This is a genomic window from Acinetobacter genomosp. 33YU, from assembly GCF_001990725.1.
Classification (GTDB): domain Bacteria; phylum Pseudomonadota; class Gammaproteobacteria; order Pseudomonadales; family Moraxellaceae; genus Acinetobacter; species Acinetobacter seifertii.
The window spans coordinates 115,343-173,013 of sequence record NZ_LFZQ01000006.1; the positions used below are offsets into that span (position 1 = coordinate 115,343).

62 protein-coding genes and 1 tRNA gene (2 of these 63 running past the window's edge) are annotated in these 57,671 nt (G+C 38.0%); 35 read left to right on the plus strand and 28 right to left on the minus strand.

What is annotated here, in order from left to right:
- Positions 1–481: the 3' portion of a hypothetical protein gene (locus AC056_RS06890; RefSeq protein ID WP_077163135.1), read on the plus strand. The gene continues 311 nt to the left of window position 1, outside the view; 481 of the gene's 792 nt are visible here — the last part of the coding sequence; the start codon falls outside the window, past its left edge; it ends in the stop codon at positions 479–481.
- Between the two features lie 174 nt (positions 482–655).
- Positions 656–2,092, plus strand: a complete 1,437-nt coding sequence (locus AC056_RS06895) for a diguanylate cyclase domain-containing protein (protein WP_077163136.1) — start codon at positions 656–658, stop codon at positions 2,090–2,092.
- A gap of 32 nt (positions 2,093–2,124) precedes the next feature.
- Here AC056_RS06895 and AC056_RS06900 read toward each other — a convergent pair whose 3' ends face one another.
- The gene (locus AC056_RS06900) at positions 2,125–2,304 is read right to left on the minus strand and encodes a hypothetical protein (RefSeq protein ID WP_077163137.1); all 180 of its coding nucleotides are present in this window, start codon (positions 2,302–2,304) and stop codon (positions 2,125–2,127) included.
- 207 nt (positions 2,305–2,511) lie between these two features.
- Between AC056_RS06900 and AC056_RS06905 the strand changes: the two genes are divergently transcribed.
- Together AC056_RS06905 and AC056_RS06910 are read left to right on the plus strand one after the other, a co-directional pair.
- A complete protein-coding gene (locus AC056_RS06905; protein WP_049066228.1) occupies positions 2,512–3,747 on the plus strand; it encodes a pyridoxal phosphate-dependent aminotransferase in 1,236 nt (411 codons plus the stop codon).
- Between the two features lie 219 nt (positions 3,748–3,966).
- Positions 3,967–5,928 carry a molecular chaperone gene (locus AC056_RS06910; RefSeq protein WP_077163138.1) on the plus strand — a complete coding sequence of 654 codons (1,962 nt, stop codon included), beginning with the start codon at positions 3,967–3,969 and terminating at the stop codon, positions 5,926–5,928.
- 51 nt (positions 5,929–5,979) lie between these two features.
- Here the strand turns inward: AC056_RS06910 and AC056_RS06915 are convergent, their stop codons facing one another.
- Together AC056_RS06915 and AC056_RS06920 are read right to left on the minus strand one after the other, a co-directional pair.
- The gene (locus AC056_RS06915) at positions 5,980–7,680 is read right to left on the minus strand and encodes an Hsp70 family protein (RefSeq protein WP_077163139.1); all 1,701 of its coding nucleotides are present in this window, start codon (positions 7,678–7,680) and stop codon (positions 5,980–5,982) included.
- A gap of 303 nt (positions 7,681–7,983) precedes the next feature.
- A complete protein-coding gene (locus AC056_RS06920) occupies positions 7,984–8,391 on the minus strand; it encodes a GFA family protein (RefSeq protein ID WP_077163140.1) in 408 nt (135 codons plus the stop codon).
- A gap of 185 nt (positions 8,392–8,576) precedes the next feature.
- Here AC056_RS06920 and AC056_RS06925 point away from each other — a divergent pair, with 185 nt between their 5' ends.
- Positions 8,577–9,014 carry a PaaI family thioesterase gene (locus AC056_RS06925; protein ID WP_002119022.1) on the plus strand — a complete coding sequence of 146 codons (438 nt, stop codon included), beginning with the start codon at positions 8,577–8,579 and terminating at the stop codon, positions 9,012–9,014.
- Positions 9,015–9,029: 15 nt separating this feature from the next.
- On the opposite strand, the gene AC056_RS06930 is transcribed toward AC056_RS06925, so the two are convergent.
- Positions 9,030–9,458 carry a hypothetical protein gene (locus tag AC056_RS06930; RefSeq protein ID WP_213033475.1) on the minus strand — a complete coding sequence of 143 codons (429 nt, stop codon included), beginning with the start codon at positions 9,456–9,458 and terminating at the stop codon, positions 9,030–9,032.
- Between the two features lie 235 nt (positions 9,459–9,693).
- On the opposite strand from AC056_RS06930, the gene AC056_RS06940 reads away from it, so the two are divergent.
- A tRNA-Asn gene (locus AC056_RS06940) sits at positions 9,694–9,769 on the plus strand.
- A 165-nt stretch (positions 9,770–9,934) separates the two neighbouring features.
- Here AC056_RS06940 and AC056_RS06945 read toward each other — a convergent pair.
- From AC056_RS06945 to AC056_RS07000, 12 genes are all read right to left on the minus strand, one after another.
- The gene (locus AC056_RS06945; RefSeq protein WP_019457242.1) at positions 9,935–10,696 is read right to left on the minus strand and encodes an SDR family NAD(P)-dependent oxidoreductase; all 762 of its coding nucleotides are present in this window, start codon (positions 10,694–10,696) and stop codon (positions 9,935–9,937) included.
- Positions 10,697–10,968: 272 nt separating this feature from the next.
- Positions 10,969–11,613 (minus strand): tRNA-(ms[2]io[6]A)-hydroxylase, encoded by a 645-nt coding sequence (locus AC056_RS06950; RefSeq protein ID WP_004699979.1) that lies wholly within the window; start codon positions 11,611–11,613, stop codon positions 10,969–10,971.
- 6 nt (positions 11,614–11,619) lie between these two features.
- Positions 11,620–12,345 (minus strand): pyridoxine 5'-phosphate synthase, encoded by a 726-nt coding sequence (gene pdxJ / locus AC056_RS06955; RefSeq protein ID WP_004699978.1) that lies wholly within the window; start codon positions 12,343–12,345, stop codon positions 11,620–11,622.
- A gap of 13 nt (positions 12,346–12,358) precedes the next feature.
- A complete protein-coding gene (gene recO / locus AC056_RS06960) occupies positions 12,359–13,072 on the minus strand; it encodes a DNA repair protein RecO (RefSeq protein WP_019457244.1) in 714 nt (237 codons plus the stop codon).
- A 9-nt stretch (positions 13,073–13,081) separates the two neighbouring features.
- Positions 13,082–13,282, minus strand: a complete 201-nt coding sequence (locus tag AC056_RS06965) for an NF038104 family lipoprotein (RefSeq protein WP_004699972.1) — start codon at positions 13,280–13,282, stop codon at positions 13,082–13,084.
- An 18-nt stretch (positions 13,283–13,300) separates the two neighbouring features.
- Positions 13,301–14,323: a GTPase Era gene (gene era / locus AC056_RS06970; RefSeq protein ID WP_077163210.1), complete on the minus strand. Its 1,023-nt coding sequence runs from the start codon at positions 14,321–14,323 to the stop codon at positions 13,301–13,303.
- A gap of 11 nt (positions 14,324–14,334) precedes the next feature.
- The gene (gene rnc / locus AC056_RS06975) at positions 14,335–15,027 is read right to left on the minus strand and encodes a ribonuclease III (protein ID WP_019457245.1); all 693 of its coding nucleotides are present in this window, start codon (positions 15,025–15,027) and stop codon (positions 14,335–14,337) included.
- On the minus strand, positions 14,999–15,373 hold the full coding sequence (locus AC056_RS06980; protein WP_019457246.1) for a DUF4845 domain-containing protein: 375 nt from the start codon (positions 15,371–15,373) through the stop codon (positions 14,999–15,001). Before AC056_RS06980 ends, rnc begins: the two co-directional genes overlap by 29 nt.
- Before the next feature lie 23 nt (positions 15,374–15,396).
- Entirely contained in the window at positions 15,397–16,224 is an 828-nt protein-coding gene (gene lepB, locus AC056_RS06985) for a signal peptidase I (RefSeq protein WP_019457247.1), read from the minus strand.
- A 70-nt stretch (positions 16,225–16,294) separates the two neighbouring features.
- Positions 16,295–18,112, minus strand: coding sequence for a translation elongation factor 4 (gene lepA / locus AC056_RS06990; RefSeq protein ID WP_004699962.1), 1,818 nt, complete (start codon positions 18,110–18,112; stop codon positions 16,295–16,297).
- A 176-nt stretch (positions 18,113–18,288) separates the two neighbouring features.
- Positions 18,289–18,741, minus strand: coding sequence for an acyl-CoA thioesterase (locus AC056_RS06995; RefSeq protein ID WP_077163142.1), 453 nt, complete (start codon positions 18,739–18,741; stop codon positions 18,289–18,291).
- A 120-nt stretch (positions 18,742–18,861) separates the two neighbouring features.
- Positions 18,862–20,238: a Do family serine endopeptidase gene (locus AC056_RS07000; protein ID WP_004699956.1), complete on the minus strand. Its 1,377-nt coding sequence runs from the start codon at positions 20,236–20,238 to the stop codon at positions 18,862–18,864.
- A 231-nt stretch (positions 20,239–20,469) separates the two neighbouring features.
- On the opposite strand from AC056_RS07000, the gene nadB reads away from it, so the two are divergent.
- Positions 20,470–22,113, plus strand: a complete 1,644-nt coding sequence (gene nadB, locus AC056_RS07005) for an L-aspartate oxidase (protein WP_077163143.1) — start codon at positions 20,470–20,472, stop codon at positions 22,111–22,113.
- Between the two features lie 55 nt (positions 22,114–22,168).
- Here the strand turns inward: nadB and AC056_RS07010 are convergent, their stop codons facing one another.
- The 4 genes from AC056_RS07010 to pabC all read right to left on the minus strand — a co-directional run bounded on the left by AC056_RS07010 (position 22,169) and on the right by pabC (position 25,212).
- Positions 22,169–22,585, minus strand: coding sequence for a PaaI family thioesterase (locus tag AC056_RS07010; protein ID WP_049063942.1), 417 nt, complete (start codon positions 22,583–22,585; stop codon positions 22,169–22,171).
- A gap of 133 nt (positions 22,586–22,718) precedes the next feature.
- Positions 22,719–23,318, minus strand: a complete 600-nt coding sequence (tmk, locus tag AC056_RS07015; RefSeq protein ID WP_077163144.1) for a dTMP kinase — start codon at positions 23,316–23,318, stop codon at positions 22,719–22,721.
- Positions 23,319–23,327: 9 nt separating this feature from the next.
- Positions 23,328–24,398, minus strand: coding sequence for an endolytic transglycosylase MltG (gene mltG, locus AC056_RS07020; RefSeq protein ID WP_077163145.1), 1,071 nt, complete (start codon positions 24,396–24,398; stop codon positions 23,328–23,330).
- 1 nt (position 24,399) lies between these two features.
- Positions 24,400–25,212, minus strand: coding sequence for an aminodeoxychorismate lyase (gene pabC / locus AC056_RS07025; protein WP_077163146.1), 813 nt, complete (start codon positions 25,210–25,212; stop codon positions 24,400–24,402).
- Positions 25,213–25,474: 262 nt separating this feature from the next.
- Here pabC and AC056_RS07030 point away from each other — a divergent pair, with 262 nt between their 5' ends.
- The 6 genes from AC056_RS07030 (at position 25,475) to AC056_RS07055 (ending at position 30,984) form a co-directional block, all read left to right on the plus strand.
- Positions 25,475–26,482: a sulfate ABC transporter substrate-binding protein gene (locus tag AC056_RS07030; RefSeq protein WP_004699943.1), complete on the plus strand. Its 1,008-nt coding sequence runs from the start codon at positions 25,475–25,477 to the stop codon at positions 26,480–26,482.
- A gap of 30 nt (positions 26,483–26,512) precedes the next feature.
- A complete protein-coding gene (locus AC056_RS07035; protein WP_004699940.1) occupies positions 26,513–27,121 on the plus strand; it encodes an RBBP9/YdeN family alpha/beta hydrolase in 609 nt (202 codons plus the stop codon).
- An 80-nt stretch (positions 27,122–27,201) separates the two neighbouring features.
- Positions 27,202–28,035, plus strand: a complete 834-nt coding sequence (gene cysT, locus AC056_RS07040) for a sulfate ABC transporter permease subunit CysT (RefSeq protein WP_077163147.1) — start codon at positions 27,202–27,204, stop codon at positions 28,033–28,035.
- Positions 28,032–28,916: a sulfate ABC transporter permease subunit CysW gene (cysW, locus tag AC056_RS07045; RefSeq protein WP_077163148.1), complete on the plus strand. Its 885-nt coding sequence runs from the start codon at positions 28,032–28,034 to the stop codon at positions 28,914–28,916. Before cysT ends, cysW begins: the two co-directional genes overlap by 4 nt.
- 11 nt (positions 28,917–28,927) lie before the next feature.
- On the plus strand, positions 28,928–29,989 hold the full coding sequence (locus tag AC056_RS07050) for a sulfate/molybdate ABC transporter ATP-binding protein (protein WP_002052588.1): 1,062 nt from the start codon (positions 28,928–28,930) through the stop codon (positions 29,987–29,989).
- A gap of 71 nt (positions 29,990–30,060) precedes the next feature.
- Positions 30,061–30,984: a CysB family HTH-type transcriptional regulator gene (locus AC056_RS07055; protein ID WP_077163149.1), complete on the plus strand. Its 924-nt coding sequence runs from the start codon at positions 30,061–30,063 to the stop codon at positions 30,982–30,984.
- Between the two features lie 88 nt (positions 30,985–31,072).
- Here AC056_RS07055 and carO read toward each other — a convergent pair whose 3' ends face one another.
- Positions 31,073–31,801 carry an ornithine uptake porin CarO type 4 gene (gene carO / locus AC056_RS07060; RefSeq protein WP_077163150.1) on the minus strand — a complete coding sequence of 243 codons (729 nt, stop codon included), beginning with the start codon at positions 31,799–31,801 and terminating at the stop codon, positions 31,073–31,075.
- Between the two features lie 284 nt (positions 31,802–32,085).
- Here carO and dapD point away from each other — a divergent pair, with 284 nt between their 5' ends.
- The 8 genes from dapD to AC056_RS07100 all read left to right on the plus strand — a co-directional run bounded on the left by dapD (position 32,086) and on the right by AC056_RS07100 (position 37,177).
- Positions 32,086–32,907 (plus strand): 2,3,4,5-tetrahydropyridine-2,6-dicarboxylate N-succinyltransferase, encoded by an 822-nt coding sequence (dapD, locus tag AC056_RS07065; RefSeq protein WP_004699931.1) that lies wholly within the window; start codon positions 32,086–32,088, stop codon positions 32,905–32,907.
- Positions 32,908–33,006: 99 nt separating this feature from the next.
- Complete coding sequence (gene queE, locus AC056_RS07070) at positions 33,007–33,717, plus strand: 7-carboxy-7-deazaguanine synthase QueE (protein WP_004699930.1); 711 nt, start codon at positions 33,007–33,009, stop codon at positions 33,715–33,717.
- Positions 33,718–33,757: 40 nt separating this feature from the next.
- Positions 33,758–34,429: a 7-cyano-7-deazaguanine synthase QueC gene (queC, locus tag AC056_RS07075; protein ID WP_001247780.1), complete on the plus strand. Its 672-nt coding sequence runs from the start codon at positions 33,758–33,760 to the stop codon at positions 34,427–34,429.
- 13 nt (positions 34,430–34,442) lie between these two features.
- Positions 34,443–34,859 (plus strand): hypothetical protein, encoded by a 417-nt coding sequence (locus tag AC056_RS07080; protein ID WP_004699929.1) that lies wholly within the window; start codon positions 34,443–34,445, stop codon positions 34,857–34,859.
- A 90-nt stretch (positions 34,860–34,949) separates the two neighbouring features.
- Positions 34,950–35,636 (plus strand): diphthine--ammonia ligase, encoded by a 687-nt coding sequence (locus AC056_RS07085; protein ID WP_077163151.1) that lies wholly within the window; start codon positions 34,950–34,952, stop codon positions 35,634–35,636.
- A gap of 17 nt (positions 35,637–35,653) precedes the next feature.
- The gene (locus AC056_RS07090) at positions 35,654–36,115 is read left to right on the plus strand and encodes a peroxiredoxin (protein ID WP_077163152.1); all 462 of its coding nucleotides are present in this window, start codon (positions 35,654–35,656) and stop codon (positions 36,113–36,115) included.
- A 118-nt stretch (positions 36,116–36,233) separates the two neighbouring features.
- On the plus strand, positions 36,234–36,803 hold the full coding sequence (locus AC056_RS07095; RefSeq protein WP_139344629.1) for a CAP domain-containing protein: 570 nt from the start codon (positions 36,234–36,236) through the stop codon (positions 36,801–36,803).
- Positions 36,804–36,814: 11 nt separating this feature from the next.
- Positions 36,815–37,177, plus strand: a complete 363-nt coding sequence (locus tag AC056_RS07100) for a glyoxalase superfamily protein (RefSeq protein ID WP_077163153.1) — start codon at positions 36,815–36,817, stop codon at positions 37,175–37,177.
- Between the two features lie 11 nt (positions 37,178–37,188).
- Here the strand turns inward: AC056_RS07100 and AC056_RS07105 are convergent, their stop codons facing one another.
- Positions 37,189–37,764 carry a nicotinate-nicotinamide nucleotide adenylyltransferase gene (locus tag AC056_RS07105; RefSeq protein WP_077163212.1) on the minus strand — a complete coding sequence of 192 codons (576 nt, stop codon included), beginning with the start codon at positions 37,762–37,764 and terminating at the stop codon, positions 37,189–37,191.
- Positions 37,765–37,873: 109 nt separating this feature from the next.
- Between AC056_RS07105 and AC056_RS07110 the strand changes: the two genes are divergently transcribed.
- Positions 37,874–38,674, plus strand: coding sequence for an enoyl-CoA hydratase-related protein (locus AC056_RS07110; protein ID WP_077163154.1), 801 nt, complete (start codon positions 37,874–37,876; stop codon positions 38,672–38,674).
- Here the strand turns inward: AC056_RS07110 and AC056_RS07115 are convergent.
- Both AC056_RS07115 and AC056_RS20015 read right to left on the minus strand, forming a co-directional pair.
- Positions 38,667–38,981: a hypothetical protein gene (locus AC056_RS07115; protein WP_004699916.1), complete on the minus strand. Its 315-nt coding sequence runs from the start codon at positions 38,979–38,981 to the stop codon at positions 38,667–38,669. The genes AC056_RS07110 and AC056_RS07115 overlap by 8 nt on opposite strands.
- Before the next feature lie 68 nt (positions 38,982–39,049).
- Positions 39,050–39,175, minus strand: coding sequence for a KGW motif small protein (locus AC056_RS20015; RefSeq protein WP_019457271.1), 126 nt, complete (start codon positions 39,173–39,175; stop codon positions 39,050–39,052).
- A gap of 171 nt (positions 39,176–39,346) precedes the next feature.
- Between AC056_RS20015 and AC056_RS07120 the strand changes: the two genes are divergently transcribed.
- Entirely contained in the window at positions 39,347–39,940 is a 594-nt protein-coding gene (locus tag AC056_RS07120; protein ID WP_077163155.1) for a hypothetical protein, read from the plus strand.
- On the opposite strand, the gene AC056_RS07125 is transcribed toward AC056_RS07120, so the two are convergent.
- The 3 genes from AC056_RS07125 to purL all read right to left on the minus strand — a co-directional run bounded on the left by AC056_RS07125 (position 39,935) and on the right by purL (position 46,202).
- Complete coding sequence (locus AC056_RS07125) at positions 39,935–40,486, minus strand: hypothetical protein (RefSeq protein WP_077163156.1); 552 nt, start codon at positions 40,484–40,486, stop codon at positions 39,935–39,937. The genes AC056_RS07120 and AC056_RS07125 overlap by 6 nt on opposite strands.
- Positions 40,487–40,532: 46 nt before the next feature.
- Positions 40,533–41,747 (minus strand): multidrug effflux MFS transporter, encoded by a 1,215-nt coding sequence (locus AC056_RS07130; protein ID WP_139344630.1) that lies wholly within the window; start codon positions 41,745–41,747, stop codon positions 40,533–40,535.
- A 621-nt stretch (positions 41,748–42,368) separates the two neighbouring features.
- Positions 42,369–46,202, minus strand: a complete 3,834-nt coding sequence (purL, locus tag AC056_RS07140) for a phosphoribosylformylglycinamidine synthase (RefSeq protein ID WP_077163157.1) — start codon at positions 46,200–46,202, stop codon at positions 42,369–42,371.
- 309 nt (positions 46,203–46,511) lie between these two features.
- Here purL and AC056_RS07145 point away from each other — a divergent pair, with 309 nt between their 5' ends.
- The 11 genes from AC056_RS07145 (at position 46,512) to pal (ending at position 56,923) form a co-directional block, all read left to right on the plus strand.
- Positions 46,512–47,852, plus strand: coding sequence for a deoxyguanosinetriphosphate triphosphohydrolase (locus AC056_RS07145; protein WP_004699901.1), 1,341 nt, complete (start codon positions 46,512–46,514; stop codon positions 47,850–47,852).
- Positions 47,852–48,520, plus strand: a complete 669-nt coding sequence (locus AC056_RS07150) for a hypothetical protein (protein WP_077163158.1) — start codon at positions 47,852–47,854, stop codon at positions 48,518–48,520. Before AC056_RS07145 ends, AC056_RS07150 begins: the two co-directional genes overlap by 1 nt.
- An 8-nt stretch (positions 48,521–48,528) precedes the next feature.
- Complete coding sequence (gene ruvA, locus AC056_RS07155) at positions 48,529–49,128, plus strand: Holliday junction branch migration protein RuvA (RefSeq protein ID WP_016146147.1); 600 nt, start codon at positions 48,529–48,531, stop codon at positions 49,126–49,128.
- Between the two features lie 8 nt (positions 49,129–49,136).
- Complete coding sequence (gene ruvB / locus AC056_RS07160) at positions 49,137–50,141, plus strand: Holliday junction branch migration DNA helicase RuvB (protein WP_002052424.1); 1,005 nt, start codon at positions 49,137–49,139, stop codon at positions 50,139–50,141.
- A 203-nt stretch (positions 50,142–50,344) separates the two neighbouring features.
- The gene (locus AC056_RS07165) at positions 50,345–51,679 is read left to right on the plus strand and encodes a M20 family metallopeptidase (protein WP_077163159.1); all 1,335 of its coding nucleotides are present in this window, start codon (positions 50,345–50,347) and stop codon (positions 51,677–51,679) included.
- A 212-nt stretch (positions 51,680–51,891) separates the two neighbouring features.
- Positions 51,892–52,299, plus strand: coding sequence for a tol-pal system-associated acyl-CoA thioesterase (gene ybgC, locus AC056_RS07170; protein ID WP_004699892.1), 408 nt, complete (start codon positions 51,892–51,894; stop codon positions 52,297–52,299).
- A gap of 23 nt (positions 52,300–52,322) precedes the next feature.
- Positions 52,323–53,021 (plus strand): protein TolQ, encoded by a 699-nt coding sequence (tolQ, locus tag AC056_RS07175; protein ID WP_004699890.1) that lies wholly within the window; start codon positions 52,323–52,325, stop codon positions 53,019–53,021.
- Entirely contained in the window at positions 53,021–53,473 is a 453-nt protein-coding gene (gene tolR / locus AC056_RS07180) for a protein TolR (protein ID WP_039254620.1), read from the plus strand. The genes tolQ and tolR overlap by 1 nt, the downstream gene beginning before the upstream one ends.
- A gap of 3 nt (positions 53,474–53,476) precedes the next feature.
- Entirely contained in the window at positions 53,477–54,961 is a 1,485-nt protein-coding gene (gene tolA, locus AC056_RS07185; protein WP_077163160.1) for a cell envelope integrity protein TolA, read from the plus strand.
- 90 nt (positions 54,962–55,051) lie between these two features.
- Complete coding sequence (gene tolB, locus AC056_RS07190; protein WP_019457280.1) at positions 55,052–56,332, plus strand: Tol-Pal system beta propeller repeat protein TolB; 1,281 nt, start codon at positions 55,052–55,054, stop codon at positions 56,330–56,332.
- Positions 56,333–56,359: 27 nt separating this feature from the next.
- A complete protein-coding gene (gene pal / locus AC056_RS07195) occupies positions 56,360–56,923 on the plus strand; it encodes a peptidoglycan-associated lipoprotein Pal (protein ID WP_004699882.1) in 564 nt (187 codons plus the stop codon).
- Between the two features lie 57 nt (positions 56,924–56,980).
- Here pal and AC056_RS07200 read toward each other — a convergent pair whose 3' ends face one another.
- Entirely contained in the window at positions 56,981–57,169 is a 189-nt protein-coding gene (locus AC056_RS07200) for an NF038105 family protein (protein WP_002052586.1), read from the minus strand.
- 182 nt (positions 57,170–57,351) lie between these two features.
- Here AC056_RS07200 and AC056_RS07205 point away from each other — a divergent pair, with 182 nt between their 5' ends.
- A protein-coding gene (locus AC056_RS07205) for a class 1 fructose-bisphosphatase (protein WP_004699879.1) crosses the window boundary here: on the plus strand, positions 57,352–57,671 show its 5' end (the start). 652 nt of this gene lie beyond the right edge of the window; 320 of the gene's 972 nt are visible here — the first part of the coding sequence; its start codon is at positions 57,352–57,354; its stop codon lies off the right edge, out of view.

Below are 57,671 nucleotides of genomic sequence, written 5' to 3' on the forward strand. Positions count from 1 at the left end.
TTATAAAGTTTCCGAAATTGCTCCGCTTTTTAAGGGCATATATCACAATGTCATTTTCCCTGAATCATTTAAACCATATGTCGAAGAAAACGCTGTTTCACAGTTCCCGACACTTACTCAAAAAATGGTTCAAAGTTTCATTAATGATGAAGTCATCTTTTACTTTAATCATGGTAGCGAGTCTTTTGAAGAAGCTTTAGATAAAACAGATTTATCGAATGCTGAAAAAGCAGTAGCACTTATCGTACTTAATGAAGAATTGTATCCTCGTGACCGTTATGGCAGAGGCCGTGATCATGAATTAAGTGATATTTTGGGTAAGCTCAATGGTAAGATTTTCAATATTCATGGTAATTCAGAAGGCGCGATGATTTTCGTAAGTGTTATTGTTGCACTTATGGAACTATATGATTTCGATGAGCAAGACTTTATTAAATTATGGCGTGGTGAAAAACACATTGAACACCCAATTAACCGCTAATTTATTTTGTCATTTTATGAGTTAAGCAGATAACCTCTGCTTTCTCATTATATTATTTCACTTACATTAAATATTCTTTATTTTAATTATTCTAATAGATTTAATCTGTTTATCTTTCCAAATCTTAATTTTTCTCACTATACTTTGAGACAAACTGAATACTTAAAGAAACATATGGAAACTTTAGATTCTTCAATTTTTGACCTAACCCCAATTCCAATGTGGATTGAGGATTTCAGTGAAGTTAAACAGTTATTTGACTTATGGAAAAGCCAAGGGATTGAAAACCTATATGATTTTCTAAGCCAAAATAAAAATCTGATTATTGAATGTGCCCATAAAATTAAAGTGATCAAAGTAAATCAAAAAGCTTTAGAACTTTTTGAAGCAAAAAACCAAGAAGAGTTGTGCGGCAACTTAGATCTTATTTTTAAAAAAGAGATGTTTGAAGCCCATATTCACGAACTCGAAGCGTTATGGAATGGCAAAACCCACTTCTCAAGTACTACTATAAATTACACGCTCTCTGGTAAACCTATTGATATACAACTACGGGGGGCAATTTTACCAGGCTCTGAAGCCACCTTTAGCCGTATTTTAATTACGACTGAAGATATTACTCCTTACAAAAACGCACTCCGTCAAGAAGAGAAAAATAGACGTTTAGCAGAGTCAATGTTTATTTACTCACCCACTTCTCTTTGGGTCGAAGATTTTAGTCGTATTAAAAACAGAATTGATCAGCTTAGATTATTAGGTATAGAAGATTTTAGAACTTTTTTAGATGTACATCCTGAATTTGTTCGTCAATGTATCGAAGATATTTTGATTTTAGATGTTAATCAGTCGACCCTCGATTTATTTAAAGCACCCGATAAAAACACTTTGCTAAAAAATACCCATAAAATTTTTGCCGATGAGATGGTTGAAACCTTCAGAGAGCAACTGATTGAGCTATGGCAAGGAAATATTCACCACAAGCGTGAAGCAATTAATTATGCATTAGATGGACAAATTAGAAATGTCCTACTGCAATTTACTGTATTCCCAGGGTATGAAGAGACATGGGGACTGGTTCAGGTTGCACTGACAGATATTACAGCTCGAAAGAAAGCTGAAAATTATCTCGAATATTTAGGGCAACATGATGTGCTGACTAAACTCTATAACCGCGCATTCTTCACAGAAGAACTTAATCGTTTAAATCGCAGTATTATCCGCCCTGTTTCATCAATTTTTTTAGATATGAATGGTTTAAAAGAAACCAATGATCAACTGGGTCATGATATTGGCGATGGGTTGTTACGCCGTGTAGGTAATATTCTAAATCAGGCAATCACAAATACTGCTTATACCGCTTCTCGAATTGGTGGAGATGAGTTCGTTGTTTTAATGCCCGGAGCAGACGAAGCGAATGTTTTAATGATGCTTCAAACAATTCAGGAACTTTTCAATATAGATAATCAATATTACTCAAGTCACCCAATTAGTATTGCTATTGGGCATGCAACAACAAAAGACAATGAACAGGTGGAGGATATGCTAAAACGCGCAGATCACCATATGTATCAAAAGAAAAAAATCTATTATCAAGAAATATTACAGCAATAAAAAACAGGCAATATGCCTGTTTTTTATTTAAATTAGCGTTTACCCATTGAGCGACGAGTACCACGAGGAGGCATCCAAGTTCTATCAGCATATTGCTCTGGCTTCGGACGCACTTGGTTGTGTACAGCATCATCTGCTTGATTACTTTCACTCGGCATTGGGAATGGCAATTTCACCAAAGCCTTTTTCTGTTTTGGCTGTTGCTCAGTCATAATTCAGTCTCGAAATTTCGATTGCCGCCTATTATAAAGTATTTTTCTCCTTTCTTTCCAAAAAAGCTTTAATTGAATAAAAGCGCAACAAGATCTTTCTTAAATTAAACTTTTTTACATCTAAAAATACCTGCATCCGCAAATTACCTAATTTTTGCGATAAGATAGTATGCTTTTTATTTTTAATCCCATAAGAGGAATATTGCCGTGGACGTACGTCTTTCTGATCGTGTCAATGCTATCAAACCGTCCCCTACACTTGCTGTAACTAACAAAGCTGCTGAGCTTAAAGCTGCTGGCAAGAATGTGATTGGTTTAGGTGCTGGCGAGCCAGATTTTGATACCCCTCAACACATTAAAGATGCTGCAATTGAAGCAATTAATAATGGTTTCACCAAATATACGGCTGTAGATGGTACTCCTGGGTTAAAAAAAGCAATTATTGCTAAATTGAAGCGTGATAATAATCTTGATTATCAAGCGAACCAGATTTTGGTGTCATGTGGTGGTAAACAAAGCTTCTTTAACTTGGCACTTGCATTATTAAATAAAGGTGATGAAGTGATCATCCCTGCACCGTTCTGGGTAAGCTATCCAGATATGGTGATTATTGCTGAAGGTACACCAGTTATTGTGAAATGTGGTGAAGACCAACGCTTCAAAATCACTCCTGAACAACTAGAAGCAGCAATTACTCCTAACACTCGTTTAGTGGTATTAAACAGCCCATCTAACCCAACAGGTATGATTTATAGTAAAGCTGAATTAGAAGCTTTAGCTGAAGTTTTACGTCGTCATCCACAAGTATTTATTGCTTCTGATGACATGTATGAACCAATTCGTTGGGAAGATGAGTTCTACAACATTGCAACTGTTGCTCCAGATTTATATGACCGCACAATTGTTTTAAATGGTGTTTCTAAGGCATATGCAATGACTGGTTGGCGTATTGGCTATGCAGCCGGCCCAGCAAAAATCATTGGTGCAATGAAAAAGATCCAATCACAGTCAACTTCTAACCCAACTTCAATTTCACAAGTTGCTGCTGAAGCTGCATTGAATGGCCCACAAGATGTTTTAGAACCAATGATTGAAGCGTTTAAACGCCGTCATGACTTAGTTGTAAACGGCTTAAACGACATCAAAGGTATCTCTTGCTTACCTGCTGATGGTGCATTCTATGCTTATGCAAACATTCGCCCTCTTATTCGCGCAAAAGGCTTAAAGTCTTGCACAGAATTCTCTGAATGGTTACTTGAAGAAACTGGCGTAGCAGTTGTTCCTGGTGATGCATTTGGTTTAGGCGGCTTCATGCGTATTTCATATGCAACAGCTGATGAAGTACTTGTTGATGCGTTAGCACGTATCAAAAAAGCTGCTGAATCGATTGAAGGTGTTGACGCTGCGATCGCTTCAATTGAAGCAGAAAAAGCTGCTAAATAATTTGTAAAATTAAAAAGGAAGTTTCTATCTGAGACTTCCTTTTTTATCATATTGAATTATACGACCTTTAAAATAGTTATTATAAAATAAGAAGCTAATATTTTTAGTTAGCTTGCTAATTTCAACCTTTCTCTTTTTATAGTAAAATAATAAGTCAAGATAAAATTTATCATTCATTAAATAAATCTTCCGTTATTAAAAGCACTTTGAGTAAAAGAAATGACCGTTTGGCAAAGATTAGGAATAGAACCAACAGATAACCAGAGAGAAATAAAAAAGGCTTATGCCAAACAACTAAAATTAATCGATCAAGATACCCAGCCAGAAGAATTTATTCGTCTCAGAGAGGCGTTAGAAATCGCACAATTCGAAGCAGAACATTTAACATATGAAAATGAGGATTCGGATAATTCATTTTCTATATTTGAAGAAAATGCTTCATTTAATCAGCAAAATTCAAATCCAGATGAATTAAATGATCAAACACTTGAAAATAAACTGAAGAGATTAAAACATCATATTTTTATTCAAGACATTAACTTCAATATACGTGATGAATTAATTCATTTTAATAATGAAATTGAAGCATATGAAGATAAAAGTATTAGCAGCCATTTCAGAAATCAAATCTTAGATCTATTAAAAGAAAATGATCTTGATGATTTTTATTATATCTTTACAGAAAAAGATGCCGAAAATATTGATACAAACTATCAGAAAATAATTGAAAAAGAAAAAATCGAATATTCCGTTTCCAATAACGAATGTATTCAACCAGATGAACATAGTATTCCAGTAATTCTTGAGGAAGTTAGCAATGCACTATGGAATAAAGATATTAGTGATATAACATTCAATAAATTCAATTATTTACTTAGTCAACAATATGATATTCCTCTCAGTCAACAAATAGAAATAAAAGATCAACTCCAAGCCCCTTTAGCAGAAATTGAAATTTATAATTTACAGCCTGAATATTTTCGGTTTCTAGAATTGTGGCATCAAACTTATCCTGATGATATTCATCAATATAATCCATCTTATTACTCAAGCTTACTACAGGAAAAATTAAATAGTTTTTTATCTCAATACAAACTCTTAAAAAAATTACCTAATGAGCATTTTGCACTATTAAATGAACTGTCTGGTGAAAAAAAATTTCATCCATTGAAAATGCTCAAGTTAAGAAAAAGTTTAAATAAAATTTCAAAAAACTATAGCACAGTTGAAATTATTGATAAATTTCAGCTTTCTAATACCAAAACTAACTCTAATTACTTATTTCTAAAAAGTTTAAGCAGTTTTTGGAAATTTACTATTATAAATATACTATTTATAACTATAACCTTTCTCTTTTTTAATTCCCTTATAGCTCCAGATAATCAAATTATAGTAAATTCATTAATTACTTTCTGCATTAGCCTCATATATATATTTATACTACAACCTATATTAAATACTAAAATTTTAGGTCACCCTGATTATGAAAGAACATTAGGCTATTATCTTAAATATTGGTGTTTAAGTGGATTTATTCTCTGTAGTTTGACCCCTTGGCTTCCAGATTTACCCCATCAACTTCTAAGTTATGGATGGTTTATATCTACAATTATACTACTGAGTACATTGCTGCTAGATGCAACACCATATATGAATAGATTAGAGCAAAGTGCATTTATTAATATCGATAAATGGATAATCAATATCGGCTTAATCTCTCTTAGTATTTTTCTTATTTCTGTCTTTCTTATTATTGGTGAACCTGATCATATCTGGTTCACAATTTATAGTCTGATCCCGATCTGTTTCTTATTTTACCCAGAATCTTTCCGCCCTCTCTTCTATATTTTTGGATACAATAAAGAAGATACCAACTTAACAGATAAACAAATAATGTATAGAAGTATTGGTATTATCTTCTTTAGGCTATTTTGGATTTTTGGCTTTAGCTATTTATTTATAAAATCTTCCTCACAACCTTTTATGTATGCTGCAGGCTTGATTTTAGGAAGTATATTAATAACCGGATTTAGTGCAACGAATCTCTCTTCTACACTTAAATATTTAACCTACATCGCCTTATGTATAGCAACGTCATACACCATACTCATCCCTTTGATATTAATTTATTATTTATATCAAAGCTATCAAGCAAAAAAAATCATTTTATCTAGCTGCTAAAAATATCCCCTTGTATGTATCTAACAAAGAATTCATACAAGGGGATATAAATTAATACTCTTCAAACAAACTTAAATCTTCAATTTCATTAAGAAAAGCTTCGAAATGTTGTTGTGCCTCACGTATTTGTCTTGGATCCTGTAAATTTAAAATATAATTAAACTGTTGTGTTCGCTCCCCAATCTGTAAACGTAAATCTCCTGTATATTCACTAAATAAACGCTCTGCTCGTAATAATAAGCTCTTATTCATTAAAGTATCACGAGGATGTATTTTCAATTCCTGCAACTGTTGACGCGCTTGCTCTATTTGTTCTGCACTCATCACATTTTGATGATTAACAATCACTTTTTGAAGCTTTTCCCCCGTGTTTGGAACTTCTATATCAACCTCTAAAATACCATTTGGATTGTAAGAGAATCGTACCTCAATGGATAAATAGTCATTATTTGGAGGTAAAGGCACATTGAGCTCACCTAAAAAAATGTTTTCCTTACACAGACGATGTTCGCCTTGGTAAATCTTAACAATAATTTCTCTCTGTCCTTTATTCATCGCAGTATATGTATTCACCTTACTGGCTGGAATTACAATATTGCGCTCTAAGATGGGTGAAAACTGTCCATCATTTCCCACAGCTATCCCCAAACTAAATGGACAAACATCTGTTAAAACAATCTCTTTTAATGATACGTCTTTCGCTTTTAAACCTGCTTGTACACATGCACCTCGTACAATTGCTTCATCAGGTTGGACACTTGTCGAGGGAAAACGGCCAAATAATTTTGTTACCAATTTGCGAACTACCGGAATACGTGTTGCACCACCTACCATAATAATTTGGTCAACCTGTTGAGGCAGAACCCTAGCATCTCTTAAGGCACGCTCTAATGGACGGCGCAATCTAAGCAGTAATGGCTCAGCCAATACTGCGAATTCTTCTTGGGTAATTTCTAAAGTTGCTTCCTTATCTTTCCATTTGAATATTAACTCTGTTTTTGCTTCTTTACTTAAAACATGGAGACTATGTTGCGCTCTAGCTCTTAATGCGGTTTCAATATCAAATGGAATAGTATTTTCAGTATAGCCAAAAATAGTTGCATACTGTTTCCAGAATTGCTTCATTAGCAACTGGACAAAGTCATCTCCACCTAAATAATTATCTCCTGCACTAGCTCTCACTTCAGTAATGCCATCAAACAACTCAACAATTGAGACATCAAAGGTTCCCCCACCTAAATCAAAAATTAGGAAACAACTGTCCTGCGTTTGACCTAGTCCATATGCTAAAGCCGCAGCCGTAGGTTCATTAATGAGTCGACTAACTTTTAAACCAGCAAGTTCTGCAGCAGATATAGTTGCTTGACGTTGAATATCGTTAAAGTAAGCAGGCACTGTAATCACAGCATCCTCTACTTCACATTGCAAAGCCTGCTCTACGTCCTCTTTAAGAGATTTTAATATCAATGAAGACAATTCAACTGCTGAAAAGCTCTGTTGACCTAATTTTAATCTTTTTGAAGTCCCCATTAATCGCTTAAAACTAGTTAATACCTCTTTACCACGGCTTCTTAACTCCAATGCAGCTTGCCCAATTAATATTTGCCCCTGCTCATCCAGTGCAATAGCTGAAGGTGTAGTTTTCATACCATAAGGATTATTAATAAGTCTGGACTGACCATTTTCAAAAATACCAACAAGTGAATTACTGGTTCCAAGATCAATTGCTATAAGAGGTTTAGTATCTATCATTTTCTATCAATAATTTAGAAATATTCATTTTAAAATTATTTTATTCGATTTAATAAATATTGGCGAGTTTTAGTTACTATTAAACCTTATTGATTCAATTTTATTAGAATATTTAATTTTTTATTTTCATAATCTTCTATACTCGAAGATTCTCTCATTACTTTCAGCTCCAATTTTTTTATTGTAAATCCTAATTTTAGCAATTAGGTCTATATATAATTCTAATTTAATATTTCTTCATAAAATAATTTGTAAAATTAAAAAAGGCCTCAAAATTGAGGCCCTTTTTTATAATTAAAATTATTATAGGTTAAATAACGCAGCGACCTGAGCCTCAGTCAATTTCTTTGTATCATTTTGAAAAGTATAAAAATCGGGTTTTGAATCAACAAAAATTTCCATATCCAAATTCAAGTCTTCTATTTGCTCATTTAAAGAAAATACATTGATGTTGCAGTAGCTTTGATCTTTCGTTCTCCAAAAAATTGTTGTTCCACAAGCATTACAAAAACCTCGTTCTCCCCAGTCAGAAGAGTTAAATACACTAAGATGCTTTTGCTGAATAAACTTTAAACTACCTTTGACCACATCAATTGTCATAATGACACCACTAGTTTGTCTACGACACATCGAGCAAGGGCAAACGTGTACATCATGATTTTTTAATTCAACTTCAAAAGTTGTTTCACCACATAAACACTGACCGTTCATTATTATTTTCCACACTAAGTTTATATTTTTAGAGTTATAAAATATTCTGCTCAACTACATTTTACAAGTTTATAAACTATAAAACAGCCATATTTCTTGTACTTACTAACTTGACAATATGCATTTTAACGCCTAATTTAACATCAAGTTCCATTTTAGAACTTTAATTACTGAAGGACTCAAAAATGAAAAATCCTATGGAAATGACAGGCCTCGAATTTTTACAAGCCATGATTGAAGGTCATATTCCACCTGCCAGTATAAGCAAAACGATTCCAATGCAACCTACTGAAATCTCTGAAGGATCTGTAACCTTTAAAGCACAAGCAGATCACAACCATTTAAACCCATTAGGTGGTGTACATGGTGGCTTTGCTGCAACAGTCCTAGACTCAGTAACAGGCTGTGCTGTTCATACGATGTTACCCGCAGGTGTGGGTTATGGCACCATCGACCTTAATGTAAAAATGTGCCGCCCTATTCCCCAAAATCAGGCTTTAATTGCCACAGGCAAAGTTATTAATTTAAGTAAAAACTTGGGTATTTCCGAAGGTAAAATTATTGATGAAGAAGGTAAACTTTATGCTTATGCAACAGCAACCTGCATGATCATTCGCCCATAAAGAATAAAGGCAGCTTTAAATGGCTGCCTTTTTTATGACGTAAGGAATAATTGGACGTCCACAAGTTTGAGCAATCACATAAGGTGCCCAAATATTTTTAAGTTGAAGTTCTATAATTTCTTGATGCTCGGTAGACCAAGCTAAAACTTTATTTTTACCCAACAATAACTCCCCTTCTAATTGAAAAATATATAAAGATTCAGAGGAGTTTAGTAGTTTCGAGCTTTTTAAAATCTTAAGTGAATTATGCACATTCCATTTAGAGCTAAACCAAAGCTGCAATAAATCACCTAAATATAAATCCTGCTTTTTGAAAGGATAAGCATTAATCCATGCACCTTCTACAAGTGTGTAATAAGATTCTGATTGATTTAAGATATTCAGATAATTGTGGTGATAGAAATCAAAATTAGAAAAAATAGAAGCGATCGTAAGCTTTTTCATACTTATCTCCGATTTAGCCATTTTAGTGCTGGCAAGTTGGTTTAAATCCACACTGTTTGGATTTCTCCAAACGCTTGTTCTTTTTTGAATCTAGCAATTCAGTTTTTAAAGTGCAAGTAATTTATGAGTTTGCTACCCAATCTGCTCAAATAAAAAGCATACAACACAAAAATGAAGGAAACATGACGATTTTCACTTGACCCTTGTCAAAATCTCCTTATAATCGCATGCAGATTCTCCCATAGCTCAGTCGGTAGAGCGACGGACTGTTAATCCGCAGGTCCCTGGTTCGAGCCCAGGTGGGAGAGCCAAATACTAAAAAGCCCGCAGCATTAAAGCGGGCTTTTTTTTGCCATAAATTTATCAATAACCACAAAAAATCCCCTATCTATTGATAGAGGATTTAAATTTTTCTTAGAGCATTTGTTAGGTTTAACGATACAACTTAACTCTAAACAACATATTTTCTTCTTAAATCATTCTTCTACTTCAACCACTTTTAAAGGATTAAAAGACTGCGTTGTTGGCATCATTTCTATACGATTAATATTAATATGTGGTGGTTGAGATGCAATCCAAGCTACCGTATTTGCAATGTCTTCAGGCAAAATTGGGTTTTTCTTATCATAGAGACTACTCACTTTATCTTGATCCCCTTTAAAACGTACAAGTGAAAATTCAGTCCCCCCACACAGCCCTGGTTCAACGTTAGTCACGCGCACACCTGTACCAGCCAAATCCGCACGAAGATTTAGACTAAACTGCTCTACAAAAGCCTTTGTTGCACCGTAAACATTACCACCCGGATATGGGTATGTACCTGCAATTGAACCCATATTAATAATTAAGCCAGATTTCTTGTTTACCATACTTGGTAAAATTAATCGGGTAACTGTCACAAGGCCTTTAACATTGGTATCAATCATCGTGTACCAATCATCTAATTCCGCTTTATCTGCCGACTCTAAACCCAATGCCAAACCCGCATTATTTACAAGCAAGTCAATTTGATCAATTTGAAATTCATTGGGTAACTCTTTAAATATCTTATTTATATTTTCTGCTGTATCCGTCATATCAAATACTAATGGATAGAATTTTTCACCCAGTTGTTGTTTTAGTTCTTCTAGTTTTTCTGCCCGTCTTCCGCATCCAATAACGTTATAGCCTAACTCGATCAGCTTTTTTGAAATACTATAACCAAAACCTGCCGATGCGCCTGTAACTAATGCTAACATTCTTATATCCTTGGAAATAATCAACTATTTTAGTTGAACTCATGATGAACATATCAGCCTTTATATTTACACAATATTTATTATTAGGCTAAAAAAATAAAAGTTTTTTTAAAAATTTTAAGAGAAATTAAAATCTATAAAAAATATATTTATTAAATAATTATATGCATTAAATAACTAAAAGCAGAGTTATTTGATCCTACTAGATAAATTATACCCAATAAAAAAGTTTACCTTGGAAGGTAAACTTTTTTAACAAAAGCCGTCAAAAACTACGCAGGAACACCACTGTGAAAACGGAAAGTATCATCTGGTGTTAATATCAGATTTTTTTCAACCTCACGAATATGTTCAATACGCTGCTGAATATCCTCTTTAGGATTTTTCATTTTTGCTGTTTTGGCCACATCGAGTGCGAGAGCTAAATAGTCTTCGAAATGACGTGATTCTGATTTAAGCAGATAACGATAATAGCGTCCTAACTCATCATCTACACGTGGAGCCAGTGCATGAAAGCGTTCGCATGAACGCGCTTCAACAAAAGCACCTACCACAAGTACGTCAATTAAAGCTTCAGGTTCATAGGTACGAATCTCTTTACGGAGACCACCAGCATAACGTCCGGCACTTAAACCAGTCCACTCTTGACCACGCTTAGCCATAAGCTCAAGCACTTGTTCGTAGTGAAGCATTTCTTCTCGTACAAGTTGAGCAAGTTTTACTTGTAAGTCAGGAAAGAAGCTATAGCGGAACATTAAGTTCATTGCTGTACTAGCAGCTTTCTTTTCACAATTAGCATGATCTTGCATCAAGATATCTAAATTATTGATTGCCTCATCCAACCATTCATTTGGGGTTTGACACCCCAAGAAGTCTAATACAGGCTGCATTAACTCATCATAATTGATACTCGACATTACTAATTATCCTGCTGCCTGAATTGCTGTTTTCATATCTTTAACAGCCTGTACCAGACCTACAAAAACACTCTCAGCAATAATTGAGTGACCAATATTTAACTCATGAATTTGTGGAATCGCTGCAATTGGAGCAATATTTTTTAGATTGAGGCCATGACCCGCATTTACAACTAAACCTTTTGCTGCCGCGTATTCGACACCTTTTACGATACGTGCTAGTTCTTCTTGTTGGTCTTGCTCTGTTTCCGCATCTGCATACGCACCTGTATGTAACTCAATCGTAGGTGCTCCACATGCAATTGCCGCATCAATTTGAGCAAAATCTGCATCAATAAATAAAGATACATCACAACCCAATGCAGCTAAAGCTTGAGTTGCAGCCTTAACTTTTTCAAAATTAGCTACGACATCCAAACCACCTTCCGTTGTCACTTCTTGGCGTTTTTCAGGAACGAAGCACACATGCTGTGGCTGAATTTCTTTTGCAAACTCGACCATTTCATCAGTAACAGCCAACTCTAGATTCATACGCGTTTTTAACAATGGACGCATACGACGCACGTCATCATCTTGAATATGGCGACGGTCTTCACGCAAATGCAAAGTAATACCCTCTGCGCCAGCTTGTTCACAAATGAGAGCAGCTTCTACAGGATCTGGGTAAGTAGTACCGCGCGCCTGTCTTAAAGTAGCAACATGGTCTATGTTTACACCAAGCAATGCAGCCATAAATAAATCCTAATTACGATTGAGTTTGAGTGTTTTGAATCCACAATTGTCGACTTTTTAGAGGACGATCTCCTAAAAGCGATGTAATCATTTGACGGTATAGTTTACCTAATAATTGCAATTGTTCGTGAGAAAAATCCTGACCTTGCTCATAGTCCAACATAGATAAAATTGCTTTTCCAGACAGAGATGAACGGCCTGCCTGAACGACTGGAGCAAAGCCTTCAGTCACTTGAAATTGATAAAATTGATGCGGCAAAATTTCTTTTTGGGAGCTATCAACTGAAAAATCAATCGCGTAACCTAACTCAGGAAGCAAGGCATGTTCAAACTGTCTTAATATCTGTCTAAGAAAGAGATCTGGGTTTTCGTGCGAAGACAATTCTTGTAGTTGAAGTAGTGTTAATTGATATTGTTCAAATGTTTGCGGCATTGCTTCTTCTAAAGGGCAAAGTCTTAAAACAATTTCATTTAAATAAAAACCAGCGAAAAAAGCATCACCAAAAAAGAAAACTGGCTGATTTAGTATTTCCAGTTTCGTAAAATTTTTCAGTTCACTTTTACCTGTAGCTTGTAATCGGATAGGCTGATATTGAGGGGGTGGAGTTTGTCTTAAAATACCATCGACTCGCCCATACTCTTGAGTGAAGAGATGCACAATATGGCTTTTTTCACGATATTTACGATGATGAATCATATATCCATGCAGGATTTCATTGCGCATCATAAAAAGAAACTATTCCTTAGATTCTTTTTCTTTCTTATCGTCGTCATCACCATCAGGAATTACAGCTCCTACAACAGCAGCTGTACCCTTCACTACACCTTTAGTTGTTTTATAAGCAATACCTACTGGTACGGTTACAAGCTTGTACACACAACCTTGCAACATCAATGCACATCCAACAATAGCTAATATTGATGTAATTGCTTTCATACCAGTATTCCCTGCTTCTTAGATATCACTATATCCTAAACTTTTTAAAGCACGTTCATCATCAGACCAACCGCCTTTAACCTTAACCCATAAGGTAAGCATGATCTTTTGCTCGAACATTTTTTCCATATCTTTACGAGCATCCATACCAATCGTTTTAAGCTTGGCACCTTTCTCACCAATTACAATTGCTTTTTGACCAGCACGATCCACAAAAATAGTTGCATCGATATAAGTACAAGCTGGTTTTAATCGTCCCGTTTTCTCATTAACAGTTTCTTCTTCCGTTTTGAAAGATTCAATTTGCACTGTTAAATCATATGGAAGCTCTTCGCCCAACTGACGCATGATTTTTTCACGGATGATCTCACTTGCCAAGAAGCGCTCAGAACGGTCCGTAATTTGATCAAATGAATACAGTGGTGGCTGATAAGGAAGATATTTTTCAATCGTTTCACTTAAATGTTCCAAGTTAGCTCCACGTAGAGCAGAAACAGGAACAATCTCAGCAAAATTCATAAGCTTAGTACGCTCTTGAATTAGAGGAAGAATCTCTCTTTTATCTTCAAAAGTATCAGCTTTATTAATCACTAAAATAACTGGCATTTCAGCATTCTTGAGTTTCTCAAGCACTAAATCGTCATTTTGAGTCCACTTATAGGCATCGATAACAAATAAAACTAAGTTAACGTCACGTAGTGCAGAATGCGCAGCACGGTTCATCATTTTATTGATGGCACGTACTTCTTTCTTATGCATCCCCGGTGTATCAACATAGACCGCTTGCATTTTTTCACGTGAATCAATACCAATAATTTTATGGCGTGTCGTTTGAGGTTTACGCGAAGTAATCGAGAGTTTTTGACCCAATAAATGGTTCATGAGGGTAGATTTACCCACATTTGGACGTCCCACAATCGCCACAAATCCGCTCTTAAAATCCGAAGGAATTGTAACGCCTTTGGAACTAAAAAATTGATCAATCAGATTGTTTGGATCTTGGTTTTCATTTGAATCTGGATTGATTTGATCAGAATGCATCGACATGCAGGTTATTGCTCCAATAACTTTAAAATTTCCGCCGCTGCTGCCTGCTCGGCAAAACGACGACTTGACCCCTCACCATAAATCTTTGGTAAACCATCTACCAAACATTCGACTTTAAAGTGCTGATGAGGCGCATCACCCTGAATATCTACAACCTCGTAAACAGGGAGAGGTTTTTTACGTGCTTGTAGATACTCTTGTAAACGTGATTTTGGATCCTTGAGTTGATCTGTTGGCTCAATATGATCTAAATAAGGTACATACCATTTTAACACAATATCGTTGAGTAGGTTCAGGTCACTACAATCAAGATATATTGCGCCAATAATCGCTTCTACAGTATCTGCCAATATTGACTCACGATGATGACCACCAGATTTCAATTCGCCCGTGCTTAATATTAAACACCGACTAAGTTGCAAATCGGTTGCAATTTTACCTAAAGCTTCTTGGCGAACCAGAGTCGCACGCATACGCGTTAAACGCCCCTCATTTTCATGTGGGTAGGCATGATATAAATAATTGGCGATGATCATCCCCAATAGCGAATCGCCTAAAAACTCCAAACGTTCATAGTTATACCTATGACTCACCGAACGATGAGTCAAAGCTAACTGTAGCAATTCGGGCTGCTTAAATTGATAACCGATCCGACTGAGTAAGCGAGGATCACTTAGTTTGAACTGATGTTTTGTCAAAACTCTTCTCAAATGTTAAAACTAAATCAATATTTAGTAAGAATGGTTTTCTTACTTCATATTTCTTTTTGACAATTAAACCCGATTGGTTAAACACTTCAGCAATCTCTTTAAAATGGAGATCACGAATATTGTTCATTTCCAATCGTTGATCCATTTGTGTCATAAACTTTTGGGGTGTGGTATCAGCTGAGCTTTGTTGCATAAGCTCAGTAATCTGATTATTAATCACACGATCATCCCAATATGCTGGCCAAACTGCAAGTACGGCTTTCGCCGCAATTGCAAATATGACTACCCCAAATAAAATTGCTAAATACGAAGTACCCTGTTGTGCCTTACGCATTTTTGTTTTCCTAATGGTTGTTTTTAATCTATTTTTCCATTTCGGTTAAAGCTTGGCAGGTGGAAACCAGGTTCTTTATGCATCCAGACATAGAAAGCTCGGCCTGTTAAGTTTTCTTCAGGAACAAAGCCCCAGAAACGACTGTCAGCACTTTGATCGCGGTTGTCACCCATTGCAAAGTAATGTCCTTTTGGAACTGTCACTTCCCAATATAAACCGTCTTGGTTCGAATATTTGCCATTATCAACATAGTTGATAAAAGGTGCCTGACGCGCAACGTTTACGCCTTCAAGCTCACGCATTGTAAATGTATGATCACCAATCGTTTCTTTATGATAAATCGACGTAGGTGTATCTAAAGCATCTTTTTCACGACTAAACTGTGTTGCTACTTTAGGAATTTTTTGACCATTAATAATCAATTGCCCATGATCATAAACAATATGATCACCTGGTAAACCGATTACACGTTTAATGTAGCTAATAGTCGGCTGAGGTGGATAACGGAATACGATGACATCACCACGTTTAGGCTCACCAACATCAATCACTTTTTTATTGACGATAGGTAAACGAACACCATAGTCAAACTTGTTAACCAAAATAAAATCGCCAGTCTCTAAAGTTGGAACCATAGAGTCTGATGGAATGTTAAATGGTTCATAAAGGAATGAACGTAATACAAGCACAACAGCTAAAACTGGCCAAAAGTCATAGGCCCATGTAATAACAAAATTTTCGTTCTCTCGCCCTTTATTCGCACGCTGTTTAAAAACGAGCTTATCTAGCAACCACACTGCAAATAAAATCAGCGTAACTGGAACAAGAATTAAATTAAAATCAAAATCCACATGACCTCACTCGCAGCCTAGCTGCTTGCTTCATGGCTGGGAGAATATAAGTTCATCCCAGCCCTTTCTTTTATCTTTCTACTTTCAAAACAGCTAAGAACGCTTCTTGTGGAATTTCTACACTACCCACTTGTTTCATACGTTTCTTACCTTCTTTTTGTTTAGAAAGTAATTTCTTCTTACGAGACACGTCACCGCCATAACATTTTGCTAGGACGTTTTTACGCATCGCCTTAACGGTCGAACGAGCAATAATTTGCGCACCAATGGCAGCCTGAATTGCAACATCAAACATCTGACGTGGAATCAAGTCTTTCATTTTTTCAACTAGAGCAATACCACGATGACGAGCATCATTACGGTGACAAATCATAGCCAAGGCATCAACCTTTTCACTATTAATTAACACATCAACCTTAACTAAAGATGAACTTTCAAAACGTACGAAGTTATAGTCTAGCGATGCAAAACCACGTGAACATGATTTAAGCTTGTCAAAGAAATCCATTACGACTTCAGCCATTGGAATTTCAAAAGTAATCGAAACTTGATTACCTAAGAATTTCATGTCTTTTTGTACACCACGACGCTCAATACATAAGGTCATGACATTACCTAAGTATTCTTGCGGCACAAGAATATGACATTCAGCAATTGGCTCACGTAAATCTTCAACAACTGAACCATCTGGCATTTTAGACGGGCTGTCGATATAGATCGTCTCACCTTTTTTGGTAACAGCTTCATAAACTACTGTTGGTGCAGAGCTAATTAAATCGAGATCGTACTCACGCTCTAAACGCTCTTGTACGATTTCCATATGCAACATACCTAAGAAACCACAGCGGAAACCGAAACCAAGTGCATCTGAACTTTCAGGTTCAAAGAACAAGGCAGAATCGTTAATTTGTAATTTCTGTAATGCTTCGCGGAATGGTTCAAAGTCACTTGAATCGATTGGGAAAAGACCTGCATAAACCTGCGGTTTAACCTTTTTGAAACCCGGTAACGTTGCAACGTCTGGTGTAGTCGCAAGTGTAATGGTATCACCTACTGGTGCACCAAAAATGTCTTTAATACCTGCAATAACAAAACCTACTTCACCAGCTTCAAGAATATCTGTTTCAGTATGCTTAGGGTTAAATACACCAACCGAAGTTACTGGATGAGTTTGTCCTGTCGACTTAACCAACATTTTGTCGCCCTTACGGATACGACCTTGTTTGATACGAACAAGAGAAACTACACCTAAGTAGTTATCAAACCATGAATCGATAATTAACGCTTGAAGTGGAGCTTCACGGTCACCTTCTGGTGCCGGAATAACATCAACTAAACGCTCTAATACACCTTCAACGCCTAAACCTGTTTTTGCTGAACAAGTCGGTGCATCTGTCGCTTCAATCCCGATAATTTCTTCAATTTCATGAATTACACGTTCAGGTTCAGCCTGCGGTAAATCAATTTTATTCAAGATAGGAAGAACTTCGAGACCTTGTTCAATAGCTGTATAACAGTTTGCAACTGATTGTGCTTCTACGCCTTGCGCAGCATCAACAACCAATAATGCACCTTCACATGCAGCTAACGAACGAGAAACTTCATACGAGAAGTCAACGTGCCCAGGTGTATCAATAAAATTAAGCTGATATTCCTGCCCATTTGGATGGGTGTAATACAATGTCACAGACGCTGCTTTAATGGTAATCCCACGTTCGCGCTCAAGCTCCATTGAGTCCAAGACCTGAGCTTGCATCTCACGATCTTGTAGGCCACCACACATCTGAATGAAACGGTCAGCTAAAGTAGACTTACCATGATCAATATGAGCGATAATCGAGAAGTTTCGGATATTTTTGATATCAACGGATTTTTTAGCTTGCGCCATGGGCTACCTTGAGAAAATATAAAGTGCTATGTAGCTTGTTTTAATACATAGCCAAAGCGGTTTAACAAATTGCGAGAGATTATAGCAGATGGATATTTTAAAGTATCCAAAATAATCATGAGCTTTGTACTTATGTTCTAAAAAATGACAATTCAAAGCACATGTAATACTTCCGACTAACGAACATATGAAATAGTAAAATCCAAAGGATTTATGCTTGTATCAAGGGGCTTATAGGCTTGTGTAAAAGTTGGCGACATTCGTTTTGGTCGACCCGATTCAATTTCAATACATGCCCACTTGGTATTCCCAACAAATAAAACTGCCTGATCAGAAGGACGATAAAAAACATACTGGCGAAATGAGTAAAGCGCATTGATATCATCGAGCCATGTTCGCAGTACAATTTCTTCGCCTTCAAACGCTGCTTTACGGTATTGCACATGATGCTCAACGGCCACCATTGCATGTTTAAGCTCAAGGTATTTGGTTACGCCTACACCTAATGTTTCAACATGAGCAGCAGCAACATCTTGCATCCATTGGACATACATTACATTGTTAACATGACCCAAAGCATCAATATGCTGTGGCTGAACCTGAATATGCAAATCGAAAATACTGCTCACAAAACACCCACTTTAATCATTAAACCTAAAACTACAATTAAATTAGCTAGATCGAACATTATGCCGAATACAAATAATAAAAAACCACCCATTTTCAGGGTGGTTCATTTTTAAATCATTTTACTGGATGCGCAAACCAAGCATTGCACGTTGGCCTTGACGAATAATTCCAACACGCGCAACCGTATTTTTTTGTAAGTTAGAAACAACTTTTGCAAAATCTTGGCTATTCAAAATTTGAGTATTATTAACCTGAATAATCACATCACCCGGAATAATATTTGACAATGATGCTAATCCACCACGGCGAACATCTTGAACATAAATACCACCTTTTACGCTCAATGCATTTTTCTCTGGCTCAGCTAAATCACGAATACTCATGCCTAAAACCGGACCTTTAGAGGCAGAAGTCTGAGCACCTGTAGCTGGTGTTTCATCTGGTGCGGTTGCCAAAGTTGCCGAAATATTACGAGTTTTATCATCACGTAATACTTCAAACTGAACAGTTTGATTTGGCTGCACTTTGTTTAAAGCATAAAGCAAATCACTTGTGCGTAGTACAGACGTACCATTAAGTTTTAAAATCACATCACCAGCTCTAAGCCCTGCTTTTTGAGCAGGTGAATTTGGCGTAACTTGTGTGATAAGAGCACCTTCTGGTTTAGGTAATTTGTAGGCATCAGCAAGGTTACGGTCAATATCTTGCATCATAACGCCTAAGTATGAACGAGTAACCTTCCCTTTGGTTTTAAGCTGTTCAGCTACATCCATCGCCACATCGATTGGAATAGAGAAAGACAAGCCCATATAACCACCAGTACCACTAAAGATACGTGAGTTTACTCCGACTACTTCACCGTTTTGATTAAACAATGGACCCCCTGAGTTACCCGGGTTTAAAGCCACATCTGTCTGAATAAACGGTACAGAGGTTTCACCACTCATATTTCGTGATTTAGCACTGACAATACCTGCTGAGGCTGAGTAGTCAAAACCAAATGGTGAACCAATCGCTAAAACAGGCTCACCGACTCGTAAGCGGTCAACATTACCCACTTTTAAAGCTGGATAATTATTTCCATTGACTTTTAATAAGGCAACATCGGTACGTTCATCACTACCAACAACAGTTGCATCAATTTCACGACGGTCATTTAAAGTAATACTAATTCGGGAAGCATTTTCAATCACATGATGGTTTGTGAGTAAATAACCATCTTTACTAATAAAGAATGCACTACCGTATGCGGTTTTTTCTTGAGGACCTTGTTGCTGTGGAATGATGACCTGATTACCAAAGAAACGTTTTAAAATTTCAGGAACTTGCTGTTGCAACAGTTCATCCTGAGTCATTTTTTTTACGACATTTACACTCACCACAGCTGGACTAACTTGTTCAACGAGGTTTGAAAAATCAACAGCAGCGTTTGCCTGAACAGCGGCAACTGTAAATACCGCTGCATACATTCCTTGTTGTAAATAGCGAGATTTCATTCGGTGCTCACCCACAATTGGTCTACGAGAAATAAGAATAAAACTTTTGTATCACAATGCTTTGGAATTGTGCGTAACAATATGTTTACTTATAAGACATCATGATCATGTTTATTTTACACATTGCAATTTTTTAAGGTAATTGCAATTTTTCTGTGACTTAGAGCGCTTAAGCTCTTGCCTTTTTAGGTAAAAAGGGGTGTCATTAGCGGACGTTTTAAATTGATGCGAATGGACATGCCTAATCAACAGACAATTCACCACTTTGACGTGATTATTGTGGGCAGTGGCGGTGCTGGTTTAAGTCTGGCTTTATCGTTACCAAGTCATTTTAATATTGCAGTTTTAGCCAAAGCTGCTTTGACTGAAGCAAGTACCTTCTATGCACAAGGCGGTGTTGCTGCTGTTCTTGATGAAACTGACTCTATTCAACAACACATTAATGACACGATGATTGCAGGTGCTCATTTATGTGAAATAGATGCAGTTCAACATACTGTAGAAGGCGGTCGCCCTTCTGTTGATTTCCTTTTAGAGCAAGGTGTTCAGTTCACCTTAGATGAAGATGAGCAACTTCACTTAACGCGTGAAGGGGGTCACTCACAGCGCCGCATTATCCATTCTGCTGATGCTACTGGTAAAGCCATTTCAACCACGTTAGTTGAACGCGCCAAAGAACGCGAAAATATTACTATTTTTGAAAACTACATTGCGATTGATTTAATCACGTCGCATAAATTGGGTCATACAGATCAGGCAAATCGCGCTATTGGTTTGTATGCCTTAGATGAAAACACTGAAAAAGTTCATACTTTCCTTGCACCATTTACCGCACTTGCTTGCGGCGGTGCGATGAAAGCTTACCTTTATACGTCTAACCCTGATATTGCCACAGGCGATGGCATTGCCATGGCTTACCGTGCAGGTTGCCGTGTAGCCAATATGGAATTTAACCAGTTCCACCCAACTTGCCTATACCATCCACAAGCACGTTCGTTCTTAATTACCGAAGCCATGCGTGGTGAAGGTGCTTATTTACGCTTGCCAGATGGCGAACGTTTTATGCTTCGTTTTGATGATCGTGCAGAGTTGGCTCCTCGCGATATTGTGGCACGTACCATTGACCACGAAATCAAGCGTCTCGGTATTCGTCATGTATGGTTAGATATTACCCACAAATCACCTGAATTTATTAAAGAGCACTTCCCTACACTTTATGCACGATTGCTTGAGTTAGGTATCGACATTACCAAAGACATGATTCCAGTAGTGCCAGCAGCTCACTATACATGTGGTGGTGTTGTAGTTGACTCAAATAGTCAGACCGATATTGAAGGTCTATATGCAATTGGTGAAACCTCTTATACAGGCTTACATGGCGCAAACCGTATGGCAAGTAACTCATTACTTGAGTGCTTTGTTTACGGCATGAGTGCAGCAAAAGACATCGAAAATAAGTTTGATGAAAACTTCAAATTACCAGAAGTACCAACTTGGGATGACTCTCAAGTAACCAACCCAGATGAAGATGTGGTGATTTTACAAAACTGGGATGAGTTACGTTCGACCATGTGGAACTACGTTGGTATTGTAAGAACTACAAAACGTTTAGAACGTGCCTTACACCGTATAGAGATGTTAAAGCGTGAAATCACTGAATATTATCAAGATTACCGTGTTAGCAAAAATCTGATTGAACTGCGTAATCTTGTGCTCGTTTCTGAGATGATTGTTCGCTGTGCCATGCACCGCAAAGAATCACGTGGGCTACACTACACGCTCGATTATCCAGAAACTTCAAAAGAGATTCGTAAAACTGTTTTAACTCCTCCAACTTTTACAGTAGAACAACCATTGGTTAATACCGAAATTTAAACTGTTCTTCTGCAAAAAAAGCACAGCTCTGGCTGTGCTTTTTTGAATTTAATATTCATGGTCTAGGTGGAATTGAATAAGTCGCGGTTACATGCGCTACAGGTTCATCTAATCCAACTGAATAAATCCAGACCTCACCTACGACCAAGGTCTTTCCTACTTTCATGAGCTTACATTCGCTGCGTAGATCTTTATCACCTGCGGGTTTTCTAAGAAAGTTAATATTAAAATTTGTCGTTACCGCCAAACCAATAATTCCAATTTCACCGAGTATTGCAATATACAAAGCAAAATCTGCTAAAGTCATCATGGTAGGCCCAGATATGGTACCGCCTGGGCGTTGATGTCTTTGATCGACGTGATAATAAACGACAGCAGCTTTAGGCGTGACTGATTCAATCGTGCAATGTTCAAGACTTGGGGGAAATTCCTTTTCAAGAAACGCTATAATTTCTTCTTTTGAACTTTTCATCCTTGTTTTTCTTCGATTTAAGAACAGTATTCAAAATAGCATAAAATATTGTTCAATATGTTCTATGTTCTTTTTAAGCAGATTTGTCATTATTTTTAACCACCCCCATAAATATGAGAGTGGCTTTTATTATTTATCTTAAATATTGTAAGGCTTGCTCAAAAACCTGATCAGGACTTTGCGTAGCATCTAAACGTTTAATACGTTCAGGTTCAGCGTTCCATAAGGTCTCATAACCTTCGCGAACTTTAGTAAAGAAACTTAACTTTTCTTGTTCAAAACGGTCTAAAGCTCCACGCTCACGTGCACGGTTCATACCGAGTTCAATCGGTGCATCTAACCAGAAAGTCACGTTTGGCATACGTGAAACAAAGTTCTGATTTAAAAGCTGTAATTTATCTTGGCTTAAACCACGACCCGAACATTGGTAAGCAAAGCTTGCATCGGTAAAGCGATCACTTAAAACAATTTTGCTAGACTCTAGAGCCGGCAAAATCACTTGTTGTAAGTGTTGCGCACGTGCCGCATAAATTAAGAGTAGTTCAGTATCGTGACTCATATTTTCATCATGATTCACCGCCAAAAGCATTGAACGTATTTGTTCTGCTAAAGGCGTACCACCTGGTTCACGGGTTAAAACGACTTGTTTACCTTGCTCTTCAAAATGCTGATGAATTTTTCGAATGAGTGTAGTTTTACCTACCCCTTCCGTGCCTTCAAAGCTAATAAACATCTTTTTTCCTTATTTCTTCGATCTCAACACGGATAAGTACTCTTGTACCGCTTGATTATGAGCCTGTAAATCTGCTGTAAATTTATGACCGCCATTACCAGTTGCCACAAAATAAATATTATTTGAGTCATCTGGATGTAATGCTGCTTCAATTGCCTTTTGACTAGGTAAAGCAATTGGTGTCGGCGGTAAACCATTAATGGTATAGGTATTATATGCAGTTGGTGTACGCAAGTCTTCGCGAGTAATCTTGCCTTTATAGTTATCACCCATTCCATAAATCACGGTTGGGTCAGTTTGTAAACGCATACCAATTTTCAAACGGCGCACAAATACACCAGATACTTGCTCAAGCTCACTATCTACACTTGTTTCTTTCTCAACAATTGAAGCCATAATTAAAGCTTCATACTTATCTTTATAAGGTAAGTTTGGTGCACGGTTTGCCCAAGCAGTATCTAAGGCTTTCATTTGATGATGATATAAAGCGGTGAGGATTTTTTTATCAGTCTCACCTTTTGCAAAGAAATAAGTGTTAGGCGCAAATAAACCTTCCGGATGATGATATGGAATTCCTAGCGCCTTCATGAGCTGATCATCAGGTAGATCGAGTATTGTATTTTTTACATTTTTATCATTTTTCAAAGCAGTAATAAGCTGTTTAAAGGTCGTACCTTCAATCACCAAAACACGGTTCATCTGAGCATTATCAGCATTAGACAACATCTCTAATACTTGCCTTACGCTCATTCCCTGTTCGATTTCATACACACCAGCTTTCATGCTGTCATGAATCATGAACTTTTGATAAAGCTTAAGTACAATAGGGAAATGGATTTTGTTGTCTTTGGCTAAATGATCAATAAAACCAGAATAGGTCTCACCTGATGTGATCGATAGCATCTGCTTTTTCCCTTCAACAGGATAAGCTTTAAATAAACTTGACCACAAAATAGCAAAAATAGAAATTAAAACGATAAAAAAGCCAATCAGCACCAACTTTTTAGGAAAATGAGATGCTGTTTTATTGCCCTTTTTTTTAGCATTTTTTGCTTTCGCGTTCACAGGTGGCTTCGGCATATTAATGAATCTGATTCAAGTTAAGATTATGAAATAAATTTAGGCACGCCTGTGAATCTAGAGTTTGTTCACCTATTTGAGTAACTACTCGCATTGGATGTAAAGCATTACAAAAGAATAGACTCTGTATTTGTGGCACTTCATCTAATTCAATTATTCTGACTTCGCAGGCAATTCCATGGTGCTGCATACGCGCCAAAATTTCTGCACGCATCACACCGTGGACGCCATTATAGCGAAGTTCCGGTGTAATCCATCTATCATTTAAACGAATAAAACAATTACTGCTTACCCCTTCAACAATATAACCTTGTACATCAGATACTAATGCTTCTGCCCACCCTTGTTGATCTGCTTCTTTTTTTAGCAGTACCTGTTCCAGCCGATTTAAAGATTTAAGTCCAACTAGACTTGGCATGGTTAAACCCAAAGCCTGATTTAAAACCCCACACTTAATAAAGTCGGGTTGGAATTGCTCCAGTGCTTTTGGATAAAACCAGACATAAATATCTGCTTCATGCTTTGGCAAACTATAACCACGGTCACCTTCACCACGGCTAATTACAATTTTTAAAGTGCCATTGAGTACAAGGTTTTGTTTATATAGATGCTGTAAACTCTGTTCAATGAAGTCAAAGTTTGCAGTTAAAGCTAGTTTTTGGGAGGCAAGTTTTAGACGTTCCCAGTGTCGAGCCCTAAGCTCAATCTTATTTTGAAAAATACGAATTGTGGTAAAGCATCCATCTCCATAATGAAATGCTCGGTCTAGTAACGGAATGGTTTCAACAGGTTGACCATTTTTAAAACACCACATGCTTAATCCGTCCTTTCTTAAAAACCGCCCAACAATACAACACCTTTCATTTAATTAATAAATGACTGATTTTAAAAAATTATACCGATTAAATCAGCACTTTTGAAACTTGTTATATATCAAGATTTAAGAATAGTTTATCCATTTTTATTATTTCTATATTTTTCATATTAAATTCGTTTTTTATTATTTTTTTAGAATAAAGACTAGCGCTATTCTGCGTTCATGTTTTGAACATTTCGTATTTTTGAGGGGTTATCTCATGCGTTTTTCTCAATTAAAAGTTGGGGTTATTGCTGCGCTTCTTTCTGTTTCATCATTTGCAGCACAAGAATTTTTAAACGTTTCTTACGATCCTACTCGTGAGTTATATACAGACTTTAATAAGCAGTTTGGTGCTTATTGGAAACAGCGTACTGGTCAAGATATTCAGTTTAAGCAATCACACGGCGGTTCTGGCAAACAGGCTCGTGCAGTGATTGATGGCTTAAATGCTGACGTTGTGACATTAGCGCTTGCAGCTGATATTGACGAAATTGCTGAAAAAGCAAAATTGCTTCCAACTGATTGGCAGAAGAAGTTGCCACAAAACTCTACACCATACACATCAACAATTGTGTTTTTGGTACGCAAGGGTAACCCTAAACAAATTAAAGACTGGGGTGACTTAATCAAACCAGGTGTAGAAATTATTACACCAAACCCGAAAACTTCTGGCGGTGCTCGCTGGAACTACCTTGCAGCTTGGGCTTGGGCAAAACATCAACCAGGTGGTAACGATGCTAAAGCACAAGAGTATGTCCGCCAAATTTATAAACACACTAAAGTTCTAGATTCGGGTGCACGCGGTGCAACGACGACTTTTGCTGAACGTGGTATTGGTGACGTATTACTTGCTTGGGAAAACGAAGCTCACTTAGCTGTTCGTGAACAACCGGGCAAATTTGAAATTATTACCCCGTCTCTTTCGATTTTAGCTGAACCACCAGTTGCTGTTGTTGAGAAAAACGCTGCAAAAAAAGGCAATCTCACCATTGCTAAAGGGTACCTTAACTACTTGTACTCACCTGCTGGCCAAGAAATTGCAGCACGTAACTTCTACCGCCCTCGTAATGCAGCTGTACTCAAAAAATACAGCAATGTATTTAAACCATTGAAACTCGTGACGATTGATAAAGAGTTTGGCGGTTGGACAAAAGTGCAAAAACAACACTTTGATAATGGTGGTGTTTTCGATCAAATCGTGAAAATTAATAGTGCAGAGAAGTAATTCTTTGTACTAAGGATAAGGAGAACAGACATGACTCACTCTGTAATTGTTCCAGGTGTAGGTGGAAGTGAACATCAACATTGGCAATCTTGGTTGCAGCGTCAACTCGTGTCTAGTTCTCGTGTTGAGCAAAAAAACTGGGATAGACCCGTATTAAGTGAATGGATTGAACAATTTGTTAAAACAGTTCAAGCGGTACAAGCACCTGTGCAAATTGTTGCGCATAGCTTCGGTTGCTTAACCAGTGTTGCTGCTTTAGCTGAGCATCCTGAGTTACAAGCTCAGGTTAAAAAACTAATTTTGGTTGCTCCTGCAAATCCGGCACGTTTTGGTGAAGCTGGTTTTGCTCGCCATAGCTTGACTGACTACAAAGATTATTTTCATCAGTTAAAAATTAATGTGCCTACAACACTACTGATTAGTGAAAATGATCCTTGGTTAGATTTTTTTGATGCTTTACAACTTGCTAAAGCTTGGCAATTAAATCCTATTAATCTTGGAGAAGTCGGTCATATTAATGTTGCTTCCGGTTTTGGCCCATTCCCTGATTTACTGAACTATCTACTTCCTGAAGACTCGATGTGTAGCCACTCATCTATTGATCCGGTAAAGACACATTTCTCTTTGAAATTTGCTTAATACCCAGCTTTATACCGCGCCGTTTATCTTTATTTATTCGCTTACTGGTTTCAGCAGGCTTTTCTCTTTGAGGAAATATCATGTCGCAGCGATCCCGAGTGCTGCCTGGGTTTGGTCTATCATTGGGCTTCACCCTCGCCTACGTTTCTTTTATTGTGCTTATTCCATTAGCCGCAGTCTTTATCAAATCATTTGGAATCGGATGGGACGGACTATGGGAAATTTTAACTTCTGAACGTATTTTAAAATCGCTTCAATTGAGCTTTAGTTCAGCTTTAATTGCGGCGTTTATTAATGTTGTTTTGGGACTACTTTTAGCTTGGTGCCTTGTCCGTTATAACTTTCCCGGAAAACGTCTGGTTGATGCTTTAGTAGACTTACCTTTTGCACTTCCAACAGCAGTTGCAGGTATTGCGCTTACTTCGCTTTATGCACCTACAGGCTGGATTGGTCAATATTTAGAACCACTTGGTATTCAGGTTGCCTATACACCGATCGGGATTACACTAGCTTTAGTATTTATTGGTATTCCTTTTATTGTTCGAACTGTTCAACCCGTACTAAGCGATATCGAAACCGAGCTTGAAGAAGCTGCTTCTGCACTTGGAGCAAATCGCTGGCAGACGATTACTAAAATTATTTTGCCAATATTACTACCTGCTCTATTTACAGGCTTTGCTTTAGCATTTGCTCGTGGCGTGGGTGAGTATGGTTCTGTAATTTTCATCGCAGGTAACCAGCCGTTTAAAACAGAAATTGCCCCACTCATGATTATTTCTCGCCTTGAAGAATATGACTATGCAGGTGCAACCACCATTGCAGCGGTCATGCTGGTTCTCTCTTTCATTATTTTATTTGCCATTAATTTACTTCAAGCATGGGCTAACCGTCGTACAGGGAGAAATATCACATGAACCTACATACCGACAGTAATGCACTTGCTTTAAAGCTACAGTCCCGTGATGCGACTCGTGAACCGACTTGGGTACGTTATACGCTCATTACAGTTGCACTGATTTTCTTTCTTAGTTGCTTAATGCTGCCACTTATTTTGGTTTTTGTTGAAGCATTTAAACAAGGCCTTGAAGTTTATATTCAGGCTCTAATTGATCCAGATACTTTGTCAGCGGTGAAATTAACATTACTCACCGCAGCGATTGCCGTTCCAATTAACGTGATATTTGGTGTTGCCGCTGCATGGGCTGTTTCCAAGTTCCAGTTTAGAGGCAAAGCGATTTTAACCACCATTATTGATATGCCTTTTTCGGTTTCGCCTGTTATTGCAGGTTTAATGATTGTACTGATTTTTGGTGCTCAAGGTTGGTTAGGCGGCTGGTTAATGGACCATGACATCAAGATTTTATATGCCGTACCTGCGATTGTATTAGCAACCATCTTTATTACCGTTCCTTTTGTTGCACGTGAGTTAATTCCACTGATGGAAGCTCAAGGAACAGAGGAAGAAGAAGCAGCAATTGTGTTAGGTGCTTCAGGCTGGCAAACCTTTTGGAAAGTCACTCTGCCTAACATTAAGTGGGGTTTAATTTACGGCGTGATTTTGTGTAACGCGCGTGCAATGGGTGAGTTTGGTGCAGTATCAGTGGTTTCTGGTCACATTCGTGGTGAAACCAATACCCTGCCACTTCATGTTGAAATTTTATATAACGAGTACACCTTCAGTGCAGCCTTTGCCGTGTCCTCATTACTTGCTTTCTTAGCCTTATTAACACTGGTATTGAAAACTTGGTTAGAACTGTATCAAGACAAACCAGAACCGCATTCAACTGATTCGTAAGGAATGAAATCATGAGTATTCAAGTTAAGAATATTGAAAAACACTTTGGTGCATTCCATGCGCTTAAAAATATTTCCCTAGATTTTCCAGAGGGCGAACTGGTTGCGCTACTCGGACCATCTGGCTGCGGTAAAACCACACTACTGCGTATTATTGCTGGTTTAGAGTCAGCCGATGGCGGTCAAGTGTTACTTGAAGGGGAAGATGCAACCAATGTCCATGTTCGCGAACGTCAAGTTGGCTTTGTATTTCAGCACTATGCTTTATTCCGTCATATGACTGTATTTGACAATATTGCTTTTGGTTTACGTGTTCGCCCTCGTGCGACCCGTCCTTCGGAAGCTGAGATTAAAAAACGTGTTACTCGTCTGCTTGACCTAGTTCAACTGGGCTTTTTAGCAGACCGCTACCCTGCTCAGCTTTCTGGTGGACAACGTCAACGTATTGCCTTAGCGCGAGCACTCGCTGTAGAGCCTCGTGTGCTATTGCTTGATGAACCATTTGGCGCACTAGATGCCAAAGTCCGTAAAGAACTACGTCGCTGGTTACGCAACTTGCATGACGAATTGCATATCACTTCAATTTTTGTAACCCATGATCAAGAAGAAGCTCTTGAAGTGGCTGACCAGATTATTGTGATGAATAAAGGTAACGTCGAACAAATTGGTTCGCCGCGTGAAGTCTACGAAAAACCTGCAACGCCATTTGTATTTGATTTCTTGGGTCAAGCAAATCGTTTTGAAGGTGAACATGCTGGCGGTATTATCCGTATTGGCAATGATCGTATCGAATTACCGACTACAGTTCAGGCACCGCAAGGAAAAGTGATTGCTTTTGCCCGTCCGGATGAGTTACATATTCATTCGCAACCACAGGCAAATACAATTGAAGCAACTTTTGTACGTGAAGTCTGGATTGCTGGAAAAGTAGTGGCGGAATTACAAGATCGTAATGGACGTTTAATTGAGATTGCTCTGAGCAGTGAAGCTGCAAAACAACATGCATTTAAACCAAATCAAACTGTTTGGGTCAGTGCATCTCAACTTCATCTATTTGCAGATCAAGTTGCTTAAGGAATTATTTGGTGAGGAATCATGTCGCGGAATTTAAAGCCGTTCCTCACCTCTTTCGAGGAAAAGTGTAAATGAACTTTCAACAATTAAGAATTATCCGAGAAACAGTACGCCAAAACTTTAATTTAACGGAAGCATCTGCCGCGTTATACACCTCTCAATCAGGTGTCAGTAAACATATTAAAGATTTAGAAGATGAATTAGGTGTACAACTTTTCGTTCGTAAAGGTAAACGTTTACTTGGTTTAACTGAACCGGGCCAATCGCTCCTTAGCATTGTGGAGCGTATGCTTGTAGATGCGGAAAATATTAAACGTCTTGCCGATGACTTTAATAAAGTGGATGAAGGTACACTCACGATTGCAACAACGCATACTCAAGCACGTTATGTACTACCCCCGATCGTTAATCAATTTAAAAAGCTATTCCCTAAAGTACATTTGATTTTGCAACAAGCCAGCCCTGTTGAAATTGCAGAAATGCTATTACAAGGTGAAGCAGATATTGGTATTGCGACAGAGTCTTTAACAACTGAAGAAAACTTAGCAAGTATTCCATACTATCAATGGCAACACAGTATTATTACTCCGCAAGATCACCCGCTTGCAAAGCTCAATAAGATTGATCTTGATTCTCTATCTGAATATCCGCTAATTACTTATCACGGTGGTTTTACAGGCCGTTCAAAAATTGATAAAGCATTTGAAGATGCTCAAATTGATGCAGATATCGTAATGTCTGCGCTTGATGCCGATGTTATCAAGACTTATGTAGAACTTGGCATGGGCGTCGGAATTGTCAACGATGTTGCTTACGATGCAGAACGTGACTATCGTTTAAAACAAATTAAAACTGATATCTTTGGTGTTAACACCACATGGATTGCTGTTCGTAAAGGTCATTTATTACGTGGTTACGGTTACGAGTTTATTTCTTTATGCTCACCTGATGCTGATATTAAAGCCCTTAAGAAAATTGCTTATCCAGATGAATAAAAATTAAGAATAAAATAAAAGAGCTTTTTAGCTCTTTTATGTTACTAAGTACAAAAAAAACGAGCCGAAGCTCGTTTTTTTATATTTATTACCAGAAGAAGTTCACACCAACTTTACCCACTGGTAACCATTTGTATTTGTCATCGTTACGGATTTTGTTTTCTTCAGCGCGTAAATCTTTATCAAAGTCAGCACCGTTAACATTAACAAAAGTACCATTTGATTTAAGATTTACTGTTGGGTTACCAGTATAGTAAGCACCGACTTCACCAAATACGCCCCAGTTTTTATTAATCTTAGGTGAGAAACCTACACCTACATAAGGAGCGATATCATTTTTATAACTTAATTTACCATCCACAGATCCATTAAAGTTATAGTTATTACCATTTACTTTAATAGTACCGTCCTGCGAACGTTTAGTTAAGTCATAATCATTGTCTAGATAAGCAGCACCTGCAGCTACATATAAGGCTTGAGCCCAACGGTTAGGACTTGCGCCCCATGGACGAATCTCAGCGTTTAAATAAACGTTGTTATTGTCCATATCTAAGTCGTACTTAGTGCCATTTACAGACACATCGTCACGCCAAGAAACGTCACCACCATTATAACCTAATGCTAAACCAACGTACGGGTTTGCTTGCCATAATAAAGCACCACCGTAACCTGTGGTACCAGCCTCAGCACGTACGCCTACTGGAATTAATTGGTTCTTATCGAATGCATAACTGTCATGAACAACAGCTTCATCTGCCATTGCAGCACCAGCAGCAAGTAAAGCTGTAGTTGTCACTAAAACACGTAATACTTTCATCGTTTTCTCCTCAAGAAAAGGCTCTGTTTTTAATTTTTCAGCTTGTGACAAAAATTATATTCAAGAGCATAGAGTCTTTTTTATACAAAAACTGCTAGATTTCTGTTATTTTTTGATACAAATTGAGTTAAATTTTTATTTTCAAATCATTTTTGTGTAAAAAACACTTGATTATCTAATAAGCTTTTTCACTTTAACTCTCTCTTAAAACGTAACACGTTTTTTCAAAGATTCTTGTCACAAATTAGTGTAAAATCTTTAAAATTTTTTATGGAAGGAAGATCATGTCTCAGCTTTCTACGATCATTGAGCAAGCATTCGAAGACCGCGCAAACTTTACTGCAGCAGATTGCTCAAGCGAAATTCGCCAAGCTGTTGAAGAAGCCATTGCTGGATTAGATAACGGTACACTTCGAGTTGCAGAGAAAATCAATGGTGAATGGGTTGTTCATCAATGGTTAAAAAAAGCTGTTTTATTATCATTTAAACTTAATGACAATAAACCAATCGAGTCATGTGATCTTCGTTTCTACGACAAAGTTGAAACTAAATTCTCTGGTTGGACTGAAGAGCAATTTAAAGCTGCTGGTGTGCGTGTTGTGCCTCCTGCTGTTGCTCGTCGTGGTAGCTTCCAAGCTAAAAATGTGGTGTTAATGCCATCTTATGTCAACATTGGTGCTTATGTAGATGAAGGCACAATGGTTGATACATGGGCAACTGTAGGTTCATGTGCTCAAATTGGTAAAAACGTTCACTTGTCTGGTGGTGTTGGTATCGGCGGCGTTTTAGAGCCTTTACAAGCTAACCCGACAATTATTGAAGATAACTGTTTTATCGGTGCACGTTCTGAAATCGTTGAAGGCGTTATTGTTGAAGAAGGCTCAGTTATCTCAATGGGCGTTTTCATCGGTCAATCAACTAAAATTTATGACCGCGAAACTGGCGAAATCCATTACGGTCGTGTACCAGCAGGTTCAGTTGTAGTTTCAGGCAGCTTGCCATCTAAATGTGGTACTTACAGCTTATATGCTGCAATCATCGTGAAAAAAGTTGATGCAAAAACACGTGCAAAAACTAGCTTGAACGATTTGTTACGCGCTGACTAATTTGTTATAACTCTCTTGCGGAGCCTTAATCGCTCCTCATCTCTACGATCAACACTGATCGTAGAGATTTTATTTTTTATATAATGTGGTATTTCTAGAATGGCTTCCTTACGTTCCTCTGCAATTCCTGTCTCTGACCCTGCGTCTGGTTTACGCATTACCGAGATTTTTTACTCGTTGCAGGGTGAAGCAAATGCCTCTGGTCTACCGACTGTATTTATTCGTCTCACAGGCTGTCCTTTACGTTGTACATATTGCGATACCACTTATTCTTTTGAAGGTGGCGAGCGTTTATCACTTGAGCACATTATTGAAACGGCTGAAAAATATAAAACCCCTTATATTTGTGTGACTGGTGGTGAACCTTTAGCGCAGCCAAATTGCTTAATTTTATTACAACGTTTATGTGATGCAGGCTTTGACGTTTCTTTAGAGACCAGTGGTGCCCTCGATGTCTCAAAAGTAGACCCTCGCGTTTCTAAAGTTCTCGATTTAAAAACTCCAACTTCTGGTGAAGAACATCGTAATCTCATCAGCAATCTTGACTATCTAACTTCACATGACCAAATCAAATTTGTGATTTGTAACCGTGAAGATTATGAATGGTCAAAGCAACAAGTTGAACAATATCAACTGCAAACTAAAGTCAGTACCGTTTGGTTCTCCCCTGCTTTTGCAGTTGAAAAAGGTGCTGTTGGCCTACCACGTTTAGCACGTGATCTGGCACAGTGGATACTGGACGATAAAATGCCTGTTCGTTTCCAACTACAGTTACATAAACTGCTTTGGAATGATGAATCAGGTCGTTAATCGCTCAATAAAATAAATTATTCCGAATATGGAGAAAAATATGCGCCCTCGTGCCATTGTTTTACTTTCAGGCGGCTTAGACTCAACCACTTGCCTAGCTTGGGCACAAGCGCGCTATGAATGTATTGCTATTAGTTTTATGTATGGTCAACGTTCAACCACTGAACTCGATGCAGCAAAAGCATTAGCTCAACGTGCTGGTGTTGAACATCGTGTTATTAATATCGATTTAGCGAATTTAGGCGGATCTGCACTTACAGACCATAACATTGCGGTACCAGAACAATTACAAGAAGGCATTCCTGTAACTTATGTACCAGCACGTAACACAATTTTCCTTTCATATGCCTTAGCAGCGGCCGAAGTATTCAATGCTGAAGCAATTGTGATTGGTATCAATGCTGTTGATTATTCAGGATATCCTGATTGTCGCCCAGAATTTATTGATGCTTTTGCCAATATGGCTCGTTTAGCAACAAAAGCCGGCGTTGAAGGAAAACCACTTAAATTTGAAACACCCCTGTTACATTTATCCAAAGCGAATATTATACGTTTAGGGATTGAACATGGCGTAGACTATAGCCAAACGGTATCTTGCTACCAAGCAGATGCTCAAGGACGTGCGTGTGGCAAGTGTGACAGTTGCCGTTTACGTAAAGAAGGCTTTATCGATGCTGGTGTTACCGATCCAACACGCTATATACCGCAATAAGTAGGTAAAATTTATGAAGTTGTTAAAATCAAATCTTATTCTTTCATCTTTATTCTCAGCAGTTGCACTTATGGCTGGTTCAGCTCATGCAGCTGAAAACCCAGTTCAAGCGGCATATAAAAGCACTAACGTTAAAGGTGCATTAATCAACGTTTGTAAAGACCAAACTGCAAAAGGCGGTAAATTAAGTTCAGCTGAAGTTAGCAAATTCTGTAGCTGCCAAGTTGATGCTCAAGGTAAAGTAACTGAAGCTCAAAAATGGGAAATTCAAAGCGCAATCAATGCGAAGAAAAGCCCAAGCTCTTTAGCTTTTGTACAACAACAAAACCGTGATCTTAAAGCATGTTTTGGTCCTCAGTTAACAACTAAACTTGAAAAGTTAACTGAAGATGCGATGAAAGCAGCTCAACAACAAGCTCCTAAAAAATAAGCTTTTATTGAGTCAAATTAAGCCTGCATTTTTGCAGGCTTTTTTATAGCTCTGTTAAAATAGCATTGATTTAGTCATTTGAAATAAACCATGCAAGAACAATGGAAAACCAACGCAGCTGATAAAAAGTCTATTGTCTCATTTAGTGGAGTTAAAGACAGCTCTCTTGCTCTCTACCACGCTATGAAAACTGGCAAGGTAATCGGTTTAATTGTTATGCTGGAAGAGCATGGCCAACGTTCTCGTTCGCATGCAATGCCACTTGATATTATTCAGGCGCAAGCGCAAGCAATTGGCTTACCCGTATTTATGGCTTCATCTAGCTGGAATGACTATGAAAGTAAATTCATTAGCTTACTGAATGAAGCCAAACAAAAAGGTGCAGAGGTGTTGGTTACAGGTGATCTAGATATGCCTGAACATGGTTGTTGGCATGACCGTGTCACCCAAACAGTGGGGCTTAAATTAGGCATGCCACTTTGGCTACGCCCACACCGTGAAGTGGTTGAAGAGTTCATTCAATTTGGATTTAAAAGTGTATTAGTTACTGTTAATCTTAAACTAGGAATGAAAGTAGAAGATTTAGGTAAAACTTTAACTTTAGAATATATACAAGAGCTTGAAAACCGTGGCATTGATCCATGTGGTGAGGGCGGCGAATTCCATACCACTGTCATTGACGGTCCAATTTTTAACAAAGCTATTCCTGTAAGAAAACTCGATATTGTTTATCATGAAGAATATGCTTTTCTACCACTTGAATTAGATCAAATTTAACTTTTAAAGGATAAGAAATGTCTGAGAATATTCAACTGCCAAATCAAGTATTTCCTACTACACACGGCGAAGTTAATTTGGCTGAAGTAAGTAATGAATGGCTCATTATTTACTTCTACCCTAAAGATTCAACTCCAGGCTGTACCACACAAGCTGTCGGTTTTTCTTGTTTAAAAGACCAGTTTGATGGTTTGGGCGCTCGTATTTACGGTGTCTCTCGCGACTCGGTAAAAGCTCATCAGAACTTTACAGAAAAGCAGGCACTGACTATTGATCTGATTAGTGATAAAGAAGAAGTGCTCTGTAATCACTTTGATGTCATTAAAGAAAAGAATATGTATGGTAAAAAAGTAATGGGTATTGAACGCTCTACTTTTATTTTCCATAACAAAACTTTAGTTAAAAGTTACCGCAAAGTAAAAGCTGCTGGGCATGCTGAACAAGTTCTAGAAGACTTAAAAACATTACAATCAGCTTAATAAACTTAAGTAGAGAAAAGCGAGTCTAATACTCGCTTTTCTCTTGTATAAAAATCACTCAATCAGTTCAATTTCGCGTATGATAAAAATATTAAAATAATTCAAATGAAGACAGGCTATGAATCTACTCAAAGTTTCTACTTTATTGCCTTTTAGCTTTATTTTAGCTACATATTCCATGAACGCATCGAGTATGCCTCCCGTCCTTAACACTTCTACCTTACAAGCTCAGAAACCCCCTATAGAAATAAGCTGCCAAGATTTACAAAATCCTGCCTATCAACAAGCTATTGTTAATACTATTAATCAAATTCGCCAGCAATCACGCCAGTGTGGTCAGCAGTATTTTTCTGCAACTACGCCGCTGAGTTGGAATAATAACTTATACCAAGGTGCACTCTCTCATAGTCAAGATATGGCAACACATAACTTTCTTGGACATGTTGGATCAACAGGACTAGATTTAAAGTCACGTTTAAAACTTTATAATTCACTTGGTAAAGCGAATGGTGAAAATGTTGCGAGTGGACAGAAAACTTTAAATGAAGTAATGACAAAATGGCTAGCAAGCCCTTTACATTGTAGTAACCTAATGAACCCTAAGTTTACAACTTATGCAATCGCTTGTGCTTCGGATCAGTCCGCTAAACAAAAGAGTTACTGGACACAACAATTTGGTACACGTTAAAAGGAAAAATGATGCAATCTGGTTCGATTACCCCTATTTTAAGAATTTTTGATGTCGCGTTAGCTCAATCATTTTATCTTGATTTCTTAGGCTTTCAGCTTGATTGGCAACACCAATTTGAAGATAACTTTCCGTTGTATTTACAAATCTCTAAAGATGATTGCATCATTCATCTCTCTGAGCATTTTGGAGATGCGAGTCCTCATAGTGCAATTCGTATTTATTGGGAACATATTTATGAGTTACATAGTGAACTCAGTCAAAAAGATTATAAATTTTCTAAACCTCAGGTTGAAAAAACAGATTGGGAAACACTTGAACTCAACATCACTGATCCTTTTTCCAACCGAATTATCTTTTGGGCAGATGCTTAATCCACATACAGTTATTCAATTTCATCCAAGTTAGAGCGGTCATCGTCTTCAAAACGTTGTTGCAATTGTTGATAAGTACGTGTTTTTTTAAATTCATCCAAAAACTGAATAGTTCCTACAGGAAAAAATTCCGTTTGGATTTCACCACGATAATAAGCTTCACGCATTGGAGTGGCTGAAATAGAATCCTTTAAGCTATCCAGTTCCACCATAATCCACTCAGGAAATAGTCTCAAATAATAAGAAGACTCATCCTTAAAATGCCCAATCAAACCAACTTTTGAGTTCGGTTCTATTACACCATTTACCAATGATTTGACTTGTTTTACCCACTTCTCATCATTATAAACATCAACAACATGTACAAACCGAATACGCTTTTGCTCATCCGGTGAAAAATTTGACAAGATCATTTGCTCGCGCTCTACTGCTAAGAACGGATTCTTGATATTGCGCTCCATTTGAGCAGAGCCTAATGCTAAAACGACATAATGGCTTTTCTGCAAAGCAATTTCAATTGTCTGCATATGAGCCAAATGAAATGGTTGAAAACGCCCTATAAAAACGAGATAGTCAAATGTATACATAATGAGTTTTTCACTTTTTATGAACTCACCAGTTAACCGCATTACTAAAAATATGCGCCATAATGAGAACCTAAAAATCAACAACGTGGTTTAAAGCAAGGATAGTACGATGACACTTAGCTGTATTCAACAACCTCATGAACATTTACAAGCAAATTTACAAGGTGGCGTACTCACCTTAGCCATAAATCGCCCAGAAGCAAAAAATGCATTATATGGCGAACTTTACTTATGGATTGCTCAAGCACTTGATGAAGCTGACCAAAATAAAGATGTACGAGTAGTCGTTTTACGTGGTGTTGAACAAGATTTTACCGCTGGTAATGATATGAAAGACTTTATGGGTTTTGTACAAAATCCTAATGCAGGTCCAGCAGGTCAAGTTCCTCCATTTGTACTCCTTAAATCTGCTGCTAAATTATCGAAACCCTTGATTATTGCAGTAAAAGGTGTAGCAATTGGTATTGGTGTTACGATTTTATTACATGCGGACTTAGTGTTTGCTAACAACACTGCCCTATTCCAAATTCCATTTGTAAGTCTTGGCCTTTCTCCAGAAGGTGGTGCTAGCCAACTATTGGTTAAGCAAGCAGGTTATCACAAGGCAGCTGAACTTTTGTTTACTGCAAAAAAATTCAATGCAGAAACGGCAACACAAGCAGGCCTAGTGAATGAAGTCGTTGAAGATTCTTACGCATCTGCTCAGGCAACTGCTCAACACTTAGCAGCATTACCACTTGCTTCACTAAAACAAACAAAAGCATTGATGAAGCATGATCTGGATAAGATCATTGCATGTATTGATCATGAAGCTGAAATCTTTATGCAACGCGTTCAATCGCCTGAAATGCTAGAAGCTGTACAGGCATTTATGCAGAAACGTAAACCAGATTTCTCACAATTTAACTAATATCCAAAATTTGGATAAATTCAAAGGCAGGCTCTTCGTAAGGGTGGCTTGCCTTTAATGCTTTCGCAACCTCACTTGCCTTTTCTTCAAGGACAATTGTTTCAACGCGCCATTCTTCAACTTGTTCGAGTTCACCGAGCTGTCCAATATAAGGATCAGCGCCCTTCACTGGTTTAAACTGCCCGATCCCTTTGACTTGCCATGCGCAATGTTCATAGTTACCTATACCACCTGCACCAGCAGCAAATATGGACTGTTTAGTCGATTCAAGATGTGACTCAGGTACGTAATAGATTAACTTTAACATCTGTAAAATGACCCAAAAATATTGAACTTATGTTAAAGCATACCTTTTAAGAATACCCTAAATCAAAGTCAGCTCATCAGTGCCAAATAATTTGCTCCAATAAAAAGAATTTGAATAGCAAGTGCTAAGCCAAATAAGCGCCAGCCTCTGTCCTTTGTAGACATCGCTCTTATGTGATTTTTGTTTTTCATCATTTTGATCTCCGATTTTTATCGTTGTTACAGAGAAAGCAAAAATTGAACCAACTTCCTTAAAGTATAATTTAATATAAATTTACCTTACCCATCGAAATATTTTTCTTATTAAATTGTTTTTTGTGTAACTTATCAAATAACATGTTAATAAATATTTAGGCCAAAAGAAAAATGACTAATTCATTCATAAATCAATGGAAGTTTTTTTATCCTAATAAACTTCCAATTTCACATTGTTTTCGACAATATTTTTCACAATTTTGGTTCCGAATTCATAGCCTTCCAGAATCAAAAAGATATGCAGATACACCTGCAGAATATGAATTATTATTAAATCGTCATAATCAAATTATTGATGACTGTTTCGATTCTAATGCTTCTATTTTTATTGTTACTGGTCATTATTTCAGTCAAAGCAATAATAATAAAATATATGATCCAACTTTAAGGCTCAAATACGAATTTCATCCAGAAAAAGAAATAAATCTAACACAAGCTAATCCCGAAAATTATGATGATGACGAAGAAGATCATTTCTATAGACCGTATTCCATCAATGAAATTTGGAAAAAGAATGAACACAATGACTTATTAAAAAAGATCGCCGACGATGAGGTTCGAGCCTTTATGATTTCTTTTGAGCAAAATATAATTATTGCTCCATATGATGGTGGCATTGATTTTATTATCTTTAATGACGCCAAGAGGAATGAGTTAATAAATAAGTATAAAGATTGGCTGTCACCACGAGCGGATGGATTATAAAACTTTAGGAATATTAAATAACACATCTGTAATCTCTAAAGATTTTGGAGATAGACTTAATGAGAAATTATAATTCCCTATGAGTGAATGATCTTCTATTGGTAATGAATCTATATAATTTTTTCGCTTTATCCAATGAGTATGAGCCACACAATATCCATCATTGTATCTAGAAAAAGTTCTTGTGTATGAATCAACAAGAATTACTCTAACCTGGAAATAATCACCATATAGAGTATCTGCTGATATTTTATGATCTTTATCAAATGCAATTTTTATGACAGCCTCAATCAAATCCTCTCTTTTTTTCTTATGAATTGCTAAATAATCATCTAGATAGCTCGAGAATTTATTATTTACGTTCTTTAAAAATTCATCATTTATGAAAGAGTTACTATTTAATAGATCAAATCTTAAGGAAAACTCACCTATTGAAAAACAATGTGTATACAAAACACCGATTGCCCAAAAACCCTCACAATCATGATAACGATTAACAAACTTATCTAGTAATACAGTTGCAGTATCTAATAATCTTTTCTTCATTTATTTAAAGACAATAATATATAAATAAAACTTTTATCATATTTAATCAAAGATTTGCATTATCAACAATCTTTAACTGTCTCTTCTCATATACGGTCATCATAAATGCTAAACCGCATAAAATAGCGAAGCCGCCAGTCATTGGTATTAATGTCCCATCATATAATTGCCCAATAATAGAGGCAAGAATAAGTGACAAAACGGAGGACGCTGCACCAATAATGGCCGAAGCCATACCAGCAACATGCCCCATTGGCTCCATTGCAATCGCATTTAAGTTACCAAATAAAGTTCCAAATAATAAAAACAGAATGCAGGCATAAAGCATAAACATCCAGAATGACACAGCCACGCCTAAAAGTTGAATTCCTAAGAAAACCAAAGAAATTAAGCACAGACCTAGAAAGCCATAAATACAAATTGGACGCATACCAAACTTCATCACAATTTTAGAGTTGGTAAATGAAGCAATTCCCATCACACCAGCAAGCACAGCAAAATATGCACTGAATTCTTGCCCAGTTTTACCAAATTGCTGCATAAAAATTTGTTGAGAAGTTCCTAAATAGCCAATAAATCCACCAAAGCAAAAGCCTGCACATAACAAATAGCTCATGGTGGTTTTATTACTTACGACTTCTTTAAAGCCCTCTTGAAATGCTTGTAAACGCATAGGTAAACGTTTTTCAGGCAGCAAGGTTTCTTCTAGTCGTAATGCTACCCATGCACCAACCACTGTTGCATAAACCATATATAAAACAAAAATATCACGCCAACCAAAGAAATGAATAATAAGCTGTCCCAGACTTGGTGCTATTGCTGGAGCAACCATAAACACCATCATAATTAAGGACATGATACGGGCCATTTGAGCACCGCTATATTTATCTCTAACAATTGAAATAGAAGCCACGTAAGGTCCAGAAACCCCAATACCTTGAATAAAGCGCCCTACTAAAAACCATTCAAAACTTTGTGTGGTAAAGCACAATAAACTTCCCAAAAAGTAAATGATGATCCCAGCAAATAAAATGCGTTTACGACCGATCGCATCAGATAGTGGTCCAGCAATAAGTTGCCCTATCGTCATACCAGAAAAAATACCAATAATGACCCACTGTGTCTGATTATTATTCTTTAAGTCAAAAACTCGTCCAATCTCACCTAAAGCAGGTAAAACTGCATCTATTGAAAAAGAAACAATCGACATGAGTAATGCCATCAGAAGTGCAAACTCACGGAAATGGATTTTTGATTTCATTTTTCTTCCAATTGCAGGGCAACATAAATTAAAGCAAAAAAGTTACATAGATAATTATGTATCATTTTTCATTTTTTTAGATAAGTGCTTATCCAAGTAGTTTCGAGAAACAAATGATTGAGCAGCCACTTCATCTGCCTGACTGATAGCTATAGGGTTCTGGCATACGCATTTATAACAGCATTAAGTATAAAAAATGGTAGGCTAATATAAAAATAGTTTAAGTTTAAAAAATTATTTTTCTGTCTTTTGTATACATAGACTGGGAACAATATAAACCATTCCCATGCAGGACAAAAGGCCTGCTTTTTCTTCAATAATTGTCTATCTCGTACAAAAATAAAGATCTGTAAGAGAATCAATGCCAGATTAAAATATAAATCACTTCAAAGCTGAACTCTAGCTTCACCAATACAAGGCTTCCAAGAAAATTGATGAATGGTAAAAAAAATTAACAACTTGAAACTTAGGTTATTTAATTTCTCTAATTCTTTAAGATTATTCATTTTCATCTATTTCCTATCTACTTTTTCTTTTAATCATTACTATGATCGTATTCATATATCCTGATAAAGAAAATGCCACTCGAGAGTGGCATTTTCAATAATTTCAATTTTTATATTAACCAATAAACTTACGTGCGTTACGGAACATACGTAACCATGCACCATCTTCAGTCCACTCTTCTGGACTCCAAGAGTGTTGAATTGCACGGAAAGTACGCTCTGGATGCGGCATCATAATCGTTGCACGACCATCTTTAGACGTTACACCAGTAATCGCTTCTGGTGAACCATTCGGGTTCAATGGATAATGTTGAGTCGGGTTACCATGGCTGTCAACATAACGCAATGCAACTTGGTTAGCTGCATTCAAGCTTGCAATATCAGCTTCGCTAGCAACTACACGGCCTTCACCATGTGCTACAGCAATCGGTAAAATCGAACCTTCCATACCATCGAGTAATACAGAAACTGATTTTTCAACACGAACGTTTACACTACGCGCTTCAAAAACTTCTGACATATTACGGTGGAAACGTGGCCAGTGTTCAGCACCCGGAATAAGCGGTGCTAATTGTGACAACATTTGGCAACCATTACAGATACCTAAGCTAAACGTACCTTCACGGTGGAAGAACTGTTCAAACTGATCACGTAACTTCGCATTGAACAGAACTGATTTTGCCCAGCCACCGCCTGCACCCATTACGTCACCGTAAGAGAAACCACCACAAGTCACTAAACCTTCGAAATCACTTAGGCTTACACGACCAGCAAGTAAATCGCTCATATGTACGTCAATCGTATTAAAGCCAACTTTGTCGAAAGCTGCTGCCATTTCAATATGACCGTTTACACCCTGCTCACGCAAGATTGCCATATTAGGACGACGGCTATTAATAAACGGCGCTTCAATAGGTTCATTTAAATCAAATGTAGGTTTTGCAATTAAACCTTGATGTGATTTATCAGTAATTAAAGCAAATTCTTGATCAGCAGTTTCAACGTTATCACGTAAACGTTGGATCTGATGAGAGACTTCAGACCAAGCCTGTTGTAACTCTGCACGCTCTAAAGTCAAACCGTTTACAGATAATTGATCAGTGTTATTTACGCGACCAACTACAGCAATTGCATCTTTCAAGCTAGAAGCAGCAACTTCTGCTTGTAAAGCTTCCCAATCAGCTGTTTTGATTTGAACTACTGCACCAATTTCTTCTGCAAATAAACCAGCAGTAGTTTGGTTTTCTAATGCCACACCTAAACGTGAAGCAAACATCATTTCAGCTACAGTTGCGAGTAAACCACCATCACCGATGTCATGGTAAGCTTGAATCAGGCCACGGTTATTCCAGTCTTGAATTAAAGCAAAGAACGCTTTGAAATCATCAAAACTATCAACATCTGGAGTGATTGAACCAATTGCTTTATATACTTGAGCAAGAATCGAACCACCTAAACGGAACTGACCTTTAGATAAATCAATACGTACAAGTACTGAATCTTCTAAATTCTTAAGTTCAGGTGTTAAAGTCTTACGAACATCAGCTACTGGAGCAAATGCAGTAATTACACCGGTCATTGGAGATGTTACAGCTTTATCTTCGCCGCTGTCATTCCAAGTGGTACGCATTGAAAGTGAGTCTTTACCTACAGGAATCGCAATTCCTAAAGCAGGACACATTTCCATACCAATCGCTTTCACACCTTCAAACAATGCTTGGTCTTCACCTTTTTGACCAGCAGCAGCCATCCAGTTTGCAGAAAGTTTGATATCGCTAATTTGTTCAATGTTTGCACATGCAATATTGGTAATTGCTTCAGCAACTGCCAAACGAGCAGACGCTGCTGGATTTAACAATGCAACTGGTGGACGTTCACCCATTGCCATTGCTTCACCAGTGAAGCCTTGTAAGCTTGTAGTCGTTACTGCTGCATCAGCAACAGGAATCTGCCAACGACCAACCATTTGGTCACGTGCAACCATACCAGTAATTGAACGGTCACCAATGGTGATTAAGAATGACTTAGACGCAACTGTAGGGTTTTTCAATACGCGGAAAATCGCATCTTTCAAATCAACTTTTGAAGCATCAAATTCGTTACCTTTACGCTCAATCGTTTCATAAGAACGTTGCATACGCGGTGTACCACCAAGCATTACTTGCATTGGGATATCAACTGCATTGTTTTGGAACAATGGATCTTCAACAGTTAAATGACGTGCTTCAGTTGCTTCACCTAACACGGCAAATGGACAACGTTCACGTGCACAGATTGCTTCGAACTGATCTAAAGACTCTGGACGAATTGCAAGAACATAACGCTCTTGTGCTTCGTTTGACCAAATTTCCATTGGGCTCATGCCCGGTTCTAATGAAGGAATCTTACGAAGATTAAGAACTGCACCTAACTCGTGGTCGTTTACAAGTTCAGGCATAGCGTTTGATAAACCACCCGCACCAACGTCGTGTACAGAAACGATTGGGTTGAAGTCTTCTAAGCGCCAGCATGTATCGATCACTTCTTGACAACGGCGTTCCATTTCTGGGTTTTCACGTTGTACAGATGCGAAATCAAGGCTTTCACCCATTGTACCGCTGTCTACAGAAGATGCTGCACCGCCACCAAGGCCGATTAACATTGCAGGGCCACCCAATACAATGAGCAAGTCACCTGGTTGAATCGCATCTTTTTCTACATGGTCAGGACGGATGTTGCCGTAACCACCAGCAATCATGATTGGCTTATGGAAGCCCTTCACTTCACCATTTACATTTTGTTCGAAAGTACGGAAATAACCATTTAATGCAGGACGACCGAATTCGTTATTAAATGCCGCGCCGCCTAATGGACCTTCAATCATAATTTGTAATGGCGATGCCATACGTGAAGGTTTACCGTAGTTTTCTTCCCAAGGTTGTTCAAAACCAGGAATATTTAAGTTAGAAACTGTAAAGCCTGTTAAACCAGCTTTTGGTTTACCACCACGACCAGTTGCACCTTCATCACGGATTTCACCGCCTGAACCAGTAGCAGCACCAGCAAATGGAGAAATTGCTGTTGGATGGTTGTGAGTTTCAACCTTCATTAAAATATGAGCGGCTTGGCTCTTATATTTATAGACAAAATGACCATTTTCATCTGCTTTTGGATAAAAACGCATCGTGTCATAACCAACAATTACAGAAGCGTTATCTTTGTATGCTGATAACACATCAGTTGGTGATTCTTTATAAGTATTTTTAATCATTTGGAACAATGATAATGGTTGTTTTTCACCATCAATTGTCCATTCAGAACCGAAGATTTTATGACGACAGTGTTCAGAGTTTGCTTGTGCAAACATCATTAACTCGATGTCATTTGGGTTACGGCCAAGTCGAGTGAACGCTTCAGTTAAATAATCAATTTCTTGTTCAGATAACGCAAAACCAAATTCGTTGTTGGCTTTTACTAAAGCTTCTTTACCTTCACCCAAGATATCAATTGAGTTTAAAGGTTTTGGAGCTGTTTCTGAAAAGAGCGCTTTTGCATCATCAATTTGAGCAAAAACAGTTTCTGTCATACGGTCATGAAGTACTTGTTTTACTTCATTAGAAATTTCAGAAACACCTTTTAACGTAAATAAAAGACCGCGTTCTAAACGGTGAACTGGTGTATTACAGTTCTTGAAAATATCAGTTGCTTTAGAAGACCAAGGTGAAATAGTACCCACACGTGGTGTTACTAAAATCTGAATCTCATCACTTGCAGGTTGACGAAGTTCAAAAGACTCACCGTCATTTAATAATTGCAAAGCAGATTGATGTTGCTGCTCGTTGAGCGCTTGATCAAACAAATAGACCCATTGGCTGTCAAAAGATTGAACAGAACTAATTGACGATAAACGTGTTAATAGTTGAGCTTTCTTAAAAGAAGAATGTGCTGCTGCACCGGCCACGATAAACATGTTGATTTTGGCTCCACGGGCAGGTCTTGTGAACCTTACCGCAATGTGACTTTAGAGAGAGCGCATATTCTACTGTGTCTTGCTAAAATCAGCTAGATGTAGAATCAGTATTCTGTAACCTAATTCTGCAAGAAGTGATGTGTTTTTTGTTCAAAATCATTTTTTTAAGCATTATAGGTAAAAATAAATTGTTTCATGTTTATTCAATAACATAATAAAACCTGAACTAAGACAAACTATGTCGCACCACGCTAGTGCTTTTAAGTTTTTTTTGGCATGATCGGGCTTTATAGTTTTGAATAATGATAAATGGAACAAATGCGTTGGTTAGAACTGCTTTCTGCAGTTCGTTTAGGTAGTAAAAAAAGCAGTACAGAATTGGCTCGAAGCCCGTTTCATAAAGATTATGACCGCATTATATTTTCACAAAGTTTTCGTCAGTTAAACCGTAAAACTCAAGTTCACCCCTTAGCACAGCATGACGGGATCCATACCCGTTTAACTCACTCCCTTGAGGTTTCCTGTATTGGCCGTTCCATGGGTATGCTGGCAGCCGAAAAAATAAAAGATGAATTGCCCGTTTGGATATCTCCTGCCGATGTCGGCGCAATCATTCAAGCAGCTTGCCTTGCTCACGATATTGGCAACCCACCCTTCGGACACGCGGGCGAATATGCAATTCGTGAATGGTTTGATGATGCCTCACATAATGATTTTCTAAAAAAATTAACGCCCGAAGAAGAAGCAGACGTCCGTCAGTTTGAAGGCAATGCTCAAGGTTTACGCCTCTTAACCCGTATTGACTATCATCCAGACGATGGAGGTATGCGTTTAACTTACGCGACCCTAGGCGCATATTTAAAATATCCTTGGCTTTCAAAAACAATAGCTTCTCAAGGTGATCGTCCATCACACCAACGAGCAAAATTTGGTTGCTATCAGTCTGAAAAAGAAATTTTAAAGCAAATTGCTGAACAGCTTGGTCTCATTCAATTAGGTGAATACCATTACTGCCGCCACCCGCTTACTTATTTATTAGAAGCTGCAGACGATATTTGCTATGCCCTCATTGATTTAGAAGATGGGATTATTTTAAATATGCTGAATTACCAAGAAGTTGAACCCATTTTTCTGAATTTAATTGCAGATTATGGCCAACCTGAAGAGTTATCAATGCCAAGTAGTACATGGCAACAAAAAATTTCGGCATTACGTGGTCGTGTCATGAAACGTTTAGTTGATGAAGTCACTACCGCTTTTGCCAAACATCAGTATGAAATTATTACAGGTCAGCTGCAAGGTAGCCTTTTACAATACTGCTCACCAGATATTGCTAAAGGGATTGAAACAGCCAAAAATCTGGCGCGTGAAAAAATCTTTGAGCACCCACAAAAGTCTGGTTTAGAAATTATTGCACATCAAAGTTTGCAAACTATTCTTGACGCATTTGTACCATTAACCATGCCGCATAAATCTTTAAGCTTTAAAGAACAACGTTTAATGTCGATCCTTCATTTGTACGGTGCCCGCTTTAGCAATAACCACTACAGTAATATCATGCAGGTACTCGATATTATTAGTAAGTTTTCAGATCATCAGGCTTATAGCTTGGCGCAAGAGCTACAAGGTAATAAAATAGGTCTGTTTTAATGATAAGTAGACATGTTGATAGAGGGCTTTATCCATCATCTTTTATGTATTCAGATCAGTGGGTAAAATGTCCTAAATGTTCTCATCTGAGTATCCTGAAATATGACAGTCCTTTATCACCAGTAAATGCGCCTTATCAAGGAACTTTTTCTTTTAGTTGTTTAAATTGTTGTTATCAAATTAAAGCTGAAGAGAGCTCAATATCGAGTCGTCACAATGGTCATTTTTACGCCACAGCTTACCAGCGTTGCCAAAGTTGCGGTGGGTCATGGCTCAAAGCAAATCAAAAGCTGAATAATTCAGGAGCTTATCCTCCGTATATTCAAGCTAAATGTCATCTATGCCAAAATTTTTCAAAATTTGAAAAATATAATGTAGCTTTTGTTTTAGACCAAAAATTTGGTTTTACACACTATGGTCTTGAACTTTATCTAAAAACTTCAAGTAGGCATGGAGACATATACGTTTATAGCCCTGCACATTTAAAAGAATTAAAAATATTCGTTGAAGCTAATTTAAGAGAAAGAACTAAACAGACTGGTAATAACAGTTATTTTTCACGTCTACCTACATGGATAAAATCCACACGAAATCGAAAAGAAATTTTAAAAGCCATTTTGCGTTTAGAACAAATGGCATCTACTATTCAACCATTAACAAATAAGTGAAAGATTCAATGATCGGATGTTTAATTGGCGAAGTGTTTGCCTTAGAAGCCCCTACTGTTTTACTGAATGTAAATGGTGTGGGTTATGAAATTGATACGCCACTTTCAACATTTTGCCAATTACAAAAAGGCCAGAAAGTTACGCTATGGACGCATTTAGTTGTGCGTGAAGATGCACAGCAGCTCTACGGTTTTAGCGATGCCCAAGAAAAAACTATTTTCCGCACCTTATTAAAAGTAAATGGTGTTGGTCCAAAAATGGCGCTAGGTATTTTATCAACGTTAAGCGTTGAGTTATTGGTTCATACCATTGAACATGATGATATTAATACATTGGTCAAAGTTCCGGGCGTTGGTAAAAAAACAGCTGAGCGCTTAATGATTGAACTACGTGACCGTTTTAAAACCTTGGCTCAAGGCACTTCAACTGCAGCAACTATGCCTCAAATTCAATTTGCTGCAAACTCTCCTGTTGCAGAAGCAGAAGCTGCGCTGCAATCTTTAGGTTATAAGCCACTTGAAGCACAAAAAGCTGTAGCTGCGGTTAAAGCCGATTACACTGAATCAGCCGATATTATTCGTGCTGCTCTTAAATCAATGATGAAGTAAATACACTTATGCAAGACCGTCTAATCAGTGGAACAGAAAAACCTGAAGATCATTTTGATCGGGCTATTCGACCGACTTCACTTGCCGACTATATTGGACAGCCAGTTGTACGAGAGCAAATGGAAATCTTCATTGGCGCGGCTCGTGGTCGTGGTGAAGCACTCGATCACACACTGATTTTCGGTCCACCGGGCTTAGGAAAAACCACGCTTGCCAATATTATTGCACGTGAAATGGGTGGCAATCTCAAATCCACTTCAGGGCCTGTTTTAGAGCGTGCGGGTGATTTAGCAGCGATGCTCACCAACCTTGAAGAAGGTGATGTTTTATTTATTGATGAAATCCATCGTCTTTCACCAGTAATTGAAGAAATTCTGTATCCGGCAATGGAAGATTACCAATTAGACATCATGATTGGTGAAGGCCCTGCTGCTCGTTCAATTAAACTTGATTTACCGCCTTTTACTCTAGTTGCTGCAACTACACGTGCGGGCTTACTCACCTCACCACTACGTGACCGTTTTGGTATTGTGCAGCGTCTTGAGTTCTACTCTGTAGAGGACTTAACTCACATTGTGTCGCGCTCTGCAAACCTCATGGATGTACCAATTACAGTTGAAGGTGCAGAAGAAGTAGCTCGTCGCTCACGCGGCACACCGCGTATTGCCAATCGTTTATTAAGACGTGTTCGTGACTATGCGCAAGTGAAAGGTACAGGTGAAGTGACCCATGAAATGGCACAGCGTGCGCTTGATATGCTCAATGTTGATAAAGCTGGCTTAGATACGCTAGACCGTCGTTATTTGAGCATGTTACTCGAGCGTTTTGATGGCGGTCCTGCTGGAGTTGAAGCCCTTGCAGCAGCTATGGCTGAAGACAGCGGTACACTTGAAGATGTGATTGAGCCTTATTTAATTCAACAAGGTTATGTCATGCGTACTGCGCGAGGCCGTATTGCAACCAATCAGTCTTATTTACAGTTTGGCATGACACCACCTGAGCCTAAAAACTAATCAAAGGAAGAGAATTTTCTCTTCCTTTTTTAATTTAAGTATTTTTTCAATTCAAATAATAATTGTCTTATCAATACATTAGCTAATCTATACCTTTTAAGTCTATATTTATACCTTATTGATTTTTTAATATTTTTAAAAACTGAATTATAAGCAATCTAGATATTAAATCTTATGAACAATAATATTTTTAGGATAAGGACATGTACAAAAAAGCCGCTTTAATTTTTCCACTTGCCCTCATGAGTCAACTGAGCCTAGCAGATTGGGTAAAAGATGCCGCACAACAAAATGAAAATCAGGTCATTCAGTTAAGACAACATATTCATCAAAATCCTGAACTGGGCAATATGGAAGTTAAAACATCTGCACTTGTTCAAAAAAAATTAAAGTCTTATGGCATTCAAGTCAAAACAGGTTATGCAAAAACAGGTGTTGTAGGTATTTTAAAAGGTAATAAACCCGGCCCTATTATTGCGCTTAGAGCCGACATGGATGCTCTACCTATGGAAGAAAAAAGTGGTGTTCCATTTGCGAGTAAACAAAAAGCAATTTATCAAGGTAAAGAAACTTATGTGATGCATGCTTGTGGACATGATGCACATACCGCAATGCTATTAGGTGCAGCAAAAATTCTAGCTGCCAATAAAGATAAAATATCTGGTACGGTTGTCTTTGTTTTTCAACCGGCTGAAGAAGGTGGAGCAGATATAGATAATTTCACACAAGGTGATCAAATCGGCTCCAGAAAGATGATCGCAGATGGAGCATTTAAAGACTATAAACCTGAAGCCATTTTTGGCATACATGTCATATCCGGTATGCAAAGTGGCCACCTTTATTATAAAGATGGCGCTATTTTAAATAGTGCAGACCATTTACGTATTCAGGTCAACGGCAAGCAGGTACATGGCTCTACCCCTTGGTTAGGTAGAGATCCAATTTATGCATCTGCACAAATGATTAATAATTTACAAAGCCTTATTAGCCGAAGGACTGATCTCACTCAAGGTATGGGTGTAGTGAGTATTGGGAATATTCAAGGTGGTACAGCAGGAAATGTAATTCCCGAACAGGTTAATATGGTCGGGACTATCCGCTCTAATAACGAACAAATACGAGCAAATATCTTAAAAAGTTTACCGGTCATGATAGAGCATAATGCTCAAGCCAATGATGTGACTGCCAAAGTTGAAATTGCGCCTTATGCGCCAGTGACCATGAATGACAAAACACTGACTCAGTTGATTCAGCCAACTTTAGTCAAGGTTGTTGGAGACTCAAAACTTCATGTTTTGGATCATAATGCAAGCGCAAGTGAAGATTTTGCCTATTATGGCAAATTAATGCCATCATTCTTTGTTTTCTTAGGTGCAACACCAGAAAATCAGGACTTAACTCAAGCTGCACCAAATCATAGCCCCTATTTTATTGTAGATAATAAAGCCTTAAAAACTGGAACAGAGCTACACGTCAGATTCGTATTAGATTATCCGAATATATCAAAACAAGTTCAAACTTCATGGAAGCCCTCTTAACTTAAAAAGCTTGCCAGCTATAAGATGTAGCGTTTTTAGATTAGAAATACAGCAATCGCAATTGAAAGGTTGTGCCATAGGACTTAGTATGCAATCTGCTAAACTGCCCCGTATTTAAAAGCAGATGTATGGCTTTTGAATAGAACGAATGTTTTATTCAAAGTCATATTTTAAATATAAAGCTCTATAGTGAACTAAAACGGAATACTCTCATGGCGAATCATTTTGAATTCAATATTCGTGTTTATATCGAAGATACGGACGCAGGCGGTATCGTTTACCATGCCAACCACATTCGCTACATGGAACGTACCCGTACAGAATGGCTTCGTGCTTCTGGTGTTGATCATTACTGGCATCAAAAAGACTACAACTTTGTTGTTCACAAAATTGACGTAAAATACATGCGTCCTATCCTAATGGATGACCTAATTACTGTTACAGCACGTGTAGTTTCATGTAAAGCTGCGTCATTTGTGTTGCAACAAAATATTTATCGTGGTGAAATCTTGCTTGCTTCTGGCGAGGTTGAATTGGCATGTTTAAGTAAAGAACTTGTAGCTCGTCGTCTTCCAGAAGAAATACGTGATCTTATTCGTAAAGAATTGGAACAAGACTAAAAAAGCAACCGGCATATGTAACTATGGCAACAAACATTGAATCAACCCTGCATATTTCTGACCTTATCTTACAAGCAAGTCCAGTCGTCCAATTGGTCATGCTAATTTTATTGTTAGCATCAATCTTTAGTTGGTATTTGATTGCCAAGTTACATATGGGTTATAAAAAGGCACGTCAAGGTGATGAACATTTTCAAAAAATGTTCTGGTCTGGTGCTGAACTCAATACGCTCTATAACAACGCACAACTCAACTCAAAACGTTCAGGTCTTGAGGATATTTTTTATCAAGGGCTGAGTGAATTTTTCAAACTTAAAAAGCGCCACGCTTCTACTTCCCAAACGATCGAAGGTACCGAACGTATTTTACGTGTTGGTTTAAGTCGTGATCAAAGTACTCTTGAATATGGCCTTGGCACTTTGGCAAGTATCGGTTCTGTTGCCCCATATATCGGCTTATTCGGTACAGTGTGGGGAATCATGAATGCTTTTATTGGTTTAGCTGCCGTTGACCAAGTGACTTTAGCAACGGTTGCACCGGGTATTGCCGAAGCACTTATTGCAACTGCAATTGGCTTATTTGCTGCCATTCCCGCAGTACTCGCTTTTAACCACTTTACGGCTAAAGGTGAAAGCGTCTACTCTGACCGCGCATTATTTGCCGAAGAAATGATTGCATTATTGCAACGTCAATCTGTGGGTTCATCACAGGAAGATGCATAATGGCTATTCAACGTTCAGGGCGCTTTGAGCGCATAAAAAAACCATTAAAAAGTGACATGAACGTCGTACCCTATATCGATGTAATGCTCGTACTCTTAGTTATTTTCATGGTGACTGCTCCCATGATTACTAGCGGTATTAAAGTCGACTTACCTCAGGCAAATAATCGTCCAATTGAATCCAAAGATACTCCAGCTATGGTAACGATTGGTAAAGATGGCAATATTTATCTTCAATACCAAGACTATAAAGATAACGAGCCACTTTCTCGTGAAAAGCTCGAATCTGTATTAAGTGAAGCGCAAAAGCAAGCTGAGCAGGAAAACAAGCAGCTTACGGTTTTAGTGAATGGTGATAAGTCACGCCCTTACGGTGAGGTCGTATCATTGATGGCAAGTTTACAAGAAGCAGGTTTAACTCAAGTTGGCCTTCTGACAGAGCCTTTAAAATAAGCTATGAACAAAAATCAAAAGCCTCCTTTTAAACAGAATGCGATTGCATTGGGCTTCACACTTGGAGTTCATGCAATTGCTATTGTCGGCTTGCTTTTTTTAGGCTTGAGTAAACCACCTGAACAGCCCAAAAAGCTAACTACTATTTTAGTTAAGCCAGAAGATTTACCACCGCCTTTAGCGAAAGAAGTTGAGCAACAAACTACAGCAGAAAATCAGGCAGAAGAAGTTCTAAGCCCAATTGTGGATGAAAATCTTCCTCAAAATCTTCCAGCAGTACCATCACCTCCTCCTCCGCCCACAGCACAACATCTTGTTGCCCAAAAGCAAAAAGCTGAGCAGGCACAGCAAGCAAAATTAGCTGAGGAAAAACGTAAAGCCGAAGAAGCTGCTAAAGCGAAGCAAGCTGCGGAACAACAACGTTTAGAGGAAGCTCAAAAGCAGCAAGCTGAAGCTAAGCGTCAAGCTGAAGCTAAGCGTCAAGCTGAGGCAAAAGCTGCAAAAGTTGAAGCCGAACAAAAGCGTAAAGCTGAAGCTGAGGCAAAAACCAAACATGAGCAAAGTGAGGCACGCAAAGCTGAAGAAGCTGCTAAACGAAAAGCTGAGGCCGAGGCAAAACTAAAACGTGAAGCAGAAAATGCAAAACTTCAGGCACAGCAAGAAGCAAAACGTAAAGCTGAAGCTGAGGCAAAAGCGAAACATGAAGCTCGTAAAGCAACCGAAGATGCTAAACGCAAAGCGGCTGAAGAGGCGAAAGTTAAACAGCAGAAAGTAGCTGAGGATGCCAAGCGTAAAGCTGAAGCCGATGCAAAAGCCCAAAAGCAGAAAGCGGCTGAGGATGCTAAGCGTAAAGCTGAAGCCGATGCAAAAGCTAAACACCAAAAAGCAGCTGAAGATGCCAAGCGTAAAGCTGAAGCCGATGCAAAAGCTCAAAAGCAAAAAGCGGCTGAGGATGCCAAGCGTAAAGCTGATGCTGACGCAAAAGCTAAACACCAAAAAGCTGCCGAAGATGCCAAGCGTAAAGCTGAAGCCGATGCAAAGGCTCAAAAGCAGAAAGCGGCTGAGGATGCCAAGCATAAGGCTGATGCTGATGCAAAAGCGAAACAGCAAAAAGCGGCTGAAGATGCAAGACGTAAAGCTGAAGCTGAGGCCGAAGCAAAAGCTGCATCTGCTAAAAAAGCACAGGAAGAAGCTGCTCAGAAAAAGGGTGAAGCCAAAAAAATTGCATCTTCAGCGAAGCGTGATTTTGAGCAGAAAATTAGAAATGCTTGGGATATTCCAGCAGGAACATCAGGTCAAAAAGCTACTGCGCGTGTAACATTAAGTGATAGTGGAGCTGTATTATCAGTTATTGTTAGCTCTAGCAACCCAGATGTTAAAGCTAGTGTTGAAGCAGCGATTCGTTCTGCTGCGCCGTATCCTATGCCATCTGATCCTGATGCTCGACGCGAAGCAAGATCATTCAGTTCAACATTTACTGCAAAATAAGTATCTTGTTACATGCTTTAAATAGTTTAAGGCATGTAACTATGTTACAAAATCCACAGTCACAAAAATGCCTTCAATGACTTTAAACCTATGAAAACGAGCCGCAAACACCTTTTAGCCTTAACGCTGCTTACAGCATTAAGTCCTCTTGCACCAACAGCTGCATTTGCTCAACTACATTTAGAAATTGCAAAAGCACCTGATCAGGCGCCTAAAATCGCTATTGTTCCGTTTAACAATGACAATGGACTTTATCCAATTGTTGAAACGGACTTAAACCGTTCAGGACGTTTCACAAGTTCATCGAAAAACTTACCTGCAAATGCTGCTATTAACCAGATTCAAGCATCTGATTGGCAAGCTGCAGGTATTCCATACGTTGTTACAGGGCAAATTAAGCAAACAGCTGATGGGTTTGAAGTCCATTACCAACTTTATGATGTGCAAAAACAGCAATATCTTCTAAATGAGTTGTTAAATGTACCTGCTTCGCGCATCCGCCAAGCTGGACATATGGTTAGTGATGCTATTTATCAAGCTTTGACTGGTATTGCAGGCGACTTTAGTGGTCGTATCGCTTATGTATTACGTAATCCAGCTACTCCTGCTGAACGTTACACTTTACAAATTGCGGATACAGATGGTGAACAACCAAAAACTGTTCTCTCTTCACGCGATCCAATTCTATCTCCGGCATGGACTCCTGATGCCAAAAAAATTGCTTATGTTTCCTTTGAAACTAAACGTCCAGCAATTTACTTACAAGATCTTTCTACTGGAACACGTGAAGTACTTACCAGCTTTAAAGGTTTAAATGGTGCGCCGAGCTTTTCACCAGATGGTAAATCAATGCTATTTACAGGGTCAATGAATGGTAACCCTGAAATTTATCAAATGGATTTATCAACTCGCCAAATCAAACGTATGACAAATGACACGGCAATTGATACAGAAGCTCGTTACACCCCAGATGGAAAAGCTTTTATTTTTACATCTGACCGTGGAGGCTCTCCTCAAATTTATCGCTATGATTTTGGAGATGGCTCAGTAAAACGTTTAACATTTAAAGGGTCATTTAATGCACGTGGCACTCTAAGTGCAGATGGTAAAAAAATTGCACTGGTGCATCGACCAAGTGGTAGTAACTATAAGGTTGCTATCCAAGATATTAATACAGGGATTGTTAATATTCTTACCCCTACGAGTTTAGATGAATCACCAAGTTTCTCACCAAATGGACAAATGGTGGTTTACGCAACTCGTGAAGGGAACCGTGGTTTACTGTCTGTCATGTCCACTGATGGTCGTTTCCGTATGAATTTACCAAGTGAACAAGGTGAGGTACGTGAACCAGCCTGGGCACCTAAATAACTTTTTCTTCCATTGATGGAGATGATGATGAAATCAATCAAATATTTGGCTTTTCCTCTACTTAGTGTAGCGCTTGTCATGACAGGTTGTGCGAGCCGTAAACCAGCAACGACTGCAAATGCTGGTACTACAAACCCAAGCACTGTAAACACGACAGGTTTAAGTGAAGATGCTGCATTAAATGCCCAAAATTTGGCAGGTGCTTCATCAAAAGGTGTAACTGAAGCAAATAAAGCTGCTTTAGCTAAACGTGTTGTTCACTTTGATTACGACAGTAGTGATTTATCTGCTGAAGATTATCAAACACTTCAAGCCCATGCTCAGTTTCTTATGGCAAATGCAAACTCAAAAGTTGCATTGACAGGACATACAGATGAACGTGGTACACGTGAATACAACATGGCTTTAGGTGAGCGTCGCGCAAAAGCTGTTCAAAGTTACCTCATTACAAATGGTGTAAATCCACAGCAACTTGAAGCTGTAAGTTATGGTAAAGAAGCTCCTGTTAACCCAGGCCATGACGAATCAGCTTGGAAAGAAAATCGCCGTGTTGAAATTAACTATGAGGCAGTTCCTCCTCTATTAAAATAAAATATCCCTTTAAAAAATAAACGCCCATCTATGGGCGTTTATTTTTGCTTTCTTAATTTAAGAAGATTTATTTTCCTCTTCTTCTGAATGTTGCATCGACTCAATCAAATCATGCTTATTAAAAGCTTTATATTCAGGTTTAGCTTCATAGTCTTTCCAAGCTTCCTGAACACTTTCTTTCGAAATTTCTTCTAAATTGATTGGTTCACCTGCCGTTGGGGTCGCATCAAACTTCTTAGTTGTCATTTCGATTCTCCTAAATATACATTCCTTTGCTATGCAAACAACATACCATGTAAAATGGGGCTTGTAAGCATAAATGCAACACAAATAAAGTAAGATAATTTTTATTTTCCGGCATTCTCATCTAGAATATGCCACGTATTTATTTGACTCATTTTGATGCTTGCGCACAGGAGCGTTTTTTTATGTCCAACCTCACATTGTCCCAATTTTTACAACAACAAAAAGGGAACCTAACACCTGAGTTGGCCCAAGTCATCGACACCATTGCTACGACTTGTAAAACCATTGACCAAGCCCTACAAAAAGGTGCTTTGGCTGGAATTTTAGGTAGTGCTGGTAATGAAAATGTTCAAGGTGAAACACAGAAAAAACTTGATGTGATTTCTAATGACTATTTAATTGATGCTTTAAAAGTTCACCCTCATGTTGGTGGTCTTGCATCTGAAGAGCTTGATGAATTTACACCTGCGCAAGAAAACGGCGAATACTTAGTTTTATTCGA

Coding starts and splice junctions, on each gene's coding strand:
- AC056_RS07115 (WP_004699916.1), bottom strand. CDS start 38,981: ATGTTAAAGTTAATCTATTACGTACCTGAGTCACATCTTGAATCGACT.
- pabC (WP_077163146.1), bottom strand. CDS start 25,212: ATGTGGTGTTTTAAAAATGGTCAACCTGTTGAAACCATTCCGTTACTA.
- dapD (WP_004699931.1), top strand. CDS start 32,086: ATGTCTCAGCTTTCTACGATCATTGAGCAAGCATTCGAAGACCGCGCA.
- AC056_RS07050 (WP_002052588.1), top strand. CDS start 28,928: ATGAGTATTCAAGTTAAGAATATTGAAAAACACTTTGGTGCATTCCAT.
- AC056_RS07055 (WP_077163149.1), top strand. CDS start 30,061: ATGAACTTTCAACAATTAAGAATTATCCGAGAAACAGTACGCCAAAAC.
- AC056_RS07100 (WP_077163153.1), top strand. CDS start 36,815: ATGCAATCTGGTTCGATTACCCCTATTTTAAGAATTTTTGATGTCGCG.
- queE (WP_004699930.1), top strand. CDS start 33,007: ATGGCTTCCTTACGTTCCTCTGCAATTCCTGTCTCTGACCCTGCGTCT.
- AC056_RS06920 (WP_077163140.1), bottom strand. CDS start 8,391: ATGAACGGTCAGTGTTTATGTGGTGAAACAACTTTTGAAGTTGAATTA.
- mltG (WP_077163145.1), bottom strand. CDS start 24,398: ATGCCGAAGCCACCTGTGAACGCGAAAGCAAAAAATGCTAAAAAAAAG.
- tolQ (WP_004699890.1), top strand. CDS start 52,323: ATGGCAACAAACATTGAATCAACCCTGCATATTTCTGACCTTATCTTA.
- AC056_RS06925 (WP_002119022.1), top strand. CDS start 8,577: ATGAAAAATCCTATGGAAATGACAGGCCTCGAATTTTTACAAGCCATG.
- pdxJ (WP_004699978.1), bottom strand. CDS start 12,345: ATGGCTGCATTGCTTGGTGTAAACATAGACCATGTTGCTACTTTAAGA.
- AC056_RS06965 (WP_004699972.1), bottom strand. CDS start 13,282: ATGAAAGCAATTACATCAATATTAGCTATTGTTGGATGTGCATTGATG.
- AC056_RS07010 (WP_049063942.1), bottom strand. CDS start 22,585: ATGAAAAGTTCAAAAGAAGAAATTATAGCGTTTCTTGAAAAGGAATTT.
- cysW (WP_077163148.1), top strand. CDS start 28,032: ATGAACCTACATACCGACAGTAATGCACTTGCTTTAAAGCTACAGTCC.
- AC056_RS06950 (WP_004699979.1), bottom strand. CDS start 11,613: ATGTCGAGTATCAATTATGATGAGTTAATGCAGCCTGTATTAGACTTC.
- AC056_RS07110 (WP_077163154.1), top strand. CDS start 37,874: ATGACACTTAGCTGTATTCAACAACCTCATGAACATTTACAAGCAAAT.
- AC056_RS07030 (WP_004699943.1), top strand. CDS start 25,475: ATGCGTTTTTCTCAATTAAAAGTTGGGGTTATTGCTGCGCTTCTTTCT.
- ruvA (WP_016146147.1), top strand. CDS start 48,529: ATGATCGGATGTTTAATTGGCGAAGTGTTTGCCTTAGAAGCCCCTACT.
- AC056_RS07200 (WP_002052586.1), bottom strand. CDS start 57,169: ATGACAACTAAGAAGTTTGATGCGACCCCAACGGCAGGTGAACCAATC.
- purL (WP_077163157.1), bottom strand. CDS start 46,202: ATGTTTATCGTGGCCGGTGCAGCAGCACATTCTTCTTTTAAGAAAGCT.
- era (WP_077163210.1), bottom strand. CDS start 14,323: ATGCATTCTGATCAAATCAATCCAGATTCAAATGAAAACCAAGATCCA.
- tmk (WP_077163144.1), bottom strand. CDS start 23,318: ATGTTTATTAGCTTTGAAGGCACGGAAGGGGTAGGTAAAACTACACTC.
- AC056_RS07105 (WP_077163212.1), bottom strand. CDS start 37,764: ATGTATACATTTGACTATCTCGTTTTTATAGGGCGTTTTCAACCATTT.
- AC056_RS06915 (WP_077163139.1), bottom strand. CDS start 7,680: ATGATAGATACTAAACCTCTTATAGCAATTGATCTTGGAACCAGTAAT.
- lepA (WP_004699962.1), bottom strand. CDS start 18,112: ATGGCGCAAGCTAAAAAATCCGTTGATATCAAAAATATCCGAAACTTC.
- AC056_RS07130 (WP_139344630.1), bottom strand. CDS start 41,747: ATGAAATCAAAAATCCATTTCCGTGAGTTTGCACTTCTGATGGCATTA.
- recO (WP_019457244.1), bottom strand. CDS start 13,072: ATGATGCGCAATGAAATCCTGCATGGATATATGATTCATCATCGTAAA.
- tolR (WP_039254620.1), top strand. CDS start 53,021: ATGGCTATTCAACGTTCAGGGCGCTTTGAGCGCATAAAAAAACCATTA.
- pal (WP_004699882.1), top strand. CDS start 56,360: ATGAAATCAATCAAATATTTGGCTTTTCCTCTACTTAGTGTAGCGCTT.
- AC056_RS06930 (WP_213033475.1), bottom strand. CDS start 9,458: ATGAAAAAGCTTACGATCGCTTCTATTTTTTCTAATTTTGATTTCTAT.
- AC056_RS07145 (WP_004699901.1), top strand. CDS start 46,512: ATGGAACAAATGCGTTGGTTAGAACTGCTTTCTGCAGTTCGTTTAGGT.
- AC056_RS07165 (WP_077163159.1), top strand. CDS start 50,345: ATGTACAAAAAAGCCGCTTTAATTTTTCCACTTGCCCTCATGAGTCAA.
- carO (WP_077163150.1), bottom strand. CDS start 31,801: ATGAAAGTATTACGTGTTTTAGTGACAACTACAGCTTTACTTGCTGCT.
- AC056_RS07000 (WP_004699956.1), bottom strand. CDS start 20,238: ATGAAATCTCGCTATTTACAACAAGGAATGTATGCAGCGGTATTTACA.
- AC056_RS07035 (WP_004699940.1), top strand. CDS start 26,513: ATGACTCACTCTGTAATTGTTCCAGGTGTAGGTGGAAGTGAACATCAA.
- AC056_RS06910 (WP_077163138.1), top strand. CDS start 3,967: ATGACCGTTTGGCAAAGATTAGGAATAGAACCAACAGATAACCAGAGA.
- AC056_RS07085 (WP_077163151.1), top strand. CDS start 34,950: ATGCAAGAACAATGGAAAACCAACGCAGCTGATAAAAAGTCTATTGTC.
- tolA (WP_077163160.1), top strand. CDS start 53,477: ATGAACAAAAATCAAAAGCCTCCTTTTAAACAGAATGCGATTGCATTG.
- AC056_RS06900 (WP_077163137.1), bottom strand. CDS start 2,304: ATGACTGAGCAACAGCCAAAACAGAAAAAGGCTTTGGTGAAATTGCCA.
- ruvB (WP_002052424.1), top strand. CDS start 49,137: ATGCAAGACCGTCTAATCAGTGGAACAGAAAAACCTGAAGATCATTTT.
- tolB (WP_019457280.1), top strand. CDS start 55,052: ATGAAAACGAGCCGCAAACACCTTTTAGCCTTAACGCTGCTTACAGCA.
- AC056_RS06980 (WP_019457246.1), bottom strand. CDS start 15,373: ATGCGTAAGGCACAACAGGGTACTTCGTATTTAGCAATTTTATTTGGG.
- AC056_RS07080 (WP_004699929.1), top strand. CDS start 34,443: ATGAAGTTGTTAAAATCAAATCTTATTCTTTCATCTTTATTCTCAGCA.
- AC056_RS07120 (WP_077163155.1), top strand. CDS start 39,347: ATGACTAATTCATTCATAAATCAATGGAAGTTTTTTTATCCTAATAAA.
- AC056_RS07095 (WP_139344629.1), top strand. CDS start 36,234: ATGAATCTACTCAAAGTTTCTACTTTATTGCCTTTTAGCTTTATTTTA.
- AC056_RS07090 (WP_077163152.1), top strand. CDS start 35,654: ATGTCTGAGAATATTCAACTGCCAAATCAAGTATTTCCTACTACACAC.
- cysT (WP_077163147.1), top strand. CDS start 27,202: ATGTCGCAGCGATCCCGAGTGCTGCCTGGGTTTGGTCTATCATTGGGC.
- AC056_RS06895 (WP_077163136.1), top strand. CDS start 656: ATGGAAACTTTAGATTCTTCAATTTTTGACCTAACCCCAATTCCAATG.
- ybgC (WP_004699892.1), top strand. CDS start 51,892: ATGGCGAATCATTTTGAATTCAATATTCGTGTTTATATCGAAGATACG.
- queC (WP_001247780.1), top strand. CDS start 33,758: ATGCGCCCTCGTGCCATTGTTTTACTTTCAGGCGGCTTAGACTCAACC.
- AC056_RS07150 (WP_077163158.1), top strand. CDS start 47,852: ATGATAAGTAGACATGTTGATAGAGGGCTTTATCCATCATCTTTTATG.
- AC056_RS07125 (WP_077163156.1), bottom strand. CDS start 40,486: ATGAAGAAAAGATTATTAGATACTGCAACTGTATTACTAGATAAGTTT.
- AC056_RS06945 (WP_019457242.1), bottom strand. CDS start 10,696: ATGTTAGCATTAGTTACAGGCGCATCGGCAGGTTTTGGTTATAGTATT.
- AC056_RS20015 (WP_019457271.1), bottom strand. CDS start 39,175: ATGATGAAAAACAAAAATCACATAAGAGCGATGTCTACAAAGGACAGA.
- nadB (WP_077163143.1), top strand. CDS start 20,470: ATGGACATGCCTAATCAACAGACAATTCACCACTTTGACGTGATTATT.